The 57,671-nt window shown below is 49.6% G+C and carries 47 protein-coding genes and 1 pseudogene (2 of these 48 only partly in view); 37 read left to right on the top strand and 11 right to left on the bottom strand.

What is annotated here, in order from left to right:
• Positions 1 to 148 carry the start of a TrkH family potassium uptake protein gene (locus AC0YNW_RS22870; protein WP_475833909.1) on the bottom strand. It extends 1,241 nt beyond the left edge of the window, so only the first 148 of its 1,389 coding nucleotides appear in the window; the start codon lies at positions 146 to 148; the stop codon falls past the left edge of the window.
• Positions 135 to 800, bottom strand: a complete 666-nt coding sequence (locus AC0YNW_RS22865; protein ID WP_387476998.1) for a potassium channel family protein — start codon at positions 798 to 800, stop codon at positions 135 to 137. Before AC0YNW_RS22865 ends, AC0YNW_RS22870 begins: the two co-directional genes overlap by 14 nt.
• Positions 801 to 1,444: 644 nt before the next feature.
• Here AC0YNW_RS22865 and AC0YNW_RS22860 point away from each other — a divergent pair.
• From AC0YNW_RS22860 to mnhG, 6 genes and pseudogenes are all read left to right on the top strand, one after another.
• Positions 1,445 to 4,318: a Na+/H+ antiporter subunit A gene (locus AC0YNW_RS22860; protein ID WP_475833908.1), complete on the top strand. Its 2,874-nt coding sequence runs from the start codon at positions 1,445 to 1,447 to the stop codon at positions 4,316 to 4,318.
• Complete coding sequence (locus AC0YNW_RS22855) at positions 4,319 to 4,657, top strand: Na(+)/H(+) antiporter subunit C (RefSeq protein WP_387477004.1); 339 nt, start codon at positions 4,319 to 4,321, stop codon at positions 4,655 to 4,657.
• A complete protein-coding gene (locus tag AC0YNW_RS22850) occupies positions 4,650 to 6,140 on the top strand; it encodes a Na+/H+ antiporter subunit D (RefSeq protein ID WP_475833907.1) in 1,491 nt (496 codons plus the stop codon). The genes AC0YNW_RS22855 and AC0YNW_RS22850 overlap by 8 nt, the downstream gene beginning before the upstream one ends.
• Before the next feature lie 17 nt (positions 6,141 to 6,157).
• Positions 6,158 to 6,484 (top strand): annotated as a pseudogene (locus tag AC0YNW_RS22845) (Na+/H+ antiporter subunit E); the annotation flags it as partial.
• Positions 6,481 to 6,765 (top strand): Na(+)/H(+) antiporter subunit F1, encoded by a 285-nt coding sequence (locus tag AC0YNW_RS22840; protein WP_387477007.1) that lies wholly within the window; start codon positions 6,481 to 6,483, stop codon positions 6,763 to 6,765. The pseudogene AC0YNW_RS22845 and the gene AC0YNW_RS22840, both read left to right, overlap by 4 nt.
• Positions 6,749 to 7,129 (top strand): monovalent cation/H(+) antiporter subunit G, encoded by a 381-nt coding sequence (mnhG, locus tag AC0YNW_RS22835; RefSeq protein ID WP_475833933.1) that lies wholly within the window; start codon positions 6,749 to 6,751, stop codon positions 7,127 to 7,129. The genes AC0YNW_RS22840 and mnhG overlap by 17 nt, the downstream gene beginning before the upstream one ends.
• A 123-nt stretch (positions 7,130 to 7,252) precedes the next feature.
• On the opposite strand, the gene AC0YNW_RS22830 is transcribed toward mnhG, so the two are convergent.
• Positions 7,253 to 7,606: a DUF4870 domain-containing protein gene (locus tag AC0YNW_RS22830; protein WP_387477009.1), complete on the bottom strand. Its 354-nt coding sequence runs from the start codon at positions 7,604 to 7,606 to the stop codon at positions 7,253 to 7,255.
• A gap of 222 nt (positions 7,607 to 7,828) precedes the next feature.
• On the opposite strand from AC0YNW_RS22830, the gene AC0YNW_RS22825 reads away from it, so the two are divergent.
• The 14 genes from AC0YNW_RS22825 (at position 7,829) to AC0YNW_RS22760 (ending at position 24,746) form a co-directional block, all read left to right on the top strand.
• Positions 7,829 to 8,878 (top strand): LCP family protein, encoded by a 1,050-nt coding sequence (locus AC0YNW_RS22825; protein ID WP_475833906.1) that lies wholly within the window; start codon positions 7,829 to 7,831, stop codon positions 8,876 to 8,878.
• An 8-nt stretch (positions 8,879 to 8,886) separates the two neighbouring features.
• Positions 8,887 to 9,297 carry a CBS domain-containing protein gene (locus AC0YNW_RS22820; protein ID WP_119803595.1) on the top strand — a complete coding sequence of 137 codons (411 nt, stop codon included), beginning with the start codon at positions 8,887 to 8,889 and terminating at the stop codon, positions 9,295 to 9,297.
• Positions 9,298 to 9,448: 151 nt separating this feature from the next.
• A complete protein-coding gene (locus AC0YNW_RS22815; protein WP_387477014.1) occupies positions 9,449 to 10,354 on the top strand; it encodes a DUF2232 domain-containing protein in 906 nt (301 codons plus the stop codon).
• Between the two features lie 18 nt (positions 10,355 to 10,372).
• Positions 10,373 to 12,334, top strand: a complete 1,962-nt coding sequence (locus AC0YNW_RS22810; protein WP_475833905.1) for a DHH family phosphoesterase — start codon at positions 10,373 to 10,375, stop codon at positions 12,332 to 12,334.
• Positions 12,331 to 12,774 carry a 50S ribosomal protein L9 gene (rplI, locus tag AC0YNW_RS22805; RefSeq protein ID WP_387477018.1) on the top strand — a complete coding sequence of 148 codons (444 nt, stop codon included), beginning with the start codon at positions 12,331 to 12,333 and terminating at the stop codon, positions 12,772 to 12,774. Before AC0YNW_RS22810 ends, rplI begins: the two co-directional genes overlap by 4 nt.
• Before the next feature lie 270 nt (positions 12,775 to 13,044).
• Entirely contained in the window at positions 13,045 to 14,406 is a 1,362-nt protein-coding gene (gene dnaB, locus AC0YNW_RS22800) for a replicative DNA helicase (protein ID WP_475833904.1), read from the top strand.
• A gap of 165 nt (positions 14,407 to 14,571) precedes the next feature.
• Positions 14,572 to 15,858, top strand: coding sequence for an adenylosuccinate synthase (locus AC0YNW_RS22795; protein WP_387477021.1), 1,287 nt, complete (start codon positions 14,572 to 14,574; stop codon positions 15,856 to 15,858).
• A gap of 125 nt (positions 15,859 to 15,983) precedes the next feature.
• Positions 15,984 to 16,610 carry a hypothetical protein gene (locus tag AC0YNW_RS22790; protein WP_475833903.1) on the top strand — a complete coding sequence of 209 codons (627 nt, stop codon included), beginning with the start codon at positions 15,984 to 15,986 and terminating at the stop codon, positions 16,608 to 16,610.
• 140 nt (positions 16,611 to 16,750) lie between these two features.
• Complete coding sequence (locus AC0YNW_RS22785; RefSeq protein WP_475833902.1) at positions 16,751 to 18,340, top strand: peptidoglycan DD-metalloendopeptidase family protein; 1,590 nt, start codon at positions 16,751 to 16,753, stop codon at positions 18,338 to 18,340.
• A gap of 261 nt (positions 18,341 to 18,601) precedes the next feature.
• Positions 18,602 to 19,339, top strand: a complete 738-nt coding sequence (gene yycF / locus AC0YNW_RS22780) for a response regulator YycF (RefSeq protein ID WP_387477027.1) — start codon at positions 18,602 to 18,604, stop codon at positions 19,337 to 19,339.
• Positions 19,336 to 21,177: a cell wall metabolism sensor histidine kinase WalK gene (gene walK, locus AC0YNW_RS22775; RefSeq protein ID WP_387477029.1), complete on the top strand. Its 1,842-nt coding sequence runs from the start codon at positions 19,336 to 19,338 to the stop codon at positions 21,175 to 21,177. The genes yycF and walK overlap by 4 nt, the downstream gene beginning before the upstream one ends.
• Positions 21,174 to 22,808: a YycH family regulatory protein gene (locus AC0YNW_RS22770; protein ID WP_475833901.1), complete on the top strand. Its 1,635-nt coding sequence runs from the start codon at positions 21,174 to 21,176 to the stop codon at positions 22,806 to 22,808. The genes walK and AC0YNW_RS22770 overlap by 4 nt, the downstream gene beginning before the upstream one ends.
• Positions 22,809 to 22,829: 21 nt before the next feature.
• A complete protein-coding gene (yycI, locus tag AC0YNW_RS22765) occupies positions 22,830 to 23,585 on the top strand; it encodes a two-component system regulatory protein YycI (protein ID WP_387477033.1) in 756 nt (251 codons plus the stop codon).
• Positions 23,586 to 23,939: 354 nt separating this feature from the next.
• Positions 23,940 to 24,746: an MBL fold metallo-hydrolase gene (locus AC0YNW_RS22760; RefSeq protein ID WP_475833932.1), complete on the top strand. Its 807-nt coding sequence runs from the start codon at positions 23,940 to 23,942 to the stop codon at positions 24,744 to 24,746.
• Here AC0YNW_RS22760 and AC0YNW_RS22755 read toward each other — a convergent pair.
• On the bottom strand, positions 24,715 to 24,936 hold the full coding sequence (locus AC0YNW_RS22755) for a hypothetical protein (protein ID WP_475833900.1): 222 nt from the start codon (positions 24,934 to 24,936) through the stop codon (positions 24,715 to 24,717). The genes AC0YNW_RS22760 and AC0YNW_RS22755 overlap by 32 nt on opposite strands.
• A 167-nt stretch (positions 24,937 to 25,103) precedes the next feature.
• Here AC0YNW_RS22755 and AC0YNW_RS22750 point away from each other — a divergent pair, with 167 nt between their 5' ends.
• Positions 25,104 to 26,420, top strand: a complete 1,317-nt coding sequence (locus tag AC0YNW_RS22750) for a S1C family serine protease (protein ID WP_475833899.1) — start codon at positions 25,104 to 25,106, stop codon at positions 26,418 to 26,420.
• Positions 26,421 to 26,528: 108 nt separating this feature from the next.
• Here AC0YNW_RS22750 and AC0YNW_RS22745 read toward each other — a convergent pair whose 3' ends face one another.
• Positions 26,529 to 27,287, bottom strand: a complete 759-nt coding sequence (locus AC0YNW_RS22745) for an SDR family oxidoreductase (protein ID WP_475833898.1) — start codon at positions 27,285 to 27,287, stop codon at positions 26,529 to 26,531.
• Between the two features lie 218 nt (positions 27,288 to 27,505).
• Here AC0YNW_RS22745 and AC0YNW_RS22740 point away from each other — a divergent pair, with 218 nt between their 5' ends.
• The 11 genes from AC0YNW_RS22740 to AC0YNW_RS22690 all read left to right on the top strand — a co-directional run bounded on the left by AC0YNW_RS22740 (position 27,506) and on the right by AC0YNW_RS22690 (position 40,944).
• On the top strand, positions 27,506 to 28,084 hold the full coding sequence (locus AC0YNW_RS22740; protein WP_475833897.1) for a TetR/AcrR family transcriptional regulator: 579 nt from the start codon (positions 27,506 to 27,508) through the stop codon (positions 28,082 to 28,084).
• Between the two features lie 303 nt (positions 28,085 to 28,387).
• Positions 28,388 to 28,555, top strand: a complete 168-nt coding sequence (locus tag AC0YNW_RS22735) for a CxxH/CxxC protein (RefSeq protein ID WP_119803563.1) — start codon at positions 28,388 to 28,390, stop codon at positions 28,553 to 28,555.
• Between the two features lie 121 nt (positions 28,556 to 28,676).
• Positions 28,677 to 29,156, top strand: coding sequence for a 23S rRNA (pseudouridine(1915)-N(3))-methyltransferase RlmH (gene rlmH, locus AC0YNW_RS22730; RefSeq protein ID WP_116048373.1), 480 nt, complete (start codon positions 28,677 to 28,679; stop codon positions 29,154 to 29,156).
• Positions 29,157 to 29,605: 449 nt separating this feature from the next.
• A complete protein-coding gene (locus tag AC0YNW_RS22725) occupies positions 29,606 to 30,655 on the top strand; it encodes an NAD-dependent epimerase/dehydratase family protein (protein ID WP_475833896.1) in 1,050 nt (349 codons plus the stop codon).
• A complete protein-coding gene (locus AC0YNW_RS22720; protein ID WP_475833895.1) occupies positions 30,656 to 32,263 on the top strand; it encodes a hypothetical protein in 1,608 nt (535 codons plus the stop codon).
• A 390-nt stretch (positions 32,264 to 32,653) separates the two neighbouring features.
• Complete coding sequence (locus AC0YNW_RS22715) at positions 32,654 to 33,514, top strand: IspD/TarI family cytidylyltransferase (RefSeq protein WP_475833894.1); 861 nt, start codon at positions 32,654 to 32,656, stop codon at positions 33,512 to 33,514.
• A 54-nt stretch (positions 33,515 to 33,568) separates the two neighbouring features.
• The gene (locus tag AC0YNW_RS22710) at positions 33,569 to 34,444 is read left to right on the top strand and encodes a glycosyltransferase family 2 protein (RefSeq protein ID WP_475833893.1); all 876 of its coding nucleotides are present in this window, start codon (positions 33,569 to 33,571) and stop codon (positions 34,442 to 34,444) included.
• Between the two features lie 276 nt (positions 34,445 to 34,720).
• Positions 34,721 to 35,095, top strand: a complete 375-nt coding sequence (locus AC0YNW_RS22705; RefSeq protein ID WP_475833892.1) for a hypothetical protein — start codon at positions 34,721 to 34,723, stop codon at positions 35,093 to 35,095.
• Between the two features lie 29 nt (positions 35,096 to 35,124).
• Positions 35,125 to 38,619, top strand: a complete 3,495-nt coding sequence (locus tag AC0YNW_RS22700; RefSeq protein WP_475833891.1) for a methyltransferase domain-containing protein — start codon at positions 35,125 to 35,127, stop codon at positions 38,617 to 38,619.
• A gap of 118 nt (positions 38,620 to 38,737) precedes the next feature.
• Positions 38,738 to 39,865 carry a glycosyltransferase family 2 protein gene (locus AC0YNW_RS22695; RefSeq protein WP_475833890.1) on the top strand — a complete coding sequence of 376 codons (1,128 nt, stop codon included), beginning with the start codon at positions 38,738 to 38,740 and terminating at the stop codon, positions 39,863 to 39,865.
• A 410-nt stretch (positions 39,866 to 40,275) separates the two neighbouring features.
• Entirely contained in the window at positions 40,276 to 40,944 is a 669-nt protein-coding gene (locus AC0YNW_RS22690) for a DNA alkylation repair protein (protein WP_475833931.1), read from the top strand.
• Positions 40,945 to 41,063: 119 nt separating this feature from the next.
• Here AC0YNW_RS22690 and AC0YNW_RS22685 read toward each other — a convergent pair whose 3' ends face one another.
• Together AC0YNW_RS22685 and AC0YNW_RS22680 are read right to left on the bottom strand one after the other, a co-directional pair.
• Positions 41,064 to 44,060: a DEAD/DEAH box helicase gene (locus AC0YNW_RS22685; RefSeq protein WP_475833889.1), complete on the bottom strand. Its 2,997-nt coding sequence runs from the start codon at positions 44,058 to 44,060 to the stop codon at positions 41,064 to 41,066.
• Positions 44,057 to 45,241 (bottom strand): hypothetical protein, encoded by a 1,185-nt coding sequence (locus tag AC0YNW_RS22680; protein ID WP_475833888.1) that lies wholly within the window; start codon positions 45,239 to 45,241, stop codon positions 44,057 to 44,059. The genes AC0YNW_RS22685 and AC0YNW_RS22680 overlap by 4 nt, the downstream gene beginning before the upstream one ends.
• A 394-nt stretch (positions 45,242 to 45,635) precedes the next feature.
• Here AC0YNW_RS22680 and AC0YNW_RS22675 point away from each other — a divergent pair, with 394 nt between their 5' ends.
• Together AC0YNW_RS22675 and AC0YNW_RS22670 are read left to right on the top strand one after the other, a co-directional pair.
• Positions 45,636 to 47,375: an ABC-F family ATP-binding cassette domain-containing protein gene (locus AC0YNW_RS22675; protein ID WP_475833887.1), complete on the top strand. Its 1,740-nt coding sequence runs from the start codon at positions 45,636 to 45,638 to the stop codon at positions 47,373 to 47,375.
• 234 nt (positions 47,376 to 47,609) lie between these two features.
• Complete coding sequence (locus AC0YNW_RS22670; RefSeq protein ID WP_475833886.1) at positions 47,610 to 48,470, top strand: S1 family peptidase; 861 nt, start codon at positions 47,610 to 47,612, stop codon at positions 48,468 to 48,470.
• 37 nt (positions 48,471 to 48,507) lie between these two features.
• Here AC0YNW_RS22670 and AC0YNW_RS22665 read toward each other — a convergent pair whose 3' ends face one another.
• Entirely contained in the window at positions 48,508 to 49,281 is a 774-nt protein-coding gene (locus AC0YNW_RS22665) for a hypothetical protein (RefSeq protein ID WP_475833885.1), read from the bottom strand.
• Here AC0YNW_RS22665 and AC0YNW_RS22660 point away from each other — a divergent pair.
• Positions 49,280 to 50,854: an ABC-F family ATP-binding cassette domain-containing protein gene (locus AC0YNW_RS22660; RefSeq protein ID WP_475833884.1), complete on the top strand. Its 1,575-nt coding sequence runs from the start codon at positions 49,280 to 49,282 to the stop codon at positions 50,852 to 50,854. The genes AC0YNW_RS22665 and AC0YNW_RS22660 overlap by 2 nt on opposite strands.
• A gap of 371 nt (positions 50,855 to 51,225) precedes the next feature.
• Here AC0YNW_RS22660 and AC0YNW_RS22655 read toward each other — a convergent pair whose 3' ends face one another.
• Positions 51,226 to 51,780, bottom strand: a complete 555-nt coding sequence (locus AC0YNW_RS22655) for a LemA family protein (protein ID WP_475833883.1) — start codon at positions 51,778 to 51,780, stop codon at positions 51,226 to 51,228.
• A 147-nt stretch (positions 51,781 to 51,927) separates the two neighbouring features.
• On the opposite strand from AC0YNW_RS22655, the gene AC0YNW_RS22650 reads away from it, so the two are divergent.
• A complete protein-coding gene (locus AC0YNW_RS22650; RefSeq protein ID WP_475833882.1) occupies positions 51,928 to 52,980 on the top strand; it encodes a DUF3137 domain-containing protein in 1,053 nt (350 codons plus the stop codon).
• Between the two features lie 1,839 nt (positions 52,981 to 54,819).
• Complete coding sequence (locus AC0YNW_RS22645) at positions 54,820 to 55,824, top strand: carbohydrate-binding protein (protein WP_475833881.1); 1,005 nt, start codon at positions 54,820 to 54,822, stop codon at positions 55,822 to 55,824.
• Between the two features lie 561 nt (positions 55,825 to 56,385).
• Here the strand turns inward: AC0YNW_RS22645 and AC0YNW_RS22640 are convergent.
• Together AC0YNW_RS22640 and AC0YNW_RS22635 are read right to left on the bottom strand one after the other, a co-directional pair.
• Positions 56,386 to 56,775, bottom strand: coding sequence for a carboxymuconolactone decarboxylase family protein (locus AC0YNW_RS22640; RefSeq protein WP_387477096.1), 390 nt, complete (start codon positions 56,773 to 56,775; stop codon positions 56,386 to 56,388).
• A 2-nt stretch (positions 56,776 to 56,777) separates the two neighbouring features.
• On the bottom strand, positions 56,778 to 57,671 hold the 3' portion of the coding sequence (locus AC0YNW_RS22635; protein WP_475833880.1) for a thiamine pyrophosphate-binding protein. 735 nt of this gene lie beyond the right edge of the window; 894 of the gene's 1,629 nt are visible here — the last part of the coding sequence; its start codon lies beyond the right edge, outside the window; it ends in the stop codon at positions 56,778 to 56,780.

The raw sequence follows: 57,671 nt of genomic DNA, 5'->3' as shown, positions 1-57,671 counted from the left end.
ATGGCATGCTTAGCAGCACAGTACCGATGCAGATTAAGAAGAAAAACACAATCGTTATCAGTTGAGGCGGGCTAATGTTGTTCTTGAGCCGATTGATGGTTCGCTCGGCAAAGCTCTGTTCATTGCGCCTCGTTCTAAGGGCGTCCATAATCGCTCTCCAAATCTCTTATATCATCGTAACTGCCTATAATGAGAAGAATATCTCCGGTATGAATCGCATCCTCGGCTTTCGGTGACACGTTGATGTTCTGCCCTGTCTTGATCGCCATAATGGTGCAGCCGTAACGCGCGCGGATATTCAGATCCTTCAGCGACAGGCCGTTCATGGCAGGAGGGGCCAGGATCTCGGACAGATTATATTCCGGCGACAACTCGATATAATCGATCAGGTTGTCAGAGCTGAGCTGATTGCCCAGCCGAACACCCATATCCCGCTCAGGATAGATCACATAATCCGCGCCGATCTTGTTGAGCACGTTGCCGTGCATTTCATTGCGGGCTTTGGCCGTTACCTTCGGTACCTTCAGATCCTTCAGCAGCAGCGTGGTCAGAATGCTCGCCTGCAGGTCGTCACCGATGGCCACGATGGCATGCGTAAAGTTGCTTGCGCCAAGCTCGCGCAGCACGGACTCATCTGTACAGTCGGCCTGGAGCGCATGGGTCGCAATCGACGCCATCTCCTGCACAAGCTGCTCATTCTTATCGACCGCCAGCACCTCATGCCCGTTCTCGATCAGCGTGCGTGTCAGGCTGGAGCCGAAGCGTCCGAGGCCAATGACCAAAAATTGTTTCTTCATCATGAATCACATCCTGGCAATAGTGGGTTCAAGCCGGAGCATAATGCTGGTAATTTAGCTTGATGTGTTACATGATAGGAGACAACATTCCTTTTGTCAAAGGCTATTTCGGCCTATTGACGCGGCATTCTCTTTACGATGCGAATGTATTCTCGCGGATAATAGGGCGTGTAGATTACGCTGTCTCCATGCCTGTCTTCATCCTGATAGATTCGGTAGCTTCCTTCCGGAAGGGGCACGCGCATGGCATAAGACTCGCGCTCGGCCTTGAGCTGACGGTGAGTGATAGCGCTTGCTCCGATTAATGACAGGGCTACAAGGGAACATATTATTATTTTGGACCTAATCACGGGATTTGACTCACTCCTTTACTTATGAGTAATCCCCTTATGGTCGCACCTTCATTCTGAATTCAGGGCAATTTCTTTTGACAACCCGGATGCCCGGGGCTATAATTGACTTACATTTTGCGCGTAAAAGCATTCATATGGATTCAAGAGGAGGAGCCTGCCAACAGCGGGCTCTTTTTGCGTTTTTTTGGGGTTATGCGTTCCAAATGATGATGAAACCGGGCGATATGGCTTGGTTTACCATTCGGTGGGCAATACTGTTGTTGAATTATGGACACTTATATAGGAGGTCGCAGCTTGGTTATTCTTCATCTCGCCATTATTTTGCCTTTTCTATTCGCGATTGGCGCGCCTATTCTGCATAAGCTATTTCCGCGCATCCATGTGGGATGGCTGATGTTGCCGGTTCCAGCGTCGTTATTCGTCTACATGCTGAGTCTTATCCCGGTCATTCGGGAAAAGGGATTCCAGGAGGGCACGATCGCCTGGATGCCCTCTCTAGGTGTAAATGTGCATGTCTATGCCGATGGGCTGGCGCTGCTGTTCGCGCTCCTCATTACGGGGATCGGCTCACTGGTGCTGCTGTATTCAATCTATTATCTGGATAAAAACAAGGAGAAGCTCGTCCGCTTCTACGTCAGTCTCATGTTGTTCATGGGAGCGATGCTCGGGCTGGTGCTGTCGGACAATCTGATGGTGCTGTATGGCTTCTGGGAGCTGACGAGCATCTCGTCTTTCCTGTTAATCGCCTTCTGGCATGAGCGGGAGAAATCAAGATACGGAGCGATGAAGTCGCTTGTCATTACCGTCTTCGGCGGTTTGGCGATGTTCGCGGGCTTCCTGTTGCTCTATGTGATGGCAGGCACGTTCAGCATCCGGGAGCTGATCGGCGGTGCCGCTGCGATTGCGGAGCATGATCTGTTCATCCCGGCGATGCTGCTCATTCTGCTCGGGGCGTTCACGAAGTCGGCGCAGTTCCCATTCCATATCTGGCTGCCGGATGCGATGGAAGCGCCGACACCGGTCAGCGCCTATCTGCACTCGGCAACGATGGTGAAGGCGGGCATCTATCTGGTTGCGCGTATGAGTCCGATCTTCGCGGGAGAGGCATTATGGCTATGGCTGGTGTCAGGGCTTGGCCTGCTGACGCTGTTCTACGGCTCGTTCCGCGCGCTGAAGCAAGTCGATCTGAAGTCCATGCTCGCCTTCTCGACCATCAGCCAACTGGGACTGGTCATGAGCTTGTTCGGTCTTGGCTCGGCAGCTGCCCTCTATACAGGGACACCGCAAGCCGAGTTCTTCAGCAAAGCGACGATGGCCGCGGTCTTTCACTTGCTGAATCACGCAATATTCAAAGGCGCGCTGTTCATGGTGGTCGGTATCGTCGATCATGAGACGGGAGTCCGGGATATCCGCAAGCTAGGCGGATTGATGTCGGTCATGCCGATCACCTTCACGATTGCAATGATCGGCTCGTTCTCCATGGCTGGCATCCCGCCGTTCAATGGTTTCCTTAGTAAGGAAATGTTCTTCACAGCTGTACTGAATATTCGCAGCATGGATCTGTATGGCATGGACGTATGGGGAACGCTGTTCCCGGTGATTGCGTGGGTTGCCAGCATCTTCACATTCGTCTACAGCATGCTGCTAGTCTTCCGTACATTCGGAGGCAAGGCCCAGTTCGACAAGCTGGAGAAAAAGCCGCATGAAGCGCCGATCGGCCTGCTGCTGTCGCCGGTGGTGCTGGCTGCGCTCGCGATTGTATTCGGGCTATTCCCGAATCTGGCGTCCTACGCGCTGATTGAACCGGCTATGGCGGCTATACATCCGGGGCTGCTGGCTCCCGGCGAGCAGTTCATGGTATCGATCAGCTTATGGCATGGATTCACGACAGAGTTGTACATGACGGCTGGAGTAGCGGTACTGGGGATTATCCTGTTCTTGCTGCATAAACGGACAGCCGTGCTGAATCAGCCGTTATTCGCCAAGGCAACCTTGAATAAAAGCTACGATGGCGGTCTGCGTATGATGGACCGCGTCTCCCATGCCATCACGAGAGTATATATGACAGGGTCGCTCCGTCATTATATGATGTATATCTTCGTCTTCCTGATTGTGGCACTTGGCCTTACGTTACTCTCGCAGGATGCCATAAAGCTGGATACGTCTAGCTATGCAGCTATGAGCTTCTACGAGGCGGCGATCATGCTTGCGCTCGTTATCGCGTCCATCGCTGTATTGTTCGTCAACTCGCGGTTGATGGCGATTATTTTGACAGGGGCAGTCGGTTATCTGGTCTCGTTGTTCTTCGTGATCTTCCGTGCGCCGGATCTGGCGTTGACCCAGCTCAGCGTGGAGACCGTCTCGGTCGCCCTGTTCCTGCTATGCTTCTACCACTTGCCGAAGCTGAAGAAGGAGCTGGTCTCGCTTCGATTCAAGCTGGGGAACTTCGTCATAGCGCTGGGAGTAGGCGTGACGATGACGCTGGTTGCCCTGAGCGCAAGCGGGACGAGGCCGTTCGAATCTATCTCCCATTATTTCCTGGAAAATAGTTATAAGCTCGCAGGCGGCAAAAACGTCGTCAATGTCATTCTCGTGGACTTCCGGGGCTTTGATACGATGCTGGAGATTGTCGTTCTAGGCATTGCGTCCTTCGGCATCTATGCGCTGATCAAGCTCAAGCTTAAGGAGGATGGGATAGAAGAGGGCGCTTCGGGCCAGTCCGGAACGGTTCTGCCGCTTGACGGGTACAAGAGCAACGATATGATTCTAAAGACGATAGCGAAGCTGGCGATCGTCATTATCCTTGGCTTCTCCCTGTACATGTTCTACATGGGGCATAATCATCCCGGCGGCGGATTTATCGGGGCATTGATGGCATCCGCGGCGCTGCTGCTAATGGGCATGTCGTTCGGGATCAAGTCGGTAGACCGCTTGATGCCGCTGAACTTCCAGAGGCTGACTGCGTTAGGCATTCTAATTGCCTTGCTGACGGGCATTGGCTCCTTCGTCTTCGATGCTCCGTTCCTCAGCCATGCCTTCGGTTACTTCGATGTGCCGATTATCGGTGAGCTGGAGCTGGCTACGGCGACGTTGTTCGATCTGGGCGTTTATCTGACGGTTATCGGGGTCGCCATGACGATTATCTTCACCATTGGGAGGGATCAATAGATGGAACTGTATATGTCCTTGACGATTGGCGTGTTGTTCACGGTAGGCGTCTATCTGATTCTGTCCAAAAGCTTGCTGCGTATCATTCTGGGCACATCCTTCCTGACGCATGGCGTTCATCTGCTGCTGCTGACAATGTCGCGTCTGAAGACAGGGGCGGCTCCGCTGCTCGGCGAGAAGGCAGAAGCTTACGTAGATCCGCTGCCGCAGGCGCTCATTCTGACTTCAATCGTCATTAGCTTCGGCGTGACATCATTCTTCATTGTGTTGGCATACAAAGCGTACCGGAAGCTCGGGACTGACGATATGGAGCAGCTAAGGGGGGAGCAGAATGAATAATACGTTAGTTCTCCCGCTTATCATTCCGTTACTGACGGCAGTCATCCTTGTCTTCTTGAAAGGGCGCATCGCCATACAGCGCTGGATTAGCGGAATAAGCGGCCTGGTGAATATCGCTGTCGCCGCTTATATCCTCTATCAAGTGAAGACCGACGGTATTCAGACGTTATATATGAGCGGATGGGTTCCGCCGTACGGCATTATCTTTGTCGCGGACATGCTGGCTGCACTGCTTGTGCTGACGACAGCAATTATCGGGCTGTTTTGCTTGTTGTACTCCTTCCGAAGCATCGGGGAGGAGCGCGAGCGGCATTTATATTACCCGATATTTCAATTTCTGCTCGTTGGTGTGACCGGCTCATTCTTGACAGGGGATATCTTCAACTTGTTCGTCTGCTTCGAGGTGATGTTAATCTCCTCCTATGCGTTAATCGTGCATGGAGGCACGAAGCTTCAATTAAGAGAATCGCTGAAATATATGCTGGTGAACATTATATCCTCGGCCTTATTCGTAGCGGCGGTCGCTTATCTCTATGGTGTCACGGGAGCGCTGAACATGGCCGATCTGTCCGTTCGGGTTGCTGAAGCGGGACAAGGCGGCATTCTGAATGTCATCGCTGTGCTGTTCATGATTGTGTTCGCGCTGAAGGCTGGATTGTTCCTGTTCTTCTGGCTGCCAGGCTCCTATGGTGCTCCGCCTGCGGCGATTCGCACGATCTTCGCAGCGCTGCTCACTAAGGTCGGACTGTATGCGCTGCTGCGTACCTTCACGCTGATTTTCTATCATGATCCGTCCGTTACGCATAGCTGGATGGGCTGGATGGCGGGGGCGACGATGGTGCTGGGCGCGATCGGGGCGATGGCCTACAAGGACATTCCGCGCATTCTGAATTACAACGTGGTCATCAGTGTAGGCTTTATCGCATTCGGTCTTGTCTCGGCCAATCGAGATGCGCTGGACGGGGCGGTGTTTTATTTGATCCATGATATGATCGGCAAAGCGCTGCTCTTCCTGCTTGGCGGCATGATTATCGCTGCGGCCGGGACGAAGCAGCTGGCGGAGATGGGCGGACTGATCAAGCGCCATCCATATCTGGGCTGGATGTTCTTCGTCACGGCGCTGGCGATTGCCGGCATTCCGCCGTTTAGCGGCTTCGCAGGCAAGATGATGATTATACGCGGCGGCTTCGCGGCGGAGCACTATCTGCTTGCGGCATTATCCGTCGCATCCAGCTTCGTCGTGCTGTACTCCTTGATCCGCATCTTTATGGCGGCGTTTTGGGGAGAAGAACGGACTGTTAGCGTTGAGACTACGCCGGGAATGGCGTCGGATTACCGGATTAAGCTCTTGTCTGGGGCGGGTCTGTTCGTACTTGTCATTGCGATGGGAGTCGGCGCGGAGTGGGTGTTCGGGTTCGTATCGGAAGCGGGCCAGACTCTGGTGCAGCCCGCTATCTATATTGACGCGGTGCTAAAGGAGTAGATGAGATGATTATACTGAAGCGGGCTTGGGCCGTAGTTAAGCTGTTCGTCCTATTCATAAAAGAGCTGTTCATATCGAGCTATGCCGTATTGCTGCTTATCTTGAAGCCCAAGCTATCGATTCGGCCTGGTATCTTCGCAATGAAGACGGAGCTGCAATCGAATTGGGAGATTACGCTGTTGTCCTGCTTGATCTGTCTGACGCCCGGCACGCTTACGCTGGATGTAGCGGGAGACGGGGAGACGCTATATATTCATGCGATGGATATCGAGGATGCGGAGCAGTTGAAGCACCAGATCAAAAATACGTTCGAGAGAGCGATTATGGAGGTGACGCGCGTATGATGGATGGATTGCTGATTACTGCTCTTATCTTGTTGTCGCTAGCCATTCTCGGCGCGCTATACCGTCTGCTCAAGGGGCCGTCCATTCCGGACCGGATCGCGGCGCTCGACACGATCGGGATTTTGCTGCTTGCCACGATTGCCGTGCTTAGCATGCTGCTGCGAACGACAGCCTACTTCGATATCATTCTGCTGCTCGGCATTCTGACGTTCATCGGTACGACAGCATTCGCAAGATATATAGAGAGGGGTGTAGTCCTTGAGTCTGGGGATGATCGGTGAGTGGCTGCTCGGCATACTCATTCTGCTTGGAGCGATCGTTTGCGTCATCAGCGTCTTCGGTCTGATCCGGCTGCCGGATGTGTATCTGCGATCCCATGCGGCGACCAAAAGTGCGACGATGGGCGTGCTCCTTATTTTGTTTGGCGGATTCCTGTACTTCTGGCTCTTCGAGAACCATATCAGCATCAAGCTGCTGCTTGGTATTGTCTTCGTATTCATCACTTCCCCGGTAGCCGGGCATCTGAATGGGCGCGCGGCCTATCGTTCAGGCGTGTCGTTATGGAAGGGCAGCGTACAGGATGATCTGAAGGCGGCGGATGCGAAGAGGAAGCAGAAGGGCAGCGCGAAGAGCGGAAGCCTGTAAGATTAGTGCAAGCAGGAGGCAGTACAAGGGCATAGCTGCTATATATAGAAGAAAAGAAGAGAAACCCGTCATCATGGCGGGTTTCTCTTCTTATTGTAGGCTGATCATTATCAGTGTCTTATCTTAGAACTTACCGATCTGCTGCTCCGACCATTCGCCGATATACGGCAGCTTGAACTGCTTGCCTTGCAGTGCGAGCAGCATGAGCGCGATCCAGAGAATGAAGGTGAGCGGAGTCAGAATAAGGGAGACAAGCCAGCCGATAATCGGAATAGCGCCTAGGACCAGGTTGACGGCTATCAGGACGACAAAGACAGCTGTAGACTGCATGGCATGAAATTTGACGAAGCGGCTCTGCTTTTCAATTGCCAGAAATATGATACCTGTAATAAATCCGGCCAAATAACAGAGCAATCCGGCTACCTTAGGGTCCAGTCCGGTCGACGACGGGTCTGGATTGACTTGAATGGGCTGCATGGAGATAAGTTCATCCCTTTCTGATCATCATCGTTAGATACAATATATGCCGTATGGACTAGCAATAGACCTCTCTACTATAGCAAAACTTTGGTAATATTGGAACGAATGAATTGTAACGGGTTTGTAACCTGCTTGGGCTTTGCTTCGTCTAAAATGAAAAGGGGTATATCACAACTAAATCGACAAAAAGAGATATCGGAATGGAGAGAATGGTAGGATATGAAGAAATATAAACGGGCCTATATCATTAGTGCAGTCGCTCTCATCATTTTATCGCTGGCCTACTTTAACCGCGGCGCGCTTGCTATGATGGGCTTCGACTGGTTCCTGCAGGGCGAGGTCGAGAAGCGGCTGGAGAACACGTACAAGCCGATCGAAGGGCGCGAGCCGAAGCCGGTCAATGTCGACAAGACGAAGCAGGACCCGTTCTCGGTGCTGTTGCTAGGCGTAGACCAGCGCGGCAAGGAGATTGGACGGTCGGATACGATGATCTATACCGTCGTCCGTCCAAGCGACGGCAATATGCTGCTGGTGTCGATTCCTCGCGATATGTATGTGGAGATTGTCGGCAGGGATCGCGAAGACAAGATTAACCACGCTTTTGCCTTCGGCGGAGCGGGTATGTCGATGGATACGGTCGAGAAGTTCCTGGATGCGCCGGTCAACTACTATGCTTCTATTAACTTTGAAGGCTTCCGTGCCGCAATCGACGCGCTGGGCGGCATTGCGCTTCCGATCGAAGAAGACATCGTGAACAAGGACCCGTACCATGAGAAATTCACCATCAAAGGCGGGCAAGATCTGTACAACGGCAACGATGCGCTGAATTTCGTGCGTTATCGTGAAGATGCCGGCGGCGATATGAGCCGTACAGAGAGACATCAGCAGTTCCTTCATGCTATGATAGAGAAGGCGTCCGCAATGAAGCAATGGAGCAAGATTCCTGAGCTTCTGGACATCATGGGCGAGAACTTCAGTACGGATATGCAGCCGAGCAAGCTGGTTGACTTGGCTCAAAGCATGGTGCAATCGAAGAACCGCAATATGTACAGCCAGACGATTCTGGGTGAAGGCCACAGGCTGGAGGCCGGAGGGCCTTGGTACTATTTTGCGAATGAAGAAGACCTTGCTAGTGTTCAGCTCATGATCAAAAACTGGTTGAACGCCGACACGAAAGCGGGCAGCTTGATTCTTCCTCCGAAAGATGAAGACAGCAAGAAAGAGGTAGAGGTGCTCTCCAGTGCGTCGTCGGTGCATGAAACGGAGTGAATGGAAGGATGAATATTGCCTTTTTCCTGCTGCCTAAGCATGAGGTCGTATGTCTGCCGCATGACGCGACGCTCAGACAGGCGCTGGAGCGCATGGAATATCACCGCTATTCTGCCGTTCCCATCATTAATGAAGATGGCGGATATATCGGCACAGTAACAGAGGGAGATCTGCTGTGGTTCATGAAGAACCGCCCGGATCTGACGTTCGACAGCTCCTACAAGGTGAAGCTGATCGACGTACCGCTGCGGATTAACAATAAGACGGTGAATATTGATGCCAATATGGACGATCTGATCTCGCTTGCCAAGGTGCAGAACTTTGTGCCGGTTGTAGACGATCGCGACCATTTTATCGGAATTGTACGCAGAAGCGAAATTATTGATTATTGCCAGAAGGGACTGTCCCAACGGATCTGAATGATCCTGCGGGGGAGTCCCTTCCCTTTATTACCGGAATACCCAGCCATAAGGCGGACTCATCTATGCGTGCGAACTGGCTTTTGTGCTATAATGAAGGATGAATGTCTTCTAGACAGGAGAACTTAGAAATGGCTTAAGAGGTGAACGGATGAAGACTGGGTTGAAACCCTTGCTGTGGAGCGGAGCGGCGTTCCTGCTATTGCTGCTGCTGGCAGTGCCTTTGCTGAATTTACCGGCGCTGCTGCTTATGATGGTTCCGTATGTGGTGCTCTATACGACGCTATCCAGAGGAGCGTTCCTGTTACACTTAATACCGGTATGGCTGCTTGCGGGATTAATCGCCGGACCTGCCGTTCTCATTATCGGCTTGTTCTTCCTCGTGCCGGCAATCGTCATGGGTCATCTGTACAGAAACGGGGCCGCCGCGGCTAAAGTCATACGGACGGGCACGATCGTCATTCTGGCTTTGCTGATGCTGGAGCTGATGTTGTTCCAGATGATATTTGATATTTCGCTGCTTAACGAGATGAGCCACACAATACGCACGACATTCGATTCGATGCAGGACCAGAATTTGCTGGCGCCGGGTTGGAATTCAGAATTTATCGATATGCTGATCCAAAGGGTCATTCATATGATTCCGCTGACCTTTATCGTCTTGGCGTTTGCGTACACGGTATTCTCGCATTATGTATCGCGCAGAGCCGTGATTCGCAGCGGACTGGAAGTACCGGCATTCCCGCAGGCTAAGGACTGGCGTTTGCCTCGCGTTCTGGTTATTTATTATCTGATCGCTTATGTGATTGACCTGTTCATCAAGCCTGGCGATGATTCATTCCTCGCGGTAGCGCTGATGAATCTGGTGCCATTGCTTGGGTATGTATTCGCGATTCAAGCGATTGGCTTCTTCTTCTTTATCGCGCATGAGAGGAAGTGGAACAAGGTTGTTCCGATCCTAATCGCCATACCAGTGCTGCTCTTGCCGCCGCTTAGCTTGATTGGCGTCCTGGATACCGCCTTTCCGATCCGGAAGTCGTTTACCAAACAACAATAGCACGGGAGCGAATGGGAAATGCCAAAGTTTCTAATTAACAGATGGCACGGTATGCATCATGTGGCGGCGCTTGGCGCCATGCTGCTCATGTCTGCCGTGCTGGCCTGGTTCCAGTGGATCGTCGGCCTGGCCGCTTTTATCGTGACAATCGGAATAGCGGTCTACACGTTTTTTGCGGAACGGGCGTTCCGCAAGGACTTGAAGACGTACCTCGGCACGCTCTCGTACCGGGTGAAGAAAGGCGGCAACGACGTGATCAACGAGTTGCCGTTCGGCATTATTTTATATAATGAGGAACGCACGGTAGAGTGGCATAATCCGTACATCTCGCAGCTGATGGAGAAGGAGTCCTTGATCGGCGTGCAGCTGACGGAGCTGTTCCCGACGCTTCAGCATGCGAAGGACCGCGAGGGTACGGTCGAGGCGGCGGTTGGTACACATATGTACCAGCTGATCTTTCGGCCCAAGGAACGTATTCTCTATGTGAAGAACATTACGGATCTTTGGCAGCTCGGCCGCAAGTATGAGGACGAGAAGCTGTCGATTGGCGTCGTCATGATTGATAATCTGGAGGAAGTGACGCAGGGACTGGATGATCATCAGCGCGGGACGCTGCTCTCCAAGGTCACAACCGAGATTACGGAATGGGCGCAGAAGTATAAGATCTATCTCAAGCGGGTCACCTCCGACCGCTTCATTCTAATCACGGATCAGAAGACGCTTCGCCAGCTGGAGCATTCCCGCTTTGTCATTCTGGATGAAGTGCGCGAGATGACTGGCGAGCAGAAGATTCCGGTCACGCTCAGCATCGGCTTTGCCGCAGGCGCGGAGCAGATCGTCGAGCTTGGCCAATGGGCGCATATGAGCCTTGATATTGCGCTGGGACGCGGCGGCGATCAGGCGGCGGTCAAAGTCGGTAGCCGCCAGTCGTTCTACGGCGGCAAGTCGAACGCGGTTGAGAAGCGGACGCGCGTCAGAGCGAGGGTGGTTGCCCATGCGCTGCGCGACCTGATTCGCGAGAGCCATAATGTGGTCATTATGGGCCACAAGCTTCCAGACATGGACGCGGTCGGCGCGGCGATCGGCGTGCTGAAGGCGGCTCAGCTCTTCGGCAAGGAAGCTTATATCGTGCTGGAGGGCGTCAATTCCTCCATCGACAAGATGATGGAGCTGATCCGTGAGGATGAGAAGCTGTCGAAGCGGTTCGTATCGCCGGAGCAAGCGATGGCGCTGATGACGCCGCAATCGCTGGCGATTGTGGTCGATACACACAAGGCTTCCATGGTGAAGGAGCCTAAGCTGCTGGCGCAGACCGACCGCATTGTTGTGATCGACCATCATCGCCGCGGCGAGGAGTTTATCTCCAACGCGATTCTGGTCTACATGGAGCCGTATGCTTCCTCCACATGCGAGCTGGTCACCGAGCTGCTTCAATATATTCACGACCGGGTCGTGCTCGATATTCGCGAGGCGACATCGCTGCTCGCGGGCATTACGGTCGACACGAAGAGCTTCTCGCTTCGTACGGGAGCCAGAACGTTCGAAGCGGCATCCTTCCTGCGCCGCAACGGCGCGGATACGATGATGATCCAGCGCATGCTGCAGGAGGATCTCGAAGGTTATGTGAACAAAGCGGAGATTATCAAGCATGCGCAGGTGTTGTATGACCATGTCGCTTTCGCAGTAGTCGAAGGCGGTAAGGTAAACTCGCAATTATTGATTGCGCAATCTGCCGACACGCTGCTGAATATGACCGACATCCTGGCTTCCTTCGTCATCGGAGAGAGGCCGGACGGATTAATCGGCATTAGCGCACGCTCGCTTGGCGGCATGAATGTACAGGTCGTCATGGAGCGCATGGGCGGCGGCGGCCATCTGACCAATGCGGCGGCCCAGCTTGAAGGGACTGTCAATGAGGTAGCGGCCAAGCTGAAGGCCGTACTCGAACAAATCGAATCGGAAGAGGGGTTATTCGAATGAAAGTAATCTTCTTGCAAGACGTGAAAGGCCAAGGTAAAAAGGGCCAAGTCAAGGATCTGTCGGAGGGCTATGTACGCAACTTCTTGCTGCCGAAAGGTCTGGCGAAGCTGGCTTCGGACGGCAACCTGAAGACGCTTGAGGTTCAGACGGCTTCCGAAGAGAAGCGCAAGCAGAAGGAAAAGGAAGACGCGCAAGAACTGGGCAAGCGTCTGGAAGAGATGACCATTGTCGTAAAGGCGAAGGCCGGAGAAGGCGGCCGCTTGTTCGGCGCTATTACCAGCAAGCAGATCGCCGAAGCATTGGCAGCCAAAGGCGTCAAAATCGACAAGCGCAAAATCGAGCTGGATGAGCCGATTCGTACGCTGGGTGTTACTCAGGTTCCAGTTAAGCTGCATCCTGATGTGAAAGCGAAGCTGAACGTTCAGACGGCTGAGGAGTAAGGCTCGTTAAATTAAAATGGAAAGCCATCGTTATAAGTGGCTTGAATTCATAAGAAGCTCTGCGCATGGGGCGCGGAGAGAGGGGATTGTTCCGGAGAAACGGAGTGTTCGCCTTTGTAGACGGATTCTAACCGCTGTGCGGTTTAGGGGAATGAGAGAATCCGTCTACAACAGCGATCGGAGGAATAATCCCCTCTCGCAGCGTTTATGCCCAGCTATTTGATTTTTGACTACTTTAGCAATGTATATAAATGAAAGGAGAGGCGCACGATGAGTATGGAGCCGATGTTCGACCGGGTTCCGCCGCAAAACATGGAAGCGGAGCAAGCGGTCATCGGTGCGATTCTGCTGCAGCCGGAAGCATTAATTACGGCGATGGAGCGGATTCGGAGCGAGGATTTCTACAGCAGCGGACATCAAAGAATATATGAAGCTATGATTGAGCTGGGCGAGAACAGCCAACCGGTCGATCTGGTGACGCTTACGGCGCATCTCCAGGATCAAGGACTGCTGGAGGAGATCGGCGGCGTCAGCTACTTAGCGAAGCTAGCCAATGCCGTGCCAACTGCGGCGAACGTCGATTATTACGCCCAGATCGTCGAAGAGAAATCGATGCTGCGGCGCCTCATCCGTACCGCAACCAATATCGTTACCGATGGTTATGCCAACGCCGAGGATGTCGGCGTCCTGCTGAGCGACGCGGAGAAGAAAATTCTCGAAATCTCCAACCGGCGTTCCAGCAGCGGCTTTATCTCCATCCGAGACGTATTGATGGAAGTATTCGAGAAGGTCGAGTTTCTATATGCCAACAAAGGCGGCACGTCGGGCATTCCGTCGGGCTTCGTCGATCTCGACCGGATGACGGCTGGCTTCCAGCGAAGCGACCTTATTATCGTCGCGGCGCGTCCTTCCGTCGGCAAAACCGCCTTCGCGCTGAATATTGCCCAGAACGTGGGCGTCAGAGCCAAGGAGACCGTCGCCATCTTCTCCTTGGAGATGTCAGCGGCTCAGCTCGTACAGCGGATGATCTGTGCCGAGGCCAACGTCGACGCGACGCGGATGCGTACAGGTAACCTAGAAGGTGACGATTGGGAGAAGCTGACGATGGCGATCGGCGCCTTGTCAGAAGCGCAAATCTTCATCGATGATACGCCGGGCATTACTGTCGCCGACATTCGCGCGAAGTGCCGCAGACTGAAGAAGGAACGCGGACTCGGCATGATTCTGATTGACTACTTGCAGCTCATTCAAGGGCGCGGCAAGGCAGGCGAGAACCGCCAGCAGGAAGTATCCGAGATTTCCCGTACGCTGAAGCAGATTGCGCGTGAGCTGGAAGTTCCCGTCATCGCGCTGTCGCAGCTTAGCCGGGGCGTCGAGCAGCGGCAGGACAAGCGTCCGATGATGTCCGACCTTAGGGAATCCGGCTCCATCGAGCAAGATGCCGACATCGTATCGTTCCTGTACCGGGACGACTACTATGACAAGGAATCGGAGAAGAAAAATATTATCGAGATTATTATCGCCAAGCAGCGTAACGGGCCAGTAGGCACGGTAGAGCTGGTCTTCCTCAAAAACTACAATAAATTCGTAAGCTTGGACCGAACCCATCAGGATCCGTCACAAGCCTCGTAATATCCGAACAATTGCATGGGCGACTGTGCAATTGTTCGTTTTTCGTTTGACTTCTGAAGGTGAGACTGCTACACTAATAATGCTGTCTTCTGGCGAGCGCCGCGTTAAAGGAGCTACAGGGACGGTAATTTTCGATGTTCGAAAACATCGGACGGGGGTATGATTATGTCTACGGTAGTTGTAGTCGGTACGCAGTGGGGAGACGAAGGGAAAGGCAAAATCACCGACTTCCTAGCAGAGGGAGCTGACGTTGTTGCTCGTTACCAAGGAGGAAACAACGCCGGACACACCATTCTCATCGATAACAAAAAATATAAGCTGACGATGATTCCATCGGGCATCTTTAACCATGATAAAACTTGCGTCATCGGCAACGGTATGGTTATTAATCCGGAAGCGCTGATCGACGAAATTAACTATATTCATGACAATGGTTTTTCGACAGCCAATCTGAAGATCAGTGATCGCGCGCATGTTATCATGCCGTATCACCTGGTGCTTGATGCATTGGAAGAAGACCGCAAAGGCGATAACAAAATCGGCACAACGCGCAAAGGCATCGGCCCTTGCTATATGGACAAAGCCGCACGCAACGGCATCCGCATCAGCGACCTGATGGACGCAGAGGAGTTCGAGTCCCGCGTACGCAGCGTTATGGCAGAGAAGAACAACCTGATCCAGCAAGTGTATGGCGGCGAGCCGCTGGACGTAGACAAGATCGTGAGCGATTATCTGGGCTACGCAGAGATTCTGCGTCCATACGTCACGGACACGTCTGTCATACTGAACGACGCCATCGACGCTGGTAAGAAAGTATTATTCGAAGGCGCGCAAGGCGTTATGCTGGATATCGACCAAGGCACATATCCGTTCGTTACGTCCTCCAACCCATCTGCAGGCGGCGTCTGCATCGGTTCTGGCGTAGGTCCATCCAAGATTCAACAAGTGATCGGCGTGGCGAAGGCTTACACAACTCGCGTAGGCGACGGCCCGTTCCCGACAGAGCAAGATAACGAAATCGGCCAAATCATCCGTGACAAAGGCCATGAGTACGGCACCGTAACGGGACGTCCGCGCCGTGTAGGCTGGTTCGATACGGTTGTTGTCCGTCACGCACGCCGCGTAAGCGGCATTACAGGTCTGTCGTTGAACTCGCTGGACGTTCTGACAGGTCTGGACACCGTGAAGATCTGCACAGGCTACAAGTACCGCGGCGAGATCATTGAGCATTATCCGGCAAGCCTGAAGATGCTGTCGGAATGCGAAGCGGTATACGAGGAATATCCAGGCTGGTCGGAGGATATCTCCGGCGCGAAGAAGCTGGAAGACCTTCCGCAGAACACACTGAACTACTTAAACCGCGTATCCGAGCTGACAGGCATTCCAATTGCCATCTTCTCGGTAGGCCGCAACCGTGAGCAGACGAATCCGGTTCGTCCAATCTACGAATAGAATATGACAATCAAGCGCTTCGGAGCGATCCGGGGCGCTATTTTTTTGCCTGGCGCAGCCTGAGTAGGAATGCCTCTCTTGATCCTTGACCATAATGATAGATAACGGATAGGAGTTGAGGGAGAATGGTATGGAAGAGTTTGGCGTGGATCGGCAAGATCGTGGCGGCGGGGTTGATCCTCAGCTTTCTGTCGATTTGGACAACGGGCTATATTGTGACCAGCTATGTCGAATCGGTGCTGAAGCAGTTCGAATTGCCCGTCGAGGTGCCGCCTATGGCGATGTCCGGCGTATGGGGCAAGCTGTGGGGCAGTGATCCCCTATTAGCTTCTGACATAGAACCGGAGCAAGAGAGCGGCAGCGCAAATAACGGGCAGGAGCCGGATGCGAAGGAAGTGTTTGGCGGGATCGAGGAGGAGCCTGGTGCGGGGAGCAGTCAAGGCGGCGATCCGTTAGATGGTGTACAGGAAGGAACGGGTCAGACTGGAGCCGAGAGCGGAATCGACGGCGCAGAGACGGCGGTGACGACCGACGATATCGAGTCGGCCAAGGGTGAGATGAGCGAAGAGGATAAGTCGCTATTGTTCGAATTATTAATGACGAAGCTGCCTCCAGAGTCCTGGCTGGAAATCTCTGAATATATGGAAGGAGGACTTACGGAGCAGGAGCTGACTAGCGTTCAACAGATTATGGCACAGCATCTCGACACGTCGGAATACGAGCAAATGATGGAGATTCTGAAAAAATATTAATATTACGTTACCATGGCAAAGGTTGCCCCTATTGTAAAGGCTGTGATAAAGTATTAGGCGAGTGATCCGACAGGAGAATTCGTCTTTTTTCTGTTTGGAACTCGCAAATCTCTCAGCAGAAGTGCGAAAAGGAGACTATCATGACCGGTTTCAGGGACATGAGTCGTATGAAGAAGGTATGGGAACGAACTACTCAGTACTTTCGACGTACGAACTCGCAAGACTTGACAGGTAAGACCGAGCAACAAGCGGCAGACGTGATCGTATCTACCCCACTTTGGCGGAAGAAGTCGACACAAATCATCGGCGGGGCGGCAGTACTGCTCACGGTTGCCGGCATTATCGGCTATCAGCAATATACGCAATACGTTGAACGCAATACATTCCAATTCTATCATGTATATATGAATGGCGAAGCAGTAGGAACAGTAGAGAACCCTGGCGCGGTTGAGCAATTGGTCGACGCAGCAGCGATAAAAGTACAGCAAGCCAATCCGGACATCACGATGGTGCTGGATTCAGGTGATATTACATACGAAAGCGATAGTGCCTTTAAAGCGGTCCCGGAGACCGATGCGACGCTCGCTAAGCTGGAGAGTATGTTCACATCCCATGCAGTAGGCGTTGAGGTGAAGATTGAAGGCAAGGTCATCGGCGTCGTGAAGGATCAGGCGACAGCGGACAGCATCCTGAAGCGTGTACAGAGCAAGTTCGCTCCAGAACTCGCTGTGGCGGCTAAAGGCGCAAAGACGGTCACGACACTTTCCTACAATAAGGATGGCAAGGTCGAGGCGTCGGAGACGGAAGATGCCAAGGAACATACCGAACCGGGCAAAGTGGTAACAGAAGTATCATTCGTTGAGGAAGTTCAGGTAGCTAGCGTCGATATCAGCCCTACGGAAATTGCCGAGGGAGAAGAGATTTACAAGAAGATTATCGACGGCAGCACGAAGCCTACCAAATATGTCGTTCAAGCAGGCGATTGCATTGGCTGTATCGCACAGAAGTTTGATATTTCGCCTCAAGTCATCTATGAGAACAATCCATGGATTGAGGATGACCGCATTACCGTCGGCGACGAGCTTGATCTAACGGTGCTTCAGCCGGAGCTAACCGTCCGTACGGTCGAGAGTGTAGTTGAACTGGAGAAGATTGTAGCTCCTGTCGAAGTTCAAAAGAACGATAAGATTAGAGTTGGCCAATCGAAGGTAATCAGACAAGGTGTCGAAGGCACGCAGCGTCTGACGTATGAAATTGTGAAGCTGAACGGTTACGTCTTAACTGAAGAATTGATGAATAAAGAAGTGATTGTAGAGCCAATCTCGGAGATTGTTGAGAAAGGCACCATGGTTGTACTCGGCGAAGGGACAGGAAAGTTCTCCATCCCGGTCAAGAACCATCGCATTACGAGCACGTATGGCCAGCGTTGGGGCCGTCTGCATTCCGGCATCGACTTTATCGGCAATAAGCGTATCCTGGCTTCTGACTCCGGCGTCGTGGAATATGTCGGTTCGAGAACAGGCACAGGCAAGACCATTATTATTAACCATCAGAACGGCTTCAAGACGCTGTACGGACATCTTAACTCTTACAATGTCAAGAAGGGCGAGAAAGTACAGAAGGGCGACCAGATCGGCGTGATGGGCAATACAGGCAACTCCACTGGCACGCATCTGCACTTCGAGATTCACAAGAACGACGTACCTCAGAATCCGATGAAGTACTTATAATATATCTTTTAAGCATGGCATAACAATGGCAAAGAAGCATGGCTTGGACATTAGGTCCGGGCTGTGCTTTTTTAATTTGATATTAGATAAACGCATGAACTCGCTTTATAGTTGCTTTAAAAATCGTAATTTCTGCCGAAAAATACAATCCAAATTATGGGCCTGTGGTTGCCGGTGCAATCGGAAGTTTGATTGTGTAGGCTGCGCCCCGGTATGTTAGAATAGAGACATAACAAAGGACTAGCGACAGGCGGTGTAACGATGCACGGAAAAATATTAGTGGTCGATGACGAGCAGCCGATAGCGGATATCATAAAGTTTAATTTGGAGAAGGAAGGCCATCAGGTCATCTGTGCCTTCGATGGCGGAGAAGCGGTGCGTCTCGCATTCGAGGAGCAGCCGGATCTCATCCTGCTTGACCTTATGCTGCCTGTAAAGGATGGCATGGATGTGTGCCGCGAGGTGCGCACGAAGCTGCACATGCCGATCATTATGCTCACGGCGAAGGATACGGAGATTGATAAGGTGCTCGGCCTGGAGCTGGGCGCGGACGATTATGTGACGAAGCCGTTCAGCACGCGGGAGCTGCTGGCGCGGGTGAAGGCGCATCTTCGCCGTCAGAACAAGAGCGGACAAGCCTCGGAAGACGCTGCGGACAGCCAGTCGGAGCAATCCGGCCTGAAGCTGTTCAATCTGTTCATTGATACAGATATGTATGTGGTGTACAAGAACGGCGAGCCGTTGGACCTCACACACCGGGAGTTCGAGCTCGTCTATTATATGGCGCGCAACAGCGGCAAGGTGATGACGCGCGAGCATCTGCTGCAAGCGGTATGGGGCTTCGAATACTTCGGCGATGTGCGGACAGTGGACGTGACGATCCGTCGTCTGCGGGAGAAGATCGAGGACGACCCTAGCCGTCCGGAGTATATTATGACCCGACGCGGCTTAGGCTACATGATGCGCAACGCGAAGTCGGGAGGCTTCGGTTACGGATGAAGGCGCGGAGCTTCTTCCGCACGATCCAGGTCAAGCTAGTTATCATCTACCTGCTGCTCATTCTTGTAGCGATGCAGCTTATCGGCGTTTATTTTATAAGCACGGTTAAGAATTCACTCATTACGAGCTTCACGAACAACTTGAAGGAGCAGGCTGATATTCTGTCCAAGTTCGCGGCGCCAAGCCTGCTGCCGAATATGGAATCGGAGGGCGATTCGACCGACAATACGACGGAGGACCTCAATCTGGTTGTCCGTAACTTGTTCAGCATTAGCGGCGCCGAGGTTCAGGTGTTGGATGCGAACGGCAAGGTTGTGGCAACTTCGCTGCAGGTTCATCAGTCGTATATCGGGCAGAAGAACAAGTCGCTCGCGGTCAGCCGCGCGCTCCAGAACATTCCTGATAATGAAGAAGAGATTATCGATGAGGACAATACGCGCAAGAAGATGATTGCGCTGCCTGTGACGTACAACGATAAGGTCGTCGGGGCTGTCTATGTTGTGGCTTCAATGACGGAGCTGTACGAGACGGTGAACCGGGTCAATCAAATCTTCTTCTCTGGTACGCTGATTGCGCTTGGTCTGACAGGCGTGCTCGGCATTCTGCTCGCCCATACGATTACGAATCCGATTCAAGGCCTTACACGGCAGGCGGAAGCAGTCGCCGACGGGAGATTCGATCTGAAGGCTCCTGTGCTTGGGGATGACGAGATCGGGCGGCTCAGTATGGCTTTTAACGATATGACGATTCGCTTGAAGGAAGCGCTCTCGGCGAATGAAGAGGAGAATGAGAAGCTGGTATCAGTTCTCTCCAATATGAGCGACGGGGTGGTCGCCGCCGATGAGCGGGGGCGGATTATCGTCTGGAATCGCCGGGCGCTGGAGCTGCTGGATGTCGAGACGTTCCAGGGCGTGGAACTGGCTGATCTGCTGGGGCTCTCGCCGGAGAAGCTGGCGGAGCTGCAGTCGGGACGCGGGCGCACCTTGCTCATTAACCGCGACCACGCGGAGGCGGAGGGACATGATGACAGTCTCTTGAAGCTGACGGTTACACCGATTCATCGGAGAGACAAGGGCATTACGGGCACGATTGCCGTCTTGCAGGATGTCACGGAGCAAGAGAAGCTGGAGCAGTCGCGCCGTCAGTTCGTCGCGAACGTATCGCATGAGCTGCGGACGCCGCTGACGACGATCAAGAGCTATGCGGAGGCGCTGGGCGACGGAGCCTTGGAGGAGCGTGAGCTATCCGAGCGGTTCGTCGGCGTTATTAGCAACGAGACAGAGCGGATGATCCGGCTCGTTACGGACCTGCTGCATCTGTCCAGACTGGACTCCAATCAGGCTCCGCTTAGACGGAGACAGACGAATATTCATGAGATGCTGGATGAGGTGGCGGACCGCTTCTCCTTCCAGCTGCGTCAGAAGTCGATTACGGCGAATGTGTATGTCGAGCGCGGACTGAAAAAGGCTTGGCTCGACCGGGACCAGATCGACCAAGTGCTGGACAACCTCATCTCCAATGCGATCAAATATACGCTTGATGGCGGGGCCATCCAGATTGCCGCGCGCAAGCTGGAGGATAACGGCTTGCTGGAAATCAGCGTGAAGGATACGGGTATTGGCATTCCGAAGAAGGATCTGACGCGTATCTTCGATCGCTTCTATCGTGTAGACAAGGCGCGCTCCCGCAATATGGGCGGCACGGGCCTCGGGCTATCGATTGCCCGGGAAATCGTAAAGGCGCATGGTGGTACAATCTCGCTGGCTTCCGAGCTGAATGAAGGCACGACGGTATCGTTCACGCTGCCGCTCTTGCAGGAAGGGGGCGAGACAGAATGATGGAGAAAGCGAAGACGGCTACCCTGATTGTTCTCGTTGTGCTTAGCCTCCTGCAAAGTTATTTGCTGGCCTATAGCATGCCGGGGCTGGGTGCAACGGTAAGAAGCGATCAGGATTACGTCAATGCGGAGCCGCTAGGCAAGACGACGAGCGTGGAGAGCGTCATCTTCCCGGAGGAACTGATTATCCATATGGGTGAAGACAAGCATACGGTTATCTATCCAGGCACACAGTTCTATGAGATGATTCTGAACCAGCGGATTGTCGGCAGGGAGTTCAAGGGCTTCCAGCGAAGCTCGGCAAGCATTCTGAATTGGGATGAGGTGCGTAAGGACTCCATCGGCATCGAGCTCCGCTTCCCGGACGGCATCTCGGTCGAGCTGCTGCAGAAGCTGCTGAAGATGGAGGGCGATGTATTGTTCCTCCGGGATAAGATCGACAAGATCTGGATCTTCAAGACGACGGATACAGAAGAGATCCGCACGTTCTTCTTCAGCAGCGAGGAGCATGTCGTCTATGAGTCGGTCAGAGCCGATCTGACCGTGAGAGACGTGCAGGATTATGTCGGATTTGGCGCTTATCTGCCTCAATACCGAATGACGGCTGACGGGCTCTATATTCCGGTCGAGCCGATTATGGCGACGGAGCTGATCTACCCGTACGAGACGTATTCACCGGATCAGATGCAGCGCAGTCTGCCCTTCGATTCCAGCACGACGCGTTCCTTCGAGGATCGCAGCGGCTCGCAAATCTTCACAGACGGGAAGAGAGGACTTAAGGTCGAGCAGGACGGCATGTGGATCAACTATACGAATCCGGCGGCCACAATCAGCAGCGATACGCCGATTAGCGAGAACGTCTATGCGTCGGTTGACTTTATCAACCAGCATGGCGGCTGGGACGGCACGCATCGGCTGATGAGCTCGACACCGGAGCAAGAAAAGAAATATGTGACGTTCAGACAATATATCGATCAATACCCAGTCATCGACAACCTGGCGTTCCGGTACGGACATATCCGGCTGACGCTGCAGCAAGGTGTCGTGACGGAATATGCGCGGTCGCTTATTACGCTCAGTTCACAGGCGGAGTTGCGCAAGCCGCGCTGGCTGCAGGGCGGCACCAGGCTGGAAGAGACGCTGGAGCGTTATCCGCGGCGCGGCGAGGTAACGGCATTGTTCCCGGCGCTGAAAGCTGTTCTGTTGGAGGAGAACCGGCTGCAATTCATCCCTGTCTGGGTCGTGAAGCTGGCCGATGGTTCAGAGATCACTCTACTGGAAGCGACAGAGGGGGAACAGCCTCCTGAGTCGCATACAGGGGATGGCGCTGCGAATGCGAATACGAATCACAACCAGATTGATCATGCTGAAGGGTCTGGCGGGTCGGAAGGACAAGCGAGCGCAGGAACGGGACCAAGCCCCTCTCCGGGCAACGGGGCGGGGACTGGCTCTGCTGTGCTGCCGCCAAGAGAGACGGGGAATAATGAAGAATCCGTCGAGACGGGTGAAGCCGAGTTGCCGCCAGATGAACCGGGCGAAGCTGGGGATGAAGAGCTGGCAGAGGCTCCGGAGGACAATGCTCCGGATACGGAGGAGCAGGATGCGCCGGAATTAATGCGGGCCAGATCATAAGGATAGAGGAGGTGAAGGCAAGTGGATTGGAGCAGGGCGAAAAGCGTATTGATCATATCGTTCCTCATGCTGAATGTCCTTCTCGGCTATCAGCTGTGGGTGGATATCAGCGAGCAGTTGAACGCCAACGTGAACTCTGCGGAGCTGCCCCCGGATAAGGTGCAGCTGATGGGGCAGAAGCGCATCTCGCTGACTGCCAATCTGCCTGCCGGAACGCCGAAGCTGAGTGATCTGACGTATTTGCTTCAATCGGATCATAAGTCGCTGCCGAAGAAGCTGGAGAAGCCGGTCGACAGCGCGCTCATATTCACTAAAGCAGAGCTGGTAAAAGCATTGGGCGGTCAAATTCCGGATATTGAGGATTACGAATATGATCTGCACAGTGACCGGGATGGCGTATTCGTCATGCATCGTATGGTCGACGGGCGCCCGATGTTCAATGTGAAGCTGGAGCTTCTGTATACAAGCAACCGGAAAATTACCGGCTTCCAACAGGATCGTGTAGAGTCGATTGGCCACGGCGAAGAAAAGCAAGTGATCGGATCGGCGAAGGTCGTCGTGTCCTTGATCGAGACTTACCTGGACGAAGGCTCCGTGATTGCCGATATTCAGCTTGGTTATCATGGCCAGATCTTCGACTCCGAGAAGCAAGTGTCGGCTCCGACCTGGCGTGTCATGCTGGGGGATGGCAAGGTGTATTATGTCCATGCGATCAGCGGCGAGGTTGCGACGGAAGGCGCAGATGAAGGAGCGGGTTCTGAGTCGCCGGCGGCATAGCTGTCGGCGCCATGCCATGTTATGCTTAGTATAGGGATTGATAGAGCAGCGGTTGCTGTCTGTATAAGGGTTTCATAGAGTAGATGTTGCGAGATGACCGGCAGAGGGTATAGAGAGAGTAGGACCGGCACGATAGCCTGGCTAGAGACCATGATGGATCTTGGGCAGGATTGTGTTTGGGGCCTTCTCTCTTCCTCTTCCGTCGATTGATAGAGTCAGGCATCTGATAGAATGGTAGGTTGTCGTATGGCTGACATTCATTCGGATAGCCAGAAAACAACAGGGGAAATTGGACGCAATCGAGGTTACAATGTAGGTAGCTTCGTGAGAGGCAATGGGAGAGGACTGGACGTTTTGGGACTTCGATTTACAGTATTGGCCAGCGGTTCGACCGGCAACGCGACGATCGTGCAGAGCAGGGAGAAGACGGTGCTGGTAGACGCGGGCCTTAGCATGAAGAAGCTGGACGAGCTGATGCGGGAGCGGGGCATTGCCGGACATGATCTGGACGCTTTGTTCGTGACGCATGAGCATTCCGATCATATTAAGGGACTCGGCGCTTTCGCGCGCAAATACGAGCTTCCGATCTACGCCAACGAAGCGACTTGGGGCGCGATGGAACGCCATATCGGGACGATCGCGGTAGAGAAGCAGGTCATTATGGAGACGGGAGAGGCACTGGACTTTGGTTCGATGCGCGTGCAGTCGTATCCGATCTCGCATGATGCCGCGGAGCCGGTCGGTTATTGCTTCGTAGAGCATGGGGAGAAGCTGAGCCTCGCGACGGATCTCGGCTATGTGAGCGAGAAGGTCAGAAGCCAGATCGTGGATTCCGATGTGCTCGTGCTAGAGTCCAACCATGATACCGAGATGCTGCGAATGGGCCGCTATCCATGGAATATTAAACGTCGTATCCTAAGTGACGTGGGGCATCTGTCTAACGTAGCTGCAGGCGAAGCACTTATCGAGCTGATGACAGACCGGACGAAGCGCGTCTATCTGGCGCATCTCAGCCTGGACCACAATCAAATGGACCTGGCTATGCTAACGGTCAATTCTATATTGGAGAACCACGGAATATTTTATAAACAGGATGAATTTCCTTTGCGCAAGACGTATCACGACAAGCCTACCCCATGGGACGAAGTGAAGCGGAAATAAGCGATTCCAGCTGCGCGTCGAGCGCCTCGGCTTTGTTCTCCAGCTCTTCTCGGCTAAGGATGCCCTTCTCTATGAACAGCTCCAGCATGGCGTTTAACGTGAGAACGGTGCGGTAATGCTCCTCCTTCAGATCGGCTAGCTTGGCGACAAGCTGTACGTGTTCCCATGCTGGGGACGGCTTTGTTTTCATCGTGAATCTCTCCTTTATATCGGAATTTGCGCATAAGCGGTCTCTCTTGAAAAAAATGTAGGGCAGCAAGCTTTGAATCTATTATTATTTTAGTCCATTCTTCCGAAAACATTCCTAGATTATGAAATTCCCCGCAAGGTTCGAAAGAGAGAGAGGAGAGATTCCCGATGAGCATATTCGACGACGATTTTTATTCGACCAAGGTGTCCAGGCGAACCGTCCGCAAGAGCCAGCAGGACGATCATCGGTTATCTTTCGGCGGGAGTGCTGAGCGCAAGTGGTCTAATCTGCGTGTTGCGTTCATCTCGTCTTTCACGAGCGCCGTAGCTGCGGCACTCCTGTTCGGATGGATCTTCGGCGGCTTTGGGGGCGGCGGCTCGGTGCCTGTCCATCTGACGGCAACAGGCGATCCTTCGGAGCGCACGATTGTGGCGACAGCCAAGGTGAAGCCGGCGGTAGTCAGCGTCATCAATGAGCAGATGTTCGGGCTCGGCATTGGCGGCAAGCGGCTGGAGAATGGAGACGAAGGCTCGGGTGTCCTGCGCGAAGCAGGCGTCGGCTCGGGCGTCATTATAGAGAAGAAGGCCGGAAGAGCGTTCATCGTGACGAACTACCATGTGGTGGCGAGCGCGGAGAAGGTGAAGGTAGTGCTGACAACTGGCGAGGTGCGCGAGGCTCGCGTCGTCGGCATGGATCAGATTACGGATCTGGCGGTGCTGGAGATCGATGCCAAGGGCATCGATACGGTCGCGGAGATTGGCGACTCTTCCGCGCTGCGCGCTGCGGAGTTCGTGATGGCGATCGGCAATCCGCTCGGTATGGGCGAATCCATCACAATGGGTGTCGTCAGCGTCATCAAGGAAGTGATTCCGGTATCGCTGAATCAGAACGGCGTGATTGACTGGGAGCAGGAAGTGATCCGGGTCGATGCGGCGATCAACCAAGGCAATAGCGGCGGTCCGCTGATCGATCTGAACGGCCGTGTGGTCGGCATCAACAGCATGAAGATTTCCGACTTCGGCGTGGAGAGCATCGGCTATGCGATTCCGATCAACAATGCGATGCCGATCGTGGAGAGTTTGATTAGCAAAGGCTATGTACCGCGTCCTTATCTTGGCGTCTACACCATGGATCTGGAGCAGTATTGGGAGCAGCAGGATATGGAGAAGATGTTCGAGGAGGAAGAAGGCGGAGATTCGGAGAAAGGCGAGTCAAGCGGTTCGGGTTCGATCCAGCTGCCGGATGAGGTGCTGTCGGGCGTCATTGTGCTAGAAGCGGTCGGTCCGTCCAAGAAAGCGGGATTGACCTTCAACGACGTGATCGTGAAGCTGGATGATCATAAGGTGACCAGCACGATGGAGCTGCGCAAGTACTTATATAGCAAGAAGAAGATTGGCGAAGACATTACAGTGTCCTTCTACCGGGACGGCGAGCTTCAGTCTCTGAAGCTGAAGCTGGAGGAGCAGGCTCCGGAGGAAGAGTGACAGTTATAGGGGGAAAAGCCGGAAGGCGCGTCTTGTGACGGGCCTTCCGGCTTTGTTATGAGCTGGGACTATGCGATGAATCCCCGCATTAGCGCAGCAACGAATTGATTAGTAGGCTGTCCAGCCGGCATCGGCTGTGACAACGGTGCCGTTCACGAAGCTGGAGTCATCGGAGGCAAGGAATAGAGCGACCTTGGCGATCTCTTCTGGCTCGCCGGTGCGTGGGTTGATGCCCATGCCCTTCATCGCTTGCTCCATGCCGTACTTGTTCGGAGCATTGATCGTCGTGCTGATGTTCGTCGCTACGCCGCCAGGAGCGATCGCGTTGCAGCGGATGCCTTGAGTCGCGTATTGGTAGCCGACGTTCTTGGTCAGGCCAACGACGGCATGCTTGGCTGCTGTATACGCGGCACCGGCTCTGGAGCCGTACAGGCCGCCAGCGGATGCGACGTTGACGATGACGCCGCTTTGCTTGGCGGTGAAGATCGGCAGCGCCTTGCGGATCGCGCGCATCGGGCCTGTCGTATTGACGGCGAAGACACGCTCCCACAGCTCGTCTGTCAGATCGGCAGCGGGCACGAAGTTGTCCATAATGCCGGCGTTATTCACCAGGATGTCGAGCGTGCCATAGGTGTCTACGGCTGTATCGATGAGCTGTTGCACGTCTTCTTCTTTGGCTACGTTAGCAGCGACGGCGATGGCTGTGCCGCCCTTCGCTTCAATTTCTTGCACGACGATTGCGGCGTTATCGGCGGACAGGTCGGATACGACGACCTTCGCGCCTTCTGCAGCGAAGAGCAGGGCAGTCGCTTTGCCCATGCCGGATGCTGCGCCTGTGATGACAGCCACTTTGCCATTAAGTTTCATGTGAGTGTCCTCCTCTAAAGGAATAGTATGGTTCATGATGATCTGCGGCTATGCGCCTGTGAGGCGGAATTGAACACTTGTATAATAGCAAACAGGTGTTAAGATCAATATATACAATAAGGCGAACTGCCACAATATATAAAACGCTTTCATTTGTACGTTAACAGACAAAACACGCTTGAGTGTTGAATACTTTTTTGTGGAAGGAAGAAATAGAAATGGCGGATAGGCGTATTGCGCGCAGCAAGGTGGCGCTCAGGGACGCGCTTCTGACTCTCATGTCGGAGAAGAGCTTCTCGGCTATCACGATTACGGAGATCGTGGAGCGGGCCAATTATAACCGGGGGACATTCTACACCCACTACGAGAACAAGGAAGGGCTGCTCGACGAGGTTATCTCGGAGCTGATCGACGAGCTGATCGAGTCGTTCCGGGCTCCGTATGGCGATCTGGATGTGTTCCGCGTCGATGAGCTGACGGCCAACTCGGTGAAGATTTTCGAGCATATTCACGAACGCGCTGCGGTCTATACGGTTCTCTTCCATAGCGATGTGCTGCCGGTTATTAAGGAGAAGATGTTCGGCGCGATCAAGAAGCTGTCCAGCGAGGAGCTGGAGCAGGAGACGGAGTCCATCAACCGCGAGCTGATGATGGTGTATAGCATCCATGCACTAATGGGCCTTGTGTTCCACTGGATCGAAGGTGGCTTTCAGTACACGCCTGCCTATATGCAGGATCAGTTGATCAAGATGATCAACTGGCGGCCGTCGGCGGCGAAGACGCATGTGAAGAAATAGATGAGTGTGCTGTTTTTTTAGAGCGGGTATTTAGGGGAAGGCTTGTGTTCTGGATTATTGGAATAGGCTTTGCCTGACTACATAGACTAAGGGTTGGATATACAGGATGGATGAGGGGCGGAAGTGCTGGGATGAGGGTGGTGTGCAACTCCTTGCTCGTGATGCAGCGTCCGGGGCCGCTACTCGCTTTCTTCACGTCACTTGCTTACGAAATGTTTTCTTCACAGAAAAGGGCCTGTTCTGCTATGCTGGAAGAAGTCGAATAAGCACTTATACTCTCGAAGAATAGGAAGCGAATCAGCTATGTATTGTGTATGTAAACCGTGTATTGAGAAGGCATTAGAGCGTTTTGTAGACGAATACGAAGATGCGCCGGATGTGGTCGATCTGAAGGAGACGCAATTCGCGGACTGGGACCCGCCGCGCAAATGTGATTTCTGTGAGGATGCTGCGGCGTTCTTGGTGGTATAGCGTGACGGGAAAGATGAAGACAGCTGGAGGGATGGAGCAGACTAGCTGCTTGTAAAGGCGAGAGAGATCGTCTGCCCACTTCTGTTAGTGTACAAAAAAATAGGTAGAGGGATGGCCTCATATGCATATTCAGATAGCGTCCGTCGGGAAGCTGAAGGAGAAGTACTTGACGCTTGGCATCGCGGAATATGCCAAGCGGCTTGGGCCTTACGTGAAGCTTACGCTCACGGAAGTGCCTGATGAGAAGGCGCCGGAGACGATGAGTCCGGCGGAGGAGCTTCAAGTGCGAGAGCGTGAGGGGGAGCGGCTTCTGGCGCAGCTGAAGCCGGACGCCCACGTCATCGCGCTCGCGCTCGATGGGGAGCTCTGGTCCAGCGAAGATCTCGCGGACCAGCTTGATAAGTTAGCCACGTATGGGCGCAGCCACGTGGCTTTTGTTATTGGAGGGAGCAATGGCCTTGCTCCCTCTGTACTTAAGCGCGCCCAGCAGAAGCTTAGCTTTGGGCGGATGACTTTGCCGCACCAGTTGATGCGCTTGGTGCTGGTGGAGCAGGTTTATAGGGCGGTGAAGATTAATCGGGGGGAACCGTATCACAAGTAGGGCGAAAATTATGGGTTTTAAATGGAACCTCTTCGAAAAATTCGGAGAGGTTCCTTGCTAAAATAGAAAGCCGACATCCGCTCCCAACCAATTGCAACGGCTTATTGCATAGAGTTAGTTGCCTTGCGCTGTTTTAGCATCCCGGGTGTGATCCCGCTTTCTGCCTAATGTTTTCTCTAGCTTTTCCGCTGCTTCGTCAGCTGATTTGGAACCGAATGGACATCGAGGAAAGCCTCTCTCAATGACGATTCATTCTGGGAACATACTAGCCCATTATCTATGTTATAATTTTATTGGATAAATGACTTTATACAATAAAGATAGGGGCTGTCAGCTTGGTGGTTGTTTTGGTGGACTTGATAGAGATGACGCGAAGATCAATTGTGGGGTTGTACCCTCTACAAGATTCGAAAAATACGGCATGTCTGGATGAAAAGGAGTAGATGTGCTTGCCTAATCGTGTTTTTTGTGAAGATATAGAACAAATCATTTCCGATCCGCATCTGCCGTGGCACGAAATGTCAAATAAATCAGTACTTATTACCGGTGCGACCGGGTTAATTGGTACAGCACTGGCTTTTGCGCTAAGCGCAGCCAGTCAAAAATATCAGCTTAATCTTAGTCTAATCGGGAACGGAAGAGACAGTGTTAAGGGAGAAAGGTTGACGAAAGACTGCGGACTAGATGCGTTTATTAGTGGTGATATTCGTCGCCCTTTAACGATGGAAGCCCTCCCCGGCAAACTGGACTATATCTTCCACTGCGCAGCAATTACCAGATCGGCAGATATGGTGGCGAAACCGGTTGATGTAATAACCACAGCGGTCGATGGCACAAGAAACATATTGGAGCTTGCCAAAGAGCGAGACTCTAAAAGTGTCGTCTACCTGTCATCAATGGAGGTCTATGGACAGAATTTACATGGACAGGTGCAGGAGGCAGACTTGGGGTATTTGGATTTATATAACCCGCGCAGCAGCTATTCTGAAAGTAAACGGCTATGTGAGAGCTTGTGTACTGCTTATGCCGTGCAGTACGGACTTCCGGTAAAAGTAGCACGATTGGCGCAAGTTTTTGGCGCTGGGACCCCGAAAGACGATACGCGGGTGTTCGCTCAATTTGCACGTAGTGCGATGGCGGGAGAAAATATAATTTTGCATACTGAGGGGAAAACTAGAGGGAATTACTGCTACTTAGCTGACGCTGTACGCGGGTTGCTTTCGCTCTTATTGAGGGGTCTTAATGGACAAGCCTACAATATTGCAAACCAAGAGGCAAGCACAACCATCCGGGAAATGGCGGAAATGGTTGCAAGCGAAATTTGTCAAGGCAGAATAAAAACAGTTGTCGAGATACCCAGCGACATTGCAAAACGCGGTTACGCGCCTGAAGTCGGTTTTAGGCTCAATGCAGATAAGCTGAAGTCATTAGGCTGGCGGCCGCAATACGGGTTGGCTGATATGTATAGACGAATGATTCTGGATTGGCAGGGGAAATAAATGCGGAAATTACATCAGAAAACAATATTTGAGTTGTTGGAGACTCTAAATGAAGCGCACGACGTGCTAAGCAAGCAAACCGCACCGGAGATAGTGCGGAATTTGCTTGCTGATTGTCAGGAATTTGCCGTGCAGATTGGACAATACATCGAGAACATTGAGGGCGAAGGAACCCAGACTGTCGCCTTACTCGAAGAATACTGCGAGTTGTTGTACCGGGCGAGCATAGACAACAATGATCGGGAAATAGTAAAGGAGCTCAAACAACAGCTTGTGAAGATTAAGAATTCGGTTGAAAGTGAGTTGAAGCCGAACAAGATTGAAGTCGTATTCTTCCCTTACCAGCTCAGTATGTTCGATGCGTTAGAAAGTGTATATTTGGCCGCGAAGGAAGATCCGCAATGTGACGTATATTGCGTGCCTATTCCTTATTTTTCGAGGAATCCCGATGGTTCGGTGAAAGAAGTGCATTACGACGGCGGTTTGTATCCTGACTATGTTGAAGTTACAAATTGGCGTGACTATGATGTTGCAAGCCGTAGGCCGGACGTGATCTTTATACACAATCCTTATGACGAGACTAACATTGTTACGTCTGTTCACCCCGATTATTATAGTGAGAAGTTGTGTAAACTGACGGAGCTGTTGGTTTATATTCCGTATTTTGTGACCGATAAAGTACAAGAACACTTTTGTTTTAATAGTGGAACGATATATGCTCATAAAACAATTGTGCCAAATGATCTGGAACAGAAAAGGTATATTAATTTTTTCAAGAAAAATGAAGTAGCACGCAATTTATCGGGTAAAATCGGCGATAGCAAGAAAAAGTTCGTAGCGCTCGGATCGCCGAAGTTCGATAAAGTAATACAAATGAAACGTGAAGAGTATGGATTGACGGATGAATGGCGAGATTTAATTGAAGACGCGAACGGTACTCGCAAAAAGGTTGTCTTTTATAACGCGAGCTTAGCGGAAATTTTACAATTCGGAGAGCAGTTTCTAAAAAAATTACGTTCGGTCTTGGATGTTTTCAAACATCGCGATGATTTTGTTTTGTGGTGGAGGCCGCACCCGCTTTCTATGGCGACATTTGACAGCATGCGTTTGGGAATGGCGGATGAATACAGGGAGATTATAAAGGAGTATAGGCGCGAGGCTTCGGGCATTTATGATGACACGACAGACTTGTACAGAGCCATCGCATGGAGCGATGCCTATTATGGGTGGGGCGGCTCATCGGTAGCCCTTTTATACGGAGCAACGCTTAAACCAATGATGGCTGTGCACACCTGCGATAATCTTTCTGTGGCAGAGGGCAAAGGTGACTTCAACGAGAAGTTGCTTCATTTCACGAAATGTTTGAACATGTATCTGTCCGGAAGTCCAGTATATAGGGATATGCCGCTATTTGGTTTTTTCTTTAATGACGCAAACCAATATGATTTATGGAATTTCTTGCAGTACATTACCCATATAGAGGATTACGAGAATACCGTTGAATGGAATTCTCTTCTGAAAACGGCCTATAAAAGATTCGGGGTTTCGGCAAACGAAAGAAGCGGAGATAAAATTATCCACTACGTGAAAGAAGAATTAAAGTTATAACGGTCCGGACCCCAAATCCTAGAGATATCCTTAACTACCTTGACTCATTCAGAAAAAAGCATGGAGGCTTGCGACTCAAGCCCCATGCTTTTTTCGGTTGTTGTGAAAATAGGAGAGGAGCTTCATCTAGGGAGGCAGGCTCGTAATTGCTAAACAAAACCTTACCAGCACGCGCACGCTATGAAACGATTCATTGTACGCATTCAAGTCGGGTATTAGTTAGGAATTCGCTCATGCAGTTATTTCCATTGTGTTCGATATTAAAAGTGATGGCTTAATAACCGATAAAGTAAGCAAGAGTTTTTTTACTTCGAGATTTACTCGGCGCAAGATAGTAGAAAGTGGGTAAGCTTGACGATATATTGAGGGGAATGCGAGATTTATCTTTAGATGGATATAGAGAGAATACGGAAAATCCGCGTTTTACAAGGTGCTGCCAATATCATTCAAACGCGAAAAACATCTAGCCATCTATACATCATAAGCCTCAAGATTACAGTTCAAATACCACTATCAGATTGGAAGAGTGAGATTATGATAACTGCATTGATTTTTGCTGGCGGTACAGGGCAGCGTATGAATTCTGCTTCGAAGCCTAAGCAGTTTCTAGAACTACATGGTAAGCCTATCATTATGTATACCATTGAACATTTTGAGTGGCACCCCGAGATTGATAATATCATAGTTGTTTGCCTAGAGAGTTGGATTAAAGAGTTGAAACGCTTTTTGAAATTATACGATATCCGCAAGGTTTCTAAAATTATAGCCGGCGGGATCAGTGGTGATCAGTCCATTTATAATGGGCTTAAAGCTATGAGAGGCTCGCATGCTTCCGATGATATTGTGTTAATTCACGACGGTGTCCGTCCTTTGATAAACGAGAATCTAATTTCTGCAAACATTGCAACCGCAAAGCGTTGCGGCAACGCGATAACCTGTGAAGCTACATTTGAAAGCATTATACAAAGCAGTAATGGCAATGAGATTGATAACATACCTAAAAGGAGCGAGATGTTTGTTGCCAAAGCGCCTCAAACGTTTAGGTACGGGGATATATGGGACATGTATCAACAGGCGCAGAATGACGGGCAGACTCCGCTTGATTCAGCACATTTATGCAGCTTATATGGGGTGAAACTGCACATAGTAAGAAGCACACCTAATAATATCAAGATTACTGCACCGCAGGACTATTATATTTTCAGAGCTTTACATGAAGCTATGGAAAATCGTCAAATATTGGGGGTATAAATATTTCCAATATGCACTGCCGTACTATTTTTGAGGCAAAGAAATGGAGGATTTATGAACCAACACTTAGTGTCAATCGTGCTTCCGGTCTATAACGGTGCACGTTTTCTCTGCCAATCAGTGGACAGCATACTTTCGCAAACGTACACAAACTTCGAATTGATAATAGTTGATGATTGCAGTACAGATGAGACGCCCGGAATTATAGAGGAGTATGCCAGGAAGGATAGACGCGTTCGAACAATACGCCATTCCCAAAATCAATATTTGCCTCAAGCCTTAAATACAGGATTTGATGCAGCAAAAGGTGTCTTTTTTACATGGACAAGCGATGACAACATCTATAAGCCGAATGCCATCAAACATTTGGTTGATGTATTGGTACAACGACACGATGTAGACCTTGTATATGGAAACGAAAGCATTATAGATGATGCTGGACACGTAATCGAGAAAAGCAATGCCATTGCGTCGATCGGCAGCCCGGAGGAAATTCCTATCCTATCTTGTGTAGGCGGATATTTTCTATTTAGAAGTCAGGTCTATTTCGACGTAGGCGGTTATGAATCCAAGTGGTTCCTGGTAGAAGATTGGCAGTTTTGGTTAAAATCGTACAACGCGGGGAAGAAGTTTGTAAGAACCGAGGAAAACCATTATCTTTATCGAGATAATACGACTTCGTTATCCATGACAAAAGCTCGCGAAGTGCAAGAGCGGTGTCTGGAATTATCGTTAGAAAATCTGAGCAAGCATAAGCGTACATATACCTATGAAATCGCGATGCGAGCTTATTTGAAATGTGTGGGCTTTGCTTATCGGTTGAATGATAAGAAAGCTGCAATAGCATGTTTAGACTTGGCAAAAGAAATAAATAGGGACGCGCTTTCATGGTTGAAACCTGAAATAGTAGAATGGCTGGAGGAAGGTTAAGCGCGCGGGCGAAATATTAGGCCGAAGCTGGCATCGAATATCTTTGAGTGTGCCTTTCCAGCGGCTCTTGGCGATTATTTTACTTGGACAAGTGATGATAATATCTACAAACCCAATGCGATTACACACTTCGTTACAATGTTATCCTCGGACACCGAAGCGGATGTTGTCTATGGCAACGAAGCTGCAATAGACGAAGCAGGTAATGTCATTCCAGGCTACGAAATGGATACTCCCGAAGTAATTCTCATACTGTCCTGTATCGGTGGTTACTTTATGTTTAAGAAACAGGTCTATTTTGATGTTGGTGGTTATGAATCTGAATGGTTCTTAGTTGAAGACTGGCAGTTTTGGCTGAAAGCTTATAATGCGGAATGCAAATTCGTGAAGACAGAGGAATGCAATTACTTATATCGACATAGTACAACATCTCTGACGGCAACTAAACAACAATTGATCGTTGCTAAAGCCATTGAGCTATCCTTACGAAATCTTGTTATAAACCGATCTAAGTATTCCGATATAATAGTGATGCGTGTTTATTTAAAGAATATTCGCCGCTGTCAAATCGTTAACGATAGGGATAAAGCCTATGAATGTTTAGACCTAGCTCAGTCAATCAGGTCTGACGCTGTCAACTATCTAAACTAAGAACTAGTAAATTGGTTGGAGGGGAAATAATGCATTCGTTATCAAAGGAACAGATCTATCAGTTAGTCGATGATTTTAAAGCTTCTCCTGAAAATAAACCCATCATTTTATTTGGAGCGGGTCAAATCGGGAGCGAGGCCGTCAAGTACTGCCTGGATAATGGAATACACATCACCTGCATTGCAGACAATAATGCTGAATTATGGGGTCAAAGCATAAGTGGGATTGAAATTGTATCGCCGGACACGATAGAATGGCACAAGCCGTTTTTGATTATAATGTCCGCTAATTTCTATAACGAAATGGCATTACAACTGAGTGGATACGGTTTGAACAACTATCTCTCGTACTTCATGTTTAAAGGCCGATATAACTTTGTGCAGGGCGAATATCCAGAAGCCAGCTCGGTACAACGGGCTTTAAACTGGATGATTCAAAATCAACAGGAAAATGGCGGTGTTTCTGTTTTTCGGGGTTCTGTTTACGAGTACCCTGAAGTTACCGGCTATATCATTCCGACAATGCTTTCCTATGGTTTGAAGGAAGAAGCTTTGGCTATGGCACACTATCTGGACTCAGTCATAAACGATAACGGCACATTCAATGCGGCCGGTTCAGACCGTGCCTATCTATTTGATACGGCGCAAGCTCTTCGCGGTCTTAACGCCATACAGAAGGTTACAAACAAATATTACGACATACAAATCAAAGCGGCGGAACATTTGTTTTCTGCTTTGAAAGACAACGACGGTATTTTTCCAAAAAGCTATGAAGACGATCCAATTGTTCCTGAACCGATCTTGCTCTTTGGGCTGCCGCCAATGCTGGAATATGCTCAACTTATTAATGATTTTGAAAAAATTCAGCTTGTTCATGCTTCGGTTAAACGATATCTAGCTGACCCGAATGTTCTTTCGCATAAAACGCTTACGCATTTTTTAGCGTATCAAATTGACAGTCTTATCGATCTTGGGTATGAAAAGGAAGTAAAGGACATTATCGAGAAACTGCTTGTTTCGCAAAGAAACGACGGCTCCATTCCTGCCTATAACGGTGTTGACTGGGTATGTATCACAGGCTGCTCGCAAATCGCGATATGTTTGTACAAGCTTGGCAGACGCGAACCGGCAGATAAGTTAATGGCGTGGGTTGAGAATAATATGGAATCCGACGGCGGTTTCTTAGGCAGTGTAGGCAATGGTGCTGACTATTTTGCAGATCGTGAGATCGCATGGGCGACAAAGTTCTATCTGGACGCATATAAACTGATGATTAAAGCGCATTTTGATGATGAATTTGCTCCAAACGCTCCCTCTGAAATTGATGAGGACGATGCTGAAGTTACACAAGTAATTAGTGAAATTATAAATGGCAATAGTGTTTTGGAAGTAGGCTGCGGCAAAGGGAGAATTTTAAAACGCATCCACGAAAAATTACCGGACTGTAAATTGCATGGCATAGACATTTCCCCTGTTATGCTTTCAGCTGTGCCGGAATATGTGAAAACTACGGTCGGCGAGATTGAGTTTTTGCCTTACGGTGATAATTCATTCGACGTGGTATATGCTGTGGAATGCATTGAACATTCGCCTAATCTGAAAGCTGCGGTAAACGAGCTGGTGAGAGTATGCAAGCCAGGAGGCAAAGTAATAATCATTGATAAGCAAATGTCGGGTTGGGGGAGATTTTCAACGCCACCATGGGAGCGTTGGCCGGATAGAGCCGTTTTGGAGTCACTATTGCAGAAGAAATGTAATGATGTTAATTCGTATGCTCTTAGAAATAAGGGGCATGATGAGCGAGACGATTTGTTTATAAAATGGATGGGGGTCAAACATATTATTTCAGAGAAGGTTAAAAAGGTTGTTTTTTTTGGAGCGGGTGGCACAGGGCGGTTAGGTTTGTATTATGCTGAACGTTCAGGAATGAAGATCGACTTAATCGTCGACAATAATAGCAAGTTATGGGGAAGCTGCTTGTGCGGAGTTGAAATTTCTTCGCCGAATGTCTTATTGGATAAAGACAAATATACTGTCATCATTACGGTTGGTTATGAATTCTTAGGTGCGGTAAAAGAACAATTAAGTTCCATGGGATTAACTGAAGATGCCGACTTTTTTGAATTCCATAAAGTCTTTTTGCAAGGCTATAGCGGATTCGGGGCTGCATCAGGCGTTTTGGATATGAATTCTGAATTTGAACTGATAAAAACAGGTGCAACTAATAAATTAGTCGTTAATTTGAATGATCGATGTGTGTATCGTCTAATCAATGACAATATTGCTGGACAATTTATCGAGATTTATAACAAATGCAAGGATTATGGTATCTTCGATAAGTTTGTAACGAAGACAGAAATGTCGGATGTGAAAATTGCGCAGGGATATTCTTGCAGTTTCAAACATGAATATATTCCATTGTTTACCTACGCAGTTGAGTGGTCGCCAAGGATGTTTTATGATTATACGCTGTTCATGATTGATTTCCTCGCTGAAATCGACAATATTGGCTTGGGTTGGTTAGACGGGCATGCGTTTAACGCGACTTTCCATAACGGTAAGTTTGAGTTTTTCGATTTTGACGCAATCAGGACAGGCAATACAACATATTTTTTTATACAGGAATTTATTAATGCTCATCTGGTGATTTTGTTGATGATGTCTGAAAATTTGATGGACAAAGCTTATCTATATTTGAATAATCCTGGGCAAAAGCTCTCGATTAACGATATTGCAGGATATTTATCGGCAGATACCTTAAGCGAGTATAAGGATATGTTTAAGGAATGCTATGAATCTGCGCTAGAAGGCAATATACAAAAATGCTGCCAAATTCTAAAGGATTATGTCTTGAATGTACAATTCAAGCAAATACTTCAGAGCGGTTGGAACGGTTACCAAAACGAGCTGTATGAAAAGAGTAATGAGGCCAAATGGTCAGATAAGCAAAGAACGGTTGTGGAAATGGTCCGTTCCGTTAAACCAAGAACGATGCTGGACTTGGCTGGGAATATGGGTTGGTACGGCTTTACTTTGCATGACGAGATGGAACGTTGCATTACGGCCGATTTAGATTATAACTGTGTCGATTTTGTCTACCAGATGGTTACCGACCAAAACGTTCAAAATGTGTATCCAGTTTATTTGAATTTAATTGCGCCAACACCGGCTTATTACAGAGATTTGCATATCGGGGACACGGCAATTGCCCCGTGGCGCAAGAGTGCGATTGAACGCTTCAATAGCGAAATGGTACTTGCTCTTGCGGTAATGCACCACCTCGCATTTGCGCAGCAACTGTCATATGCTGAGATTATAGGACAATTTGCGCTATATACGAGTAGATGGCTGATCATTGAATTTATCGAGCGGGAAGATAGTGTGGTTGCCCCTGCACTGAAAAACGGGGATTTTGAATGGTATACGAAGGAGAATTTCGAAACGGAGCTGTTAAAGTCATTCTCCATACTTGCCGTAAAGAATTCCGAGCCAACGCGTGTATTGTATCTTTGTGAGAAAAAATAAGAAACTATTGGGATAGCACGTTCGCAATCAGCCGAAGTACAATGGCAGGATGTGAGCGTGTTATTCCATTTAAGTTACGGGAAATCAGTTGATACCGAAGAGGAGTGTAAGATTTGATATGGAGGATTTACGACAGCGTACGCAAGTTTCGATTATTATTCCTATCCATAATGCCGAACAGTATCTTCGCCGCTGTCTTGATTCTGTAATGAATCAAACGCACGCCTGCTTGGAAGTATTGCTTATTGATGACGGGTCGACAGATAGAAGTAAATCAATTTGTGAGGAATATGTACGTCAGGATTGCCGGTTTCAGTATATATATCAGATGAATCAAGGCGCAGCTATTGCTCGCAATGCCGGAATAGATTGTGCGACAAGTGAATACGTAACCTTTCTAGATTCAGACGATAGTATGGAACCGGGGTTCGTTAAACAGGTACTGACGGAGATGCTTATGACTGGTTCGGATATAGGGCTTTGTGATATAAACTATGTGGATAATGAAACTGCCGAAAAGGAAGTATCAAGAATTAGATTTTATGGAAAGACAGCAAGCGCGAGCAAGACGAAAAGTATTTTTAATACCGTAAGGACATTTATTTGGGGGAAAATATACAAAAGAGAGCTGTTTAACAAGATAAGATTTCCTGATTTGAAATTTTTTGAGGATCTATCTATTGTGCCTTTTATGGCGGCAATTGCCAATCAAATCGTCTATATCCCCTTGCCGCTTATCAATTATTACAGAAACCGTAATGGTAGCCTCTCTGAGAACGCTTATAATATTGGTGAACTAATTAGGGCGTTAGATTTATTGGGCAGTTTCCTTCGCTCATCTAAGTTATATGATGATTTTACAGATAGCTATAAAAAAATGTGTATGGCACAGTTACGGTTTACCTATCGTAGATTCGGGAATAGTAAGCAAGAGAAAGTGCTTGAACAACTATGTAAGTTAAAGGAATATGTGTTAAATCTTTTCCCCCAGCTTTATCCATTAACCGAATGCAGTTTTTATACAGAGCGTGATAACCATTTGCTTGCACAAGCAATAGACAAGGCTGTCCTATATAACGATCAAATCGTCGACAATATAGAGGTTTCCAATTATGTCATTCGTTTTAGCGACTGCGTAACCGAGGGGGTTTCTCAACCTACCATCGCAATAAAACGTCCAGAGCATATGGATGAAGAAAGTGCGGCATATGACATTGCGGAAGAGATAATTATGGCATTTTCATAGTGACAGTCAACCAAGAAAGAAAATAAAAGTATGTGCACTGGGCAGGGAGGCTCAGCGGGACAATAAACTATACTAAGAAAGGTCCTCGGGTGACAGGGCTAAAAAGTCATACCACGCGCCGTGTGAAATTCAGGGATCGCCCTTCCTGTTTCTCACACGGTATTTTTTATTAGAACCTGCCGATATCGCAATGAGCGGACTTCCGGAACCGCGTCCGTACGCCGGGGCTATGATATCATTTTTTAGATTTCGCCTTATAGATGTTACGGTGAACCGTACCATAAGTAACGACGAAATGAATCGCTCCTTTTAAAATTGTATGTAATAAGACTTATAACGAAATTAAGTTATTGATATATTACGCCAAGGATATATTATGAAACAGTGCCTTAATAAAGGAGTTGTGTCAAATAAATAAGAATAAAAGTACAGAATCGAAACGCTCTTCAAAAGCAGAAAACATTCTACCACAGATCAATAGTAAAACTAAGCTAGGTGACTTACGAAAAATCGCGAAGGACATTAAAAAAGATCACGAACTAGCTATGGAACTTTGGTCAACCGAAGAGTTTTTGCCAAGACTATTAGCAATCTTAATTATGGATAAAAAACTTCTTTCACAAGAAGTTCTAAATGAGCTTGATAAGGATATGCAGACTCACACTTTTGATGAGCGAAATAACTTAATGGATTGGTTAATGGCTAATCAGCTCACCAAAGACAAGAAGACAATTGCATGGATGGAGTCATGGGAAAATAGCCCTTCTGCTCTTCATAGGCGGGCTTTCTGGTATTATCAAGCGCGATTGAGATGGACTGGACAAACACCGCCTGATAACACCGCAGACTTACTATCTACATTAGAAGCTAATATTACGCAGGAAGAACCGGAAGTTCAATGGGCTATGAATTTCCTCGCAGGCTGGATAGGCGTTTATGATGAAAAGAATCGTGCACGTTGTATTAAACTTGGTGAGAAAACGGGTCTTTATAAAGATGAAATGGTATCAAAGGGCTGTACCCCCAATTATTTGCCGGAGTTCATTGCGATTGAAGTTAACAAACGAAATAATAATTAGTTACCCCTGAACAAAAGATCTGAAAGTAAACTTCCAGATCCTTTTTGCTTGGAGGGTAATTTCAAAAGTTTTATCCGTAACAAAGTTTTCGTCTGTCGCAGTGGTTGCCCAAATCCCGCTTAATCGCGCGACCAGTCCCGCCGCAGCGAGAACATTTCCCTTAGCGCATCCGTCGACAGCTCGGTAATCCAGCCCTCCGAGCTGGAGATCACGTTGTCGCTTAGCTGCTGCTTGTTCTCCAGCATCTCGTCGATGCGTTCCTCAAGGGTACCGAGCGAGATGAATTTATGCACCTGCACGTCGCGCGTCTGGCCCATCCGGTAAGCGCGGTCGGTCGCCTGGTTCTCGACGGCCGGGTTCCACCAGCGGTCGAAGTGGAAGACATGGTTCGCCGCGGTTAAGTTAAGCCCGACGCCTCCTGCCTTGAGGGAGAGGATGAACACGTTCGGCTGCTCGGACGACGGAAGGTCGCGCGACTGGAACCGTTCGACCATTCGGTCCCGCTGCACCTTCGGCGTGCTGCCGTTCAAGTACAACACAGGTTCGCCCAGTTCGCGCTGCAGGACATCCTGAATCATTTTGCCCATGCCAATGTATTGCGTGAAGATGAGGCAGCGCTCGTCCGCCTCGCGCAACTCCTTGACCATCGCTAGTAGCCTCTCGAGCTTGGAGGAGCGGGCGACGATCGCCTCCGTATGTAGTGGGCCATCCCCCAGCACCGTTCCCGTATCCTCATCTAGTAGAGCCGGATGGTTGCATGCCTGCTTGAGACGTGTCAGCGCTCCGAGAATCGCGCCTTTGCGCTGGATGCCGTCGAGCTTCTTCAGCTTCTCGAGAAGCTCCTTGACACAATTGTCGTACAAGGCAGCTTGCTCGGAGGTAAGCGGAACATACGTCTTCATCTCGTTTTTGTCCGGCAGGTCGAGCTGGATGGCGGGATCCTTCTTTTTGCGCCGCAGCATGAAAGGTTTCACTAGCCGCTTTAGCTCAGCCGTTCGACGCCCGTCCTGTTCGCGCTCGATCGGGGTAGCGAAGCGGTCCTGAAATGCCTTGGCGGTCCCGAGGTAAGTGGGCACGGTAAAATCGTAGATCGACCATAGCTCCGCCAGCCGATTCTCGATCGGCGTTCCGGTGAGCGCAATGCGATGGAGCGCGGGAAAGCTCTTGACCGCCGCGGCCTGCCTGGTCCCGGCGTTTTTGATATTCTGTGCTTCATCCAAACAGACGGCTCCCCACTCGAAAGCGGCCAGCGTTTCCTGGTCGAGCGAGGCGGTAGCAAAGGAGGTCAGCACGACGTCAACGCTGCGTGCCTCGTTCCGGAACGCGTCGCCGCTCTTACGCCCGGAGCCGTAATGCATGGCCACCTGCAGCGATGGGGCAAAGCGGGAAATTTCCTTCTGCCAGTTGCCGAGTACCGACGTGGGGCAGACGATCAGCGAAGGGAGCCGAAGCCCATCGTCTGCCTGCTCCTTGGCGTGCAGTAGGTAGGCAATCAACTGAACCGTCTTGCCGAGGCCCATGTCGTCCGCGAGACAGGCCCCGAGCCCGAAGCGGCGGAGAAAAGCCAGCCAGGCGAACCCGTCCTGCTGGTAGCTGCGCAGCTCGGCACGCAGACCGGCCGGGGGATCGAGCCGAGGCCATTCGCTCTGCTGATTAATCTTGGCGAATAGCCCGGTCAGATGCGCGTTAAGCTCGACTTCGAGCTCAACGCGGGCGGCATCGGCCCCGAATGTCTCCGCGCTGGCGTCCGTCGCCCCGCCATCCGTCTCGCCCTGAGAGAGCAGATGCAATTGCAGCACATCCTGGAAGCTTAATCCCTGGCTCTTGTCCATGCCTTCCATCATGCGGCGGATCTGGGCGATCAACGCCGGGTCGAGCACGATCCAGCGGTCCCGGAACTTCACGAGACGCTCCCCTCGCGCAAGCAGCTCGTCGAACTCCTCCTCGTTCAGGTCGGCGTCGCCGATGGAGATGCGCCAGTTGAAGCTCATAATCGCATCCAGACCAAACAAAGACTTGCCGCCGCCTCGTTTTTTGGACTTGTCCTCCGACTGCACCGCTGCGCGCAGCCGTGGCTTCTTGCGGCTTGCGGCTTCCCACCATGCGGGCAGCAGGACCTGCCACCCGGCTTCGAGCAGCCGGCGGCTGTCCTCGTTCAGGAACCGCCAGGCCGCCTCGTCGTCAAGCGGCTTGCCGAGCACGTCCTCGCCGCGCGACAGCCGATCGTGCGGAAGGCTAACCCGCAGCCGTTGCAGCCAACCGTCCGAACGGCTCCGAATAGCTTCCGCCCATACGTCGGGCCACTTGCCTGCTACCGAGCCGTCGTCGCCGAGCCGCACTCTTCGGAGCTTAGCCGGATCGCTCTTGTCCTGCAGTACGAGCCGCAGCCGCCAGCGGGAGTGCTCGTCGCCCTCCCACGGTTCCATTAGCTGCAGCAGGGGGCGGAACGGCGCGACATCAGCCCTCCAGCCGATCTGCACAAGCCAGGTCTCGTCGTCGAGTCCCGCCGTAGCGGCCACCGCGTTCTCGCGCGCGAACAGAGCCGGGAACTCCCGGCGCAGATCTGCCTCGTCCGGCTCCGTACCGTAGAAGCGGCTCGTTACGGCCGCCGAGAAGGCCGCCATTAGCCCAGCGCGAGCCTCATCGCTCCAGCTGCCGCGCTTCAGGTCCAGTTCGTCGCGGCGCGCCTGTCCAAAGGCAGCGCAGACCGCAGCCGCATCCCAACTCCAGCGCAGGGAGCCTCTGCGGTAAGCCGCAAGGTCGGGCGCGTACAGCCCTTTCTCCAGGCACTCGCCCAAGAGCGGCGCCAATGCGGCCAAGCGCGCGGCATCGTCCTCCCACTTCCACTCGATATGCGCCGGGAGAAGCCCTGAGGTGAAGAAGGCAATGACATCTTCGGCGGGCAGCACGACGGCCTCGAGCTCCCCGACTTTGACGAGCGCAAGCTCGGTGCCATAGAAGGACGGTTCATGCCAGGCGAACAGGCGATGCTTCAGCTGGGGTCCGGTCCACTCCCGCAGCGAATCCGGGTCCGCGAAGAACAACGCGTCGCCATGCGACGTCAGCACCATTCGAACCGCGATGGTATCCAGGTTATAAGTAGTCGTCTTCGTCATGGCATTAGTCCTCCCCTCCGCAGCTCTTCCTGGAGGGCCCGCAATCGGCTATACCGGCTGGCAAATGTCTCGATGTACGCCTCCCACCGCTGCTCACGCTTCAGCTTCTTGTACAGCTTGGCCAGCCGTTTGAGCAGCTTGACCGCCCGCTTATAGCCGTCGCGGTTTTTTAACAACACGTATTTCTCCACGCCTTGGTGGTAAAAAGGCAGCAGCGCTTCCGGTGCCTCCTTCTCGATGGGCTGCAGATCCTTCGCTCGAAAGTCGAGCGGATCGCTGCCGAGGCTAAGCTGATAGTCGATCCACTGCCGGAAGCGGCCATAGTGCATCAGTTTCTCCTCGTACAAGCTGCTGCAGTAGGGAGGCAGGCTCGCAATCGCGCTCCACATTCGTTCCTCGGCCTCCGGCAGTCGCTTGACGACGGCATCCCAATAGTGACCATATTCACCAAGGCTGCCGGGACTGCGCCCAACTTGCTTGTTCACGCAATGGCTTAGCCAGGCTTCAAGCCGGGTCCATTCGTCATTCCCCTCCAGCTGGCGCAGGAAACGAAATACCTGCCCGGGCTCGAGTCCATGCCGCTCTGCCGCATCCAGCTGCCGCCAAGCCTCTTGATCCTCCCCCAGCCAGAAGCGCATCCAGGCGAGGGCGACGAGTGGGAAGAGCTTATTTTCCTTGCCGGATCCCTCGGCCAAATGCGCTAGCTCCTCCTGGAAGAGACGGGGACTGTCCGCAGCGGATGATACCAGGATCAGCCACAGCTCCACGTAGATATCCAGATAGGCTGGAGGGGACCATGCATTCACGGTTGCCGTATCACGAATATATGCAGCCGTCTCTAGTAGTCGCCCCTGTTGCTTGACCGCGATCTCTGGCGGCAAGTCGTTATGGAGTTGACTCTCGATGGCATGTAGCGTCTCGGATGCCGCCATCTGGGCGAAGTAGCCGGGGTGGCGACCGGTCAATTGCTTGCGGAGCAAGAACAGGCCGACGTTCAGTTCGAACAGCCAGGCTTCCTCGGGTGTGAACTCCGACATGAAGGGGCGCACCATGGCGCGGACCTCGGTGCCATAATTTATTTCGTACGGGGTGTTCGCCGCTTGCCGGGCGCAGCTGGCGATTAGATCCTGCCACTGGACAACGCTCAGCCCGATCGGTGAATTTGAATTCATTTTCGTCATGATGGCAGTTATTCCTTTCTGGAGCTTTGGCCGCTCATAAATCCGTTCTTTCATTATAACGATAAATGGTCACGACGGCATACAGCCCAAAGACCATTGATCTAGGACCCAATATAATGGGATTGAAGTTGGTTGTAAACCGTGTTACTCTAACAGCGGCAAACTCAAAATCTATGGTTTGCCATACATCTAACAATAGCCATTATTTTAGGTCGTGTCTGAAAACCCGTTCAGTGGCACCTTTCACCGCCTTTTCGCCCCCTGCTTCGTTCCGTTTGCTTGACGTACCCCCGGTACGCCTTCACAAACGCGCCTTGCATGGAACGAAAATTCGGCAAAATTTGCTGCCCTCTGAGTTCTCAGACACGCCCTAGTTATAAAGAAAGGTAATACTATGATAAAAGTCGATAACTTATCCTTCTCGTTTCCGCAAAAAGAACTATATAACAACATTTCATTTACGTTAGAAGAGGCACAGCATTGCGCTTTTATCGGGACAAGCGGCAGTGGGAAAAGTACGTTAATAGATATACTGATGGACCCGGAAAGATATCTTTATGACGGGAAATTAGAGATGGACCCCGATTGCACGATTGGATATGTGAGTCAGTTCCCAGAGCTTGACAACGCGAAAGAAATAACCGTTTTTGAATATATAGGAGAACCATTTATCAAGCTTCAACATGAAATTCAATCGATTTGCACGGAAATGGAAACCTCAACAGATATAGAACCGTTACTGGAAAGGTATCAATTCGCTTTAGACGCATTGGATGCTATTGGCGGGGATGATTTTGAAAGTAACATTCATAAGCAGCTAAACTTAGCAAACCTTATGAAGCGAAGAGATAGTAAGGTAGCCGATCTGAGCGGCGGGGAATTCAAACTTATTCAAGTGATGAAGGAAATGCTTAATCGTCCCGACTTAATGATTATGGACGAGCCCGATGTGTTTCTGGACTTCGAAAACCTAAATGCGCTTAAAAAACTTATTAATTCGTACAAAGGCATACTGCTGGTTGTTACGCACAACCGCTATCTATTGAATCATTGTTTCAACAAAATTATCCACCTTGAAAATAGGGAGATCCAGGAGTTTGATGGGCGATATATCGAGTATAACTTCTCATTGCTTCAGACAAAAATTGAGCTGCAAGAACTCGCGGTTGCTGAACAAGAGGAGATCGAGAGAAACGATACGATCATCAACAATCTTAGATTTATCGCAACTTATAATTCAGACGCTTCAAGAGGGAGAGCGTTAAAAGCTAGAGTTAGATTTCAAGAAAGACTGGAAGCGCGTCGAATTAAAGCGCCATTCGTTGAAATTAAACAACCGAATATCCGTTTTGGTATGGATCATGAAATGGAAGACACTATTGTTGTAAGTGTCCATAATTATAGTGTTGGCTTTGATGAGCCGCTGCTAGACAATATTAATTTTGAGATAAAATCTACGGATAAAGTAGCTATTATCGGTGCAAACGGTACCGGGAAAACGACTTTACTTCGAGATGTTTTCAAAAATAATCATCCTTCAATTGAAATCAATGCTGATGTTAAAGTAGCTTATTTATCTCAGTTTCAAGGTGAAATGCTAAAGGACGCTAATACAATATTAGAAGAATTTATCGATGCAGGGTTTAAAACTTACGATGAGATCGGATTGTATCTTTCAAGCTATGGCTTTGAAGGAGAAACCCTTGGTCAAAAGATAGAATCTCTATCTGGTGGAGAAAAAAATTTACTTCAACTGGCTAAGGTTTCTGCCAGTAAAGCAAACGTATTACTTCTTGATGAACCGACAAGCCATTTAGATACCTATACACAACTAGCACTGGAGAAAGCCATTGAAGAATATAAAGGTGCGATTCTCATGATTTCTCATGATTTCTATTCTGTTGTAAATGGAATGGATTATGTTTTAATTATTGACGATAAGACGATTAGAAAAATGACTTTGCCAACGTTTAGAGGGATGATTTATGATAGTCATTTTGATAAAGATTATTTAGAAGCGGAACAAAAGAAAAAATCAGTTGAAATGAAAATAGAATTGGCTCTGAAAAACACTGATTTTGAACTTGCAAAAGGATTGGTAGATGAGCTGGAAGAGCTGATTAAATGGCTTTAAATGACAACCCTCGAAGTGAAGCCAGTCCGCAATAAAACATGATGATGGTGAAACAATATCAACGTAGTAACCCAAACAAACCACTCCATTCCCGGAAGTGGTTTGTTTGAATTCTCCTTTGCACGGATCATGTATTCCATGCGACGCAGGACGTTGCCGCCATATCCCCCCAATTATAGGCAGTTTGATGATACAATAACGGGAAAAGATTACGGCGAGTATGGAGGGATGCGCATGGAAAATAACCCGAATCGAAACAAAGAGAATTCTCTTTCTAATTCCGAAGATAAGCAGGAACATGAGAATGACCACTCGTATACAGACGAGGAGTGGGACTTTGAGTCGGAAGAGGAGGACGACGAAGGGGGTTCATCAACCAGCCGACGGAAGTGGATCAGAAATATGATCATATTCCTGCTCGTGGCCGCTCTAGCCGTCAATATAGTGGCCTTCTTGCCGCAATTCTACAACATGAAGACGCTCCCCCTCTTGTTCGGGTCGAAGGAATTATCCAGCCAAGCTGAAATCCAAAGCTATAAAGAAGCGGTTGTTACCGTCCACACGGATAACGGCAAGGGCACCGGATTCCACATTAACGGCGGCTACATTGTGACCAACTATCACGTCATCGAAGATAACGGCTATATTATAGTGACATTCCCGGAGCAAAGTCAGAGCTATAAAGCGGAGCTGTCGGGCAGTGATCCCGATCTGGATATCGCCATACTGAAGGTGGACATCGGGGATCAACAGCTGCCGTTTATTGAAGTCGAGCGAGACAACAAGCAGTGGGAGCCTGATGAACAAATCTACGTGATTGGCAATCCGCTTCATTTCACGCAAATCGCCATCGAAGGCGCTATTATTGGCTTGGTCCCGATCCAAGGCCGCCAGACGCCGGTCATGGCTCTTGATGCGCCGGTCTATAACGGCAATAGCGGCTCTCCCGTCATTAACAAGCGTGGCAAAGCCATCGCCGTTGTATTCGCCACTGCCGTTGTCGGGCATCAAGACCAAATGATAGAGGCCGGTTTGGCCGTACCGATGGCCGACATGGAGACCCTGCTGCGGACTTCGCTGCCGCAAGCAGAATAAAAACTTTATATTTTCGACATCATGCTAAAGTATCGGTTTACGATTCACATCTGTACTTGAACGCAGGCTCTGTCTGAATATAAAATGCATTTCTTACTTGCGCGCTCCAATTGGCAAAGGCTGTCCTCCATTCAGAAGTGCTAAAGAATTGATCGACCGTTTGAGTATCAGAATGCCAAACTATAAATAGGTTGAGTGGGGCAATTCCTCCTGCCCAAATGCCATTATTGAGGTCAGTATCTTCTTCCCTGACTAATAATAAGGGCAGACCAAATTGAAAAGCCATTGAGGGTTCCACTTGCGAATAAACGGATCCTTCCCAAAACGCAGGGGATGGCAGGGGTGTTGGTGGATTGGTTTGTGCATTGAGCTCGACGGTCTGAATTTTAAAACGACGAAGGTTTACTGCCAACATTCCATAGCTTGATGAAACTAACCGACGAATATCGGTTAAAATGGATTCGGGATAACTTTCGCTTAAAGGTAATGTACGCGGAAATAGCAAAGCATTCTCAATCTCAAAAATTAGACGGTTTAGAAACTCTTGTTGCTTATCGTTTAAATGAGTTGTCGTGCTTAGAAATACGGGAAAACGATAGGCACGTTCAATACACTCTTGGTGTGTCGATCCTATTGTTACTTCATCTTTGCATATAGGGCGATTCTTTTTTATACTTCCTTTCCCTTTTATGCTCAAAATGCGACGATTATTGTTAATTGACCTCATCTCCTTTTTTATTAGTTTATGGAAAAGGATTAAGAAGGTTTGGACATAGCAACTAGATTCATAATAAAGGGGCTTGATAACCATGAGCGTAATACGTTTGGAGAACGTCACGAAGAAGTATGAAGAGTCCATGATTTTTCGCGATATTTATTTTCGAGTTATGCAAGGGGAACGTATCGGCCTGATCGGACGAAACGGTGCCGGCAAGTCGACGGTATTTAAGCTCATCATGGGGAAGGAAGAGCCGACTTCCGGCAGAGTAGAAATAAATCCTCAGTTGAAAATCGGATACTTCTCTCAATTCTCGGAATTGAGCGGAAGCTTGTCCGTTCAGCAAGAACTGGAGATGTGCTTCGAGCAGGTTGCCCTTATCGAACGAGAGCTACAAGAGGTAGGAGATAAGCTGGGCTTGGTTACAGACGATAACGAAATGGAGAGGTTGCTAGCAAGGCAGGCGGAGTTATTCGAGCAAATGGATCATCTCGATGGCTGGAACGTGTCCGTCGAGATTAACACAGTGCTCACGAAGCTAGGGTTCAACGACAGATCTCGCAATCAGCCGATCGATGAGTTGTCCGGGGGATGGCGTAACCGTGCGGCGCTCGCGAAGTTACTCATAGAGCTGCCCGATGTCGTTCTGCTCGACGAGCCTACGAATTACTTGGATATGGAAGGCATTGCATGGCTGGAGCAGTGGCTGTACCGGTTCAAGGGAGCCATGATTCTGGTGTCGCATGACCGGCAATTCATCGACAAGGTCGTCACGCGTACGATTGAGATCGAGAATTATCATTTTCAGGAATACGAAGGCAACTACACCGATTACGTCCGTAAGAAGAAGATGCGCAAGAAGGAGCTGGACCGTCAGTTCGAATGGGAGGAAGAGCTGCTGCTCATGGAGTCCGAGGCGATCGATGACCGCGCGAGCAGGAAATCCACCTCCAAGGACCGTCTCTCGCGGAAGCTGGCGGATAACAAGAAGCGGATCGAGCCGCATCCCGTTAATGTACTGATTACCGATATTTACGAGAGACTGCGTTTCCCGGACAAGCTATGCGAAGTGAAGAAGATCGGACAGACCTACGAGGGCAGGCAGATCTTCGAAAACATTAGCTTCGATATTCAGAAGGAAGATCGCTTGGTCATCGCGGGGCCGAACGGAAGCGGGAAGTCCACGCTCATCAAGACGCTTACCGGGGCGGAGAAGCCGGAGTCAGGAGAGGTTATCTGGGAGAAGGGCGTTAGCTACGCCTACTTTAACCGGATGTGGGAGGAGCTTGATCCCAAGGATACCGTTAGCCACGCGGTGAATACGTATGGATTGGGACTGGACGCCCCGCGCAAAAAGGTGGCCAAATTTCTATCGATGCTGCAATTCTCGGAGGCGGATCTGAGCAAGGTGATCGGCAATCTGTCCGGCGGACAGAAGGCTCGGGTGGCGCTGGCCAAGTGTCTTCTATCGGGTGCGGCGGTTATCATCTTAGACGAGCCTACCAACCATCTGGATCTCATGAGTATTCAGGTCATGGAGCAAGCTCTAATCCATTTTCCCGGCGCCGTTATTACGGTAAGTCATGATCGCTTCTTCATCGATAAGATAGGGACGAAGATGCTGACCTTCGATCCGGTAACGGGAGTGACCGAACAAAGCTTATAAGGGAGAATGGTTCTCTGGGGTACCTCTCAGCGTACATGTTACAAAGCAAGGGCACCCAATTGGGTGCCTTAAAATTCGCCGTTAGAGAGATATGTTGAACCGTACCACAAGTAACGATAAATTTTTTTCGTTAACTTTTAATTGATACAGAAAACGGCATTTTTGAAGCAAGGTAAGGTTTCGTTTGAATAAGGCATGAAAGGCTCGTTTAGGGCTGCTAGAAGACTAAGTTGCCTCTTAAACACAACCTTCTCCGAGGTTAATACGACTTCATGGACTAGCCAGCCAACTGACATCCACGATCTTGTTTGAACTCGACTTTTATACAACAAGAGCCGCAACTCGTTATCCGAATCGCGGCTCTTGTTCTATTAGGAACGTTGGAGAACTTCCTTCATATTCAGGTCTGCTTTCTTCGACTCCTCGACTTCATACAAGCTCTGTTCCTTGAAGCCGAGTAATCCCGATATCAGGTTGGCTGGGAAGGATGCGATCGCCGTGTTGAACGCAACCACGTTGGCATTGTAGGTTCTCCGGCATGCGGACAGTTTCTCCTCCAAATCGGCTGCGGTATGCTGAAGATGCAGATAGTTGCCGCTGGCCTGCAATTGCGGATATTCTTCCCCGATCGCCACAATGGCACCCAGCTTGCCGGTCAGCTCGTCCATCGCCCGCAGTTTTTCGTTCCAGCCCGCGTTCGCGGCTGCCGCTCTCATCCGGGTAATCTCCTTCAACGTGCTTTCTTCGTATTTGGCGTATTCCACTACCGTTTTCGCGACCTTAAGCAGCGCGTCGTATCGCTGCTGCATGTAGACGTCGATCGCAGCGGAAGTTTCTTTAATTCTGTTGCGCATGCCGAGCAGGCTATTGTATTTGAAGATGATGTACAAAGCAACCATGACAACAATGATGATAGCCCAAACCATGAACTTCTCCCCCATGATCTTATTCAACTAAATATAGGACTATTGTAGTATGAATTTTGAGGAATAACAAGGAAATTTTGCTTGTATTGTCGAATAAGTCTATTTAAAGACCTACTACTACCATAACGAAAGAAGGCCTGCACAATCATGCTTCCTTCCTATGAAGAAGTTACCAAGAACATATCCGCGCTCCAAGCATGGGAGCGACTGCGTCATCATCGTAACCGCACCATCCTCAGGCGGGGCTGGCATGTCGTGATCGGACTTGCCATAGCGGCAATCGGACTCGGCATGATGTGGTATTCGTTCGGGGACTCCAGCACAGCCGGTAGCGGAACCGACGAGGAATTCGAGGGCCCCTTTTACCTCTTCCTGTTCGGTTTCCTTGTCCTCATCTGTTCTCCTATTTACATTCGCCAGGCCTTCCGCAAAACGCTCAAAAAATACAGCCGCATCTATAAGGAAATGATTGTGCCTCCCATGGTTGCCAATATGGTGGGTAAGTCCACCTATCCTCCCGAGCTCAAAGGCAGCCGTTTCGACTGCCGCTTCGAAGCGAATGGCTGTATTTCGAAAAGTAAACTGCTGGAAATCCCTATATTCGACAGCTTGAGTGAAGCCAACCTGTATGAAGGAGAGGACTATTTCCAAGGAACGTTGGGTGTAACCGACTTCCAGCTGTGCGAGATTCGCGCTCAAAAAGAGGAGAGGGATTACGAGAGCGGAAACAAGGTCAGATCGACATTGTTCGAGGGACTTGTACTCGTCGCGGATTTTCACAAAAACTTTGAAGGGACGACCGTCATCGCATCGCGCAAGGGCAAGATCAGCCACTACTTGCATCACGTAGGAGATGTTATGAAAACAATCAGCCATAATTTCGACAAGCAGTTCCGGGTTTGGACGACCAACGAGACGACCGCCCGTTATCTGCTGCCCGTCGATATGCTGGAGAGACTCGTGCAGCTCCGCGATCGCTTTTCCAAAAATAGCATGAACATCTGCCTGCACGAAGGGAAGCTTACGATCGCCATTCACTGCATGGACTACTTCGAAGCCAAAGGAATCAAGAAGCTTGAGAACGACGCTATTCTTCACACCTACAACGAAATTCGCTCCATCCTGGACATTGTGGATCTCCTCAATCTTAATACGCGTATCTGGAACAAGGAAACCATTCCTACTCAGGCGCAGCCGTAAGTCCGAGAAAGCAAACACGGCTGCTAATTCCGATACGTAAGGCTTTACGTCAGACGAGCCGGAACATCGAGTACGTTCCCTGCCAGGAAGCAAGGATCAGAAGTGGAATCAGATTCAATATCAATCGGGGCTCAGCCTGCATTAGACTTCTGAGCCTCGTCTGAAATAGAACGCTTTTGGGTTGTATCTTTATTTTGAAGGATGAATGGAGCCGATCCGTTCTTTCAACAGAGTAAGCATGATTGGGATAAGTGCTTATTCATTTGTATATTCAACATTGCAAAAAGTGGTGTTCGTCCTCGTCCTCTCCCATGTATTTCTGGGGACAGATCAACCGGGCACTTCGGATTGAATCGGCAGAGACTGGTCCAAACTAACGGTGAACGATAGTTGAATTACCAAAAAGGGCCGCGGATGACTTCGACGGGCTTCCGTACATGTAATGGAGCCTTGGTCGTTGATCGGGTAAAAGATTGGCGATTATGGCGCCGTGGCGGGCTTTTCGCTGATAGCCCGTTAAGCTGAGCCTTATCATAAGTGACGGCGAAAAATTCGGGCTTTAGGTAGGGTTTTAGATAGCAGTTGGATTAATGGAGCAGAATGCTATAGAGATAAGTTTGTCCCTCTTGAGCCAGCCCAGCGATCATATAGTTTGATCAACTCAGCTTGATAAGCGTCAATCGATTGCCCGGTTAGACCCGCATCAGATGTTTGAGCGACATAGAGCCTATCAAAGCGGCTCCGTAATTCATCCCATTCCATTAGCCATCCCCCATATTCGGATTCGAGTAAAGCATAGAGGAGGAGTGGGATAGTTTCAAACTTGACGTCGGTGAACGATTAGGAAAGGATTATGGAGAACTTGCTCCGCTGCTTCCGCTCTCGTGGTTTTTGGCAGTAGTTCGGTAAGCTCTACGTTGCAGAGCTTAGCCCGGAATGCCACCGCGCGGCGGGAAACTTTTGTTAAGCTACGGGCAGGATAGTTAAATCGATTTCTCGAATAAATCTTAATCAAAACGTTTTCTAGAGTATTGTAACCTTAGGAGAACACCATATGAAGAAGTCCTTAATTATTCTCTTTCTAGCCATGATTCCGAGTATTGTAACTATGTTTTTATTAGTCGAATTCTTCCCTTATACAGGTCTTGGAAGAATTGTGAGCATTCCTGCAACAGTATTTCTTAATATTACTTTTTTTATATTGTTTCTAGTATTCACACGTAATTTCAAATCAAGATCATTCAAATGTTTATTGTGGATTACAGCAATATTATTAAGCGTATTACTGGTGGTTGTCTTACATCCCCAGGAATATTTGCCGAGCGTTGTAACGCAACTTTGGAAACTGATGTTTTCGTAACACTTAATCCAATATATAAATTCATTCAACTAACGGAGAACAATAGTTGAATCACTCAAAGGCCGCCGAGAACTTCGACGGCCTTCCGTGCTTATTAAGCAGATTTGATCAGAACCGCAGGTGGGGGTAAAGGTTGGCAGTTATGCGCCGCAGCGCATTTTTCGCCGATAGACCCGTTAAGCTGAACCGTATCACAAATAGGACGAAATTGTGATTTGTTAAGCAGATTTTTTAAAGGGGAATAAAAAATAATCGGTTGAATATGTTGATATTAATTGCAGATTCTGAATATAACAAACAACTATGCTTTTAGAGTACTTGAATTTCTTTGAACAAATTAAAAAAAGGGGGATATACCATGAATGCTTAATCGTGAATCTGATTACAGCAATGAAGATATCATTGCAAGATTCTATTCAAGCTTCACTTTAAGTATGGCTCGTCTCTGGGTAAGCTAAATAAAATATGGAGGTTTTAAAATGACGAATAAAAAGTTTTCTTTTAAAGCCCTATCCCTTATGTTAGTCTTTGCATTTATCATATCCACATTTTACGTAGTCTCGCCGGTAAGTGCAGCCGCTAGAGGAGCATGGGCTCCAAACACTGCATATGCAGCAAATGATACAGTTACATATAGCGGAAGTACTTATACCTGTCTTCAAGCACATACTTCCCTCGTAGGTTGGGAACCATCCAATGTTCCTGCTTTATGGCAGAAAGGTGGCAGCGGCGGAACTACACCACCACCAACAACAAACGGAGTGACATTCTATGCAGATATAAACTATGGTGGAAAAGCAGTAACACTCGGAATAGGCAATTATACACTGTCTCAGTTGAACGCAAGAGGAATTCCGAATGACTGGATGTCCTCTCTCAAGGTACCAAGCGGCTGGACTGTTGAAGTATATGAGAATGATCATTTTGGCGGAACAAAATGGACCTATACTTCAAGCTCCTCCTGGGTTGGCAACACGGTCAATGACAAAATGTCATCGGTTAAGATCTATACAGGTTCACCAAATCCATCAGTAACAAAGCCTTCCGAAGTTCCAAGCCACATTTGGACTTATGCAATAAATGCAGACAATAAATTTGGTAAAGGCGGAGATTTTGCTTTATTGCTGAGTGCTGTGATCAAAAAAGAAAGCAGCTTTGGTGCAGGCTTACCAGGTAGTCCATCAGCCGGCGACGGATTGATGCAGGTAGAACCAAACACACGTAACGCTTATTTATCTCAATTCAGCTCAACATTTGGCCGTGCTTATAATCACAGCAGTGAACAAGATCAGGTGTACTTGGGTGCACTGATTTTAAACGAAAAAATTATTAGATTCGGCAACATATATAACGGCTTATTACGCTATAACGGAGGAGATAACTGGTATCCGGGAGCAACAGATTCTTATGGCCGTCCTATTCTGGCCAATCAATATGCAGATTCAGTTTACGCAACTTATAAGGGCTATGGAGGTAAGAATTAAGTGAAATAGGGAAATGCCCTGGGAAGACGCTGAGCGAATCGGCGTCTTTTCTTTGTTTCCCTGAGTGAGGATCACTTGAAGGTAGGCTCGATGGCCCGCTTAAATTGATTTCGTTTAAGTTGTTTTCCGTACCAAGTAAATTGGAACCCCGCGAAAGAGGCTATTTGTTCTTCCTGAGTCGTCTGAATGCGTTCATGTTGGCAAGCCCCTGGATTTGAGGACTTGGCACAGGGCCAAAAATACGATATACGTAGGGTATTACCATCTCGCGGTTAATTTATGATTCAACTTTGGGACTTTCCCGGAATAAGGGAAAGCCCCTTCCGCTTTTATTGGGAGCGTTACTGCGACTTGTTTTTGTACTTTAGGCTTACCTTGATCGCTCGGATGTTCACAGTATTTCACCAAACCGATAGCCTTATTAAAATAATACGATCAACGACTCCACAATGAAGTAAGGCACTCATTCGTGAGTGCCTTCTTCGTCGTTTAATGGGTTACAGTACTAGGTCGCGTACAGTCTCAATCTGCCCCGATCAATTCGTGTATGCAAACAAGGCATTAAATTTCCTTAATACCTCTCTGCTCAAATACATTCATGACTTGTACCATAGCACTGCATGCTTTTGGGAAACCAACATAAGCGGCACAATGAATGACGAGTTCAACGATTTCTTTTGGACTCATCCCTACATTGAGCGCTGCATGAATATGAAAGCCCAATTGCTCAAAAGCGCCCTGTGAAATTAACGCTGTCAGAGTGATGGTTTCTCTTTGTTTGAAATCCAATGCTTCTCTGGAGTAGATTTCTCCATAACCGAATGAAACTAGGAAGTCTGCGAAATCGGGATAAAACTTTTGGAATGCTTCTATCGGTTTTAAACCTTGTTCTCCAACCATCTCATTCAGAACTTCAATTCCCTTGTTATAATGCTCTGTATTTCTGCTCATATTTATCCCCTCTTCGTTGTCGGTGGAATTTCGGTTGGATCAAGCATAGCTTCAATAACAACCGCTGTATTTGCAAGTTTTGCTTTCTCTATCGCATCTTCCAGCTCCTCAGCATCGAAGCATTTGAATGAAAGAGCTCCCATGGATTCTGCAAACTTATGAACATCTAACATCGTTTTATAAACGGTTCCCACAGCTTTTCCCAAGTTCAGAGTCATTCCCGTATCAACCATATCGATCTTCCCATTATTGAATACGACAAATATGACATGAGCTCCGTAGTTAACCGCAGTAGAAATCTCCGTACCATGCATAAACGTGCATCCGTCCCCGGTTAAGCAAACAATTTTAGCTTTGGGATTGGAAAGCTTAGCTCCAATAGAATACCCGATAGCATGTCCCATTGTACCGAACACATCATCAAAATAAAAAGTGCCGGGCATCTTAATGTCATAATATTTTATTGCATAAAAAGTATGACTCCCATCATCGCCAAAAATGATCGTATCTTCATCTAAAGCTGCGTTCATCACTTTGACCGCCTCGACCGCAGACATTGGAGATTTGCTTTCCTTAGAGGATTCTGTCACTTTATAATCATGAATATTAAAGGGCATTTTCGTTATTTCTTTGTAACGAAGGATATCAAATAATGCATTTAGATTTGTTTTAATATCGCCAACAATGGGCAAGGTTTCGGCCGGGATAGACTTACCTATAAACGTTTGATCATAATCAAATTGAATGACGTTTTTCGGGAAATTGGAAGCGTTCAGACCGGCAAGGGACATATCGGAAAGCTTCGTTCCAATGACGATCATCAAATCTATACCGCATTCGACGTAAGCACTCGATTCATTAGTCCCGCCAAGACCAAAAGCCCCTAATGATAAATG

It is taken from the genome of Paenibacillus sp. J31R120 (assembly GCF_056269225.1).
This window is presented reverse-complemented; position numbering and strand designations above follow the sequence as displayed.

Bases quoted from the DNA above. Each gene is read 5' to 3' on its own strand.
- AC0YNW_RS22770 (WP_475833901.1), top strand. From the start codon at position 21,174: ATGATGGAGAAAGCGAAGACGGCTACCCTGATTGTTCTCGTTGTGCTT.
- AC0YNW_RS22820 (WP_119803595.1), top strand. From the start codon at position 8,887: ATGAATATTGCCTTTTTCCTGCTGCCTAAGCATGAGGTCGTATGTCTG.
- AC0YNW_RS22735 (WP_119803563.1), top strand. From the start codon at position 28,388: ATGTATTGTGTATGTAAACCGTGTATTGAGAAGGCATTAGAGCGTTTT.
- AC0YNW_RS22675 (WP_475833887.1), top strand. From the start codon at position 45,636: ATGATAAAAGTCGATAACTTATCCTTCTCGTTTCCGCAAAAAGAACTA.
- AC0YNW_RS22790 (WP_475833903.1), top strand. From the start codon at position 15,984: ATGGTATGGAAGAGTTTGGCGTGGATCGGCAAGATCGTGGCGGCGGGG.
- AC0YNW_RS22740 (WP_475833897.1), top strand. From the start codon at position 27,506: ATGGCGGATAGGCGTATTGCGCGCAGCAAGGTGGCGCTCAGGGACGCG.
- AC0YNW_RS22710 (WP_475833893.1), top strand. From the start codon at position 33,569: ATGAACCAACACTTAGTGTCAATCGTGCTTCCGGTCTATAACGGTGCA.
- AC0YNW_RS22650 (WP_475833882.1), top strand. From the start codon at position 51,928: ATGCTTCCTTCCTATGAAGAAGTTACCAAGAACATATCCGCGCTCCAA.
- AC0YNW_RS22850 (WP_475833907.1), top strand. From the start codon at position 4,650: ATGAATAATACGTTAGTTCTCCCGCTTATCATTCCGTTACTGACGGCA.
- dnaB (WP_475833904.1), top strand. From the start codon at position 13,045: ATGAGTATGGAGCCGATGTTCGACCGGGTTCCGCCGCAAAACATGGAA.
- AC0YNW_RS22830 (WP_387477009.1), bottom strand. From the start codon at position 7,606: ATGCAGCCCATTCAAGTCAATCCAGACCCGTCGTCGACCGGACTGGAC.
- AC0YNW_RS22785 (WP_475833902.1), top strand. From the start codon at position 16,751: ATGACCGGTTTCAGGGACATGAGTCGTATGAAGAAGGTATGGGAACGA.
- AC0YNW_RS22660 (WP_475833884.1), top strand. From the start codon at position 49,280: ATGAGCGTAATACGTTTGGAGAACGTCACGAAGAAGTATGAAGAGTCC.
- AC0YNW_RS22665 (WP_475833885.1), bottom strand. From the start codon at position 49,281: ATGGTTATCAAGCCCCTTTATTATGAATCTAGTTGCTATGTCCAAACC.
- AC0YNW_RS22750 (WP_475833899.1), top strand. From the start codon at position 25,104: ATGAGCATATTCGACGACGATTTTTATTCGACCAAGGTGTCCAGGCGA.
- rplI (WP_387477018.1), top strand. From the start codon at position 12,331: ATGAAAGTAATCTTCTTGCAAGACGTGAAAGGCCAAGGTAAAAAGGGC.
- AC0YNW_RS22695 (WP_475833890.1), top strand. From the start codon at position 38,738: ATGGAGGATTTACGACAGCGTACGCAAGTTTCGATTATTATTCCTATC.
- AC0YNW_RS22705 (WP_475833892.1), top strand. From the start codon at position 34,721: ATGTTTAAGAAACAGGTCTATTTTGATGTTGGTGGTTATGAATCTGAA.
- walK (WP_387477029.1), top strand. From the start codon at position 19,336: ATGAAGGCGCGGAGCTTCTTCCGCACGATCCAGGTCAAGCTAGTTATC.
- AC0YNW_RS22755 (WP_475833900.1), bottom strand. From the start codon at position 24,936: ATGAAAACAAAGCCGTCCCCAGCATGGGAACACGTACAGCTTGTCGCC.
- rlmH (WP_116048373.1), top strand. From the start codon at position 28,677: ATGCATATTCAGATAGCGTCCGTCGGGAAGCTGAAGGAGAAGTACTTG.
- AC0YNW_RS22840 (WP_387477007.1), top strand. From the start codon at position 6,481: ATGATGGATGGATTGCTGATTACTGCTCTTATCTTGTTGTCGCTAGCC.
- AC0YNW_RS22745 (WP_475833898.1), bottom strand. From the start codon at position 27,287: ATGAAACTTAATGGCAAAGTGGCTGTCATCACAGGCGCAGCATCCGGC.
- AC0YNW_RS22720 (WP_475833895.1), top strand. From the start codon at position 30,656: ATGCGGAAATTACATCAGAAAACAATATTTGAGTTGTTGGAGACTCTA.
- AC0YNW_RS22685 (WP_475833889.1), bottom strand. From the start codon at position 44,060: ATGACGAAGACGACTACTTATAACCTGGATACCATCGCGGTTCGAATG.
- AC0YNW_RS22815 (WP_387477014.1), top strand. From the start codon at position 9,449: ATGAAGACTGGGTTGAAACCCTTGCTGTGGAGCGGAGCGGCGTTCCTG.
- AC0YNW_RS22640 (WP_387477096.1), bottom strand. From the start codon at position 56,775: ATGAGCAGAAATACAGAGCATTATAACAAGGGAATTGAAGTTCTGAAT.
- AC0YNW_RS22865 (WP_387476998.1), bottom strand. From the start codon at position 800: ATGATGAAGAAACAATTTTTGGTCATTGGCCTCGGACGCTTCGGCTCC.
- AC0YNW_RS22680 (WP_475833888.1), bottom strand. From the start codon at position 45,241: ATGACGAAAATGAATTCAAATTCACCGATCGGGCTGAGCGTTGTCCAG.
- AC0YNW_RS22715 (WP_475833894.1), top strand. From the start codon at position 32,654: ATGGATATAGAGAGAATACGGAAAATCCGCGTTTTACAAGGTGCTGCC.
- AC0YNW_RS22810 (WP_475833905.1), top strand. From the start codon at position 10,373: ATGCCAAAGTTTCTAATTAACAGATGGCACGGTATGCATCATGTGGCG.
- AC0YNW_RS22670 (WP_475833886.1), top strand. From the start codon at position 47,610: ATGGAAAATAACCCGAATCGAAACAAAGAGAATTCTCTTTCTAATTCC.
- AC0YNW_RS22700 (WP_475833891.1), top strand. From the start codon at position 35,125: ATGCATTCGTTATCAAAGGAACAGATCTATCAGTTAGTCGATGATTTT.
- AC0YNW_RS22655 (WP_475833883.1), bottom strand. From the start codon at position 51,780: ATGGTTTGGGCTATCATCATTGTTGTCATGGTTGCTTTGTACATCATC.
- AC0YNW_RS22645 (WP_475833881.1), top strand. From the start codon at position 54,820: ATGACGAATAAAAAGTTTTCTTTTAAAGCCCTATCCCTTATGTTAGTC.
- AC0YNW_RS22855 (WP_387477004.1), top strand. From the start codon at position 4,319: ATGGAACTGTATATGTCCTTGACGATTGGCGTGTTGTTCACGGTAGGC.
- AC0YNW_RS22795 (WP_387477021.1), top strand. From the start codon at position 14,572: ATGTCTACGGTAGTTGTAGTCGGTACGCAGTGGGGAGACGAAGGGAAA.
- AC0YNW_RS22825 (WP_475833906.1), top strand. From the start codon at position 7,829: ATGAAGAAATATAAACGGGCCTATATCATTAGTGCAGTCGCTCTCATC.
- yycF (WP_387477027.1), top strand. From the start codon at position 18,602: ATGCACGGAAAAATATTAGTGGTCGATGACGAGCAGCCGATAGCGGAT.